This is a genomic window from Chryseobacterium antibioticum (assembly GCF_012927325.1).
Classification (GTDB): domain Bacteria; phylum Bacteroidota; class Bacteroidia; order Flavobacteriales; family Weeksellaceae; genus Chryseobacterium; species Chryseobacterium antibioticum.
This window is the reverse complement of the sequence record NZ_JABBGI010000023.1, coordinates 1-57,671: the sequence shown is the minus strand read 5'-3', so window position 1 is coordinate 57,671 and position 57,671 is coordinate 1. Positions and strand designations below refer to the sequence as shown.

Annotated in this window: 49 protein-coding genes (1 of these 49 running past the window's edge); 24 read left to right on the top strand and 25 right to left on the bottom strand. The window is 37.7% G+C overall.

Annotated elements, in window-relative coordinates; all coding sequences use genetic code 11:
* Both HHL23_RS16780 and HHL23_RS16775 read right to left on the bottom strand, forming a co-directional pair.
* On the bottom strand, positions 1-370 hold the 5' end (the start) of the coding sequence (locus tag HHL23_RS16780) for a carbamoyl phosphate synthase small subunit (RefSeq protein ID WP_169235942.1). It extends 704 nt beyond the left edge of the window; 370 of the gene's 1,074 nt are visible here — the first part of the coding sequence; its start codon is at positions 368-370; its stop codon lies beyond the left edge, outside the window.
* A gap of 114 nt (positions 371-484) precedes the next feature.
* Positions 485-1,381, bottom strand: a complete 897-nt coding sequence (locus HHL23_RS16775) for an aspartate carbamoyltransferase catalytic subunit (RefSeq protein ID WP_169235941.1) — start codon at positions 1,379-1,381, stop codon at positions 485-487.
* A gap of 240 nt (positions 1,382-1,621) precedes the next feature.
* Between HHL23_RS16775 and HHL23_RS16770 the strand changes: the two genes are divergently transcribed.
* Positions 1,622-2,083, top strand: coding sequence for an Lrp/AsnC family transcriptional regulator (locus HHL23_RS16770; RefSeq protein ID WP_169235940.1), 462 nt, complete (start codon positions 1,622-1,624; stop codon positions 2,081-2,083).
* A gap of 152 nt (positions 2,084-2,235) precedes the next feature.
* On the opposite strand, the gene argH is transcribed toward HHL23_RS16770, so the two are convergent.
* From argH to HHL23_RS16730, 8 genes are all read right to left on the bottom strand, one after another.
* A complete protein-coding gene (gene argH / locus HHL23_RS16765) occupies positions 2,236-3,540 on the bottom strand; it encodes an argininosuccinate lyase (protein WP_169235939.1) in 1,305 nt (434 codons plus the stop codon).
* Between the two features lie 323 nt (positions 3,541-3,863).
* On the bottom strand, positions 3,864-4,946 hold the full coding sequence (locus tag HHL23_RS16760; RefSeq protein ID WP_169235938.1) for a M20 family metallo-hydrolase: 1,083 nt from the start codon (positions 4,944-4,946) through the stop codon (positions 3,864-3,866).
* A complete protein-coding gene (gene argB, locus HHL23_RS16755; RefSeq protein ID WP_169235937.1) occupies positions 4,921-5,715 on the bottom strand; it encodes an acetylglutamate kinase in 795 nt (264 codons plus the stop codon). Before argB ends, HHL23_RS16760 begins: the two co-directional genes overlap by 26 nt.
* Before the next feature lie 118 nt (positions 5,716-5,833).
* On the bottom strand, positions 5,834-6,790 hold the full coding sequence (locus HHL23_RS16750) for an N-acetylornithine carbamoyltransferase (RefSeq protein WP_185194887.1): 957 nt from the start codon (positions 6,788-6,790) through the stop codon (positions 5,834-5,836).
* Positions 6,791-7,022: 232 nt separating this feature from the next.
* Positions 7,023-8,162 (bottom strand): aspartate aminotransferase family protein, encoded by a 1,140-nt coding sequence (locus tag HHL23_RS16745; protein ID WP_169235936.1) that lies wholly within the window; start codon positions 8,160-8,162, stop codon positions 7,023-7,025.
* A 315-nt stretch (positions 8,163-8,477) separates the two neighbouring features.
* On the bottom strand, positions 8,478-9,440 hold the full coding sequence (argC, locus tag HHL23_RS16740; protein ID WP_169235935.1) for an N-acetyl-gamma-glutamyl-phosphate reductase: 963 nt from the start codon (positions 9,438-9,440) through the stop codon (positions 8,478-8,480).
* A gap of 105 nt (positions 9,441-9,545) precedes the next feature.
* Positions 9,546-10,739 (bottom strand): argininosuccinate synthase, encoded by a 1,194-nt coding sequence (gene argG / locus HHL23_RS16735; protein ID WP_169235934.1) that lies wholly within the window; start codon positions 10,737-10,739, stop codon positions 9,546-9,548.
* Positions 10,708-11,313 carry a GNAT family N-acetyltransferase gene (locus HHL23_RS16730; protein ID WP_169235933.1) on the bottom strand — a complete coding sequence of 202 codons (606 nt, stop codon included), beginning with the start codon at positions 11,311-11,313 and terminating at the stop codon, positions 10,708-10,710. The genes argG and HHL23_RS16730 overlap by 32 nt, the downstream gene beginning before the upstream one ends.
* 161 nt (positions 11,314-11,474) lie before the next feature.
* Here HHL23_RS16730 and HHL23_RS16725 point away from each other — a divergent pair, with 161 nt between their 5' ends.
* From HHL23_RS16725 to nhaA, 12 genes are all read left to right on the top strand, one after another.
* Entirely contained in the window at positions 11,475-11,891 is a 417-nt protein-coding gene (locus HHL23_RS16725) for an IS1/IS1595 family N-terminal zinc-binding domain-containing protein (RefSeq protein ID WP_169235932.1), read from the top strand.
* A gap of 284 nt (positions 11,892-12,175) precedes the next feature.
* On the top strand, positions 12,176-13,555 hold the full coding sequence (locus tag HHL23_RS16720) for a porin (protein ID WP_169235931.1): 1,380 nt from the start codon (positions 12,176-12,178) through the stop codon (positions 13,553-13,555).
* A gap of 50 nt (positions 13,556-13,605) precedes the next feature.
* Positions 13,606-15,186 (top strand): MFS transporter, encoded by a 1,581-nt coding sequence (locus tag HHL23_RS16715; RefSeq protein ID WP_169235930.1) that lies wholly within the window; start codon positions 13,606-13,608, stop codon positions 15,184-15,186.
* 43 nt (positions 15,187-15,229) lie between these two features.
* Positions 15,230-15,457, top strand: a complete 228-nt coding sequence (locus HHL23_RS16710) for a DUF6814 family protein (RefSeq protein WP_169235929.1) — start codon at positions 15,230-15,232, stop codon at positions 15,455-15,457.
* A gap of 80 nt (positions 15,458-15,537) precedes the next feature.
* On the top strand, positions 15,538-15,732 hold the full coding sequence (locus tag HHL23_RS16705) for a hypothetical protein (RefSeq protein ID WP_169235928.1): 195 nt from the start codon (positions 15,538-15,540) through the stop codon (positions 15,730-15,732).
* Positions 15,725-18,430 (top strand): ATP-binding protein, encoded by a 2,706-nt coding sequence (locus HHL23_RS16700; protein WP_169235956.1) that lies wholly within the window; start codon positions 15,725-15,727, stop codon positions 18,428-18,430. The genes HHL23_RS16705 and HHL23_RS16700 overlap by 8 nt, the downstream gene beginning before the upstream one ends.
* 6 nt (positions 18,431-18,436) lie before the next feature.
* On the top strand, positions 18,437-18,799 hold the full coding sequence (locus HHL23_RS16695) for a response regulator transcription factor (RefSeq protein WP_169235927.1): 363 nt from the start codon (positions 18,437-18,439) through the stop codon (positions 18,797-18,799).
* 168 nt (positions 18,800-18,967) lie between these two features.
* Entirely contained in the window at positions 18,968-20,854 is a 1,887-nt protein-coding gene (locus tag HHL23_RS16690) for an AMP-binding protein (RefSeq protein WP_169235926.1), read from the top strand.
* 40 nt (positions 20,855-20,894) lie between these two features.
* Entirely contained in the window at positions 20,895-22,823 is a 1,929-nt protein-coding gene (gene acs / locus HHL23_RS16685) for an acetate--CoA ligase (protein ID WP_317174707.1), read from the top strand.
* Between the two features lie 386 nt (positions 22,824-23,209).
* Entirely contained in the window at positions 23,210-23,575 is a 366-nt protein-coding gene (locus tag HHL23_RS16680) for a hypothetical protein (RefSeq protein WP_169235924.1), read from the top strand.
* A 111-nt stretch (positions 23,576-23,686) separates the two neighbouring features.
* Positions 23,687-25,897, top strand: coding sequence for a RelA/SpoT family protein (locus HHL23_RS16675; protein WP_169235923.1), 2,211 nt, complete (start codon positions 23,687-23,689; stop codon positions 25,895-25,897).
* A gap of 2 nt (positions 25,898-25,899) precedes the next feature.
* Positions 25,900-27,078, top strand: a complete 1,179-nt coding sequence (nhaA, locus tag HHL23_RS16670) for a Na+/H+ antiporter NhaA (RefSeq protein ID WP_169235922.1) — start codon at positions 25,900-25,902, stop codon at positions 27,076-27,078.
* Here the strand turns inward: nhaA and HHL23_RS16665 are convergent.
* Positions 27,075-28,088 carry a YihY/virulence factor BrkB family protein gene (locus HHL23_RS16665; RefSeq protein ID WP_169235921.1) on the bottom strand — a complete coding sequence of 338 codons (1,014 nt, stop codon included), beginning with the start codon at positions 28,086-28,088 and terminating at the stop codon, positions 27,075-27,077. The two genes, nhaA and HHL23_RS16665, sit on opposite strands and share 4 nt — an antisense overlap.
* 348 nt (positions 28,089-28,436) lie before the next feature.
* Here HHL23_RS16665 and HHL23_RS16660 point away from each other — a divergent pair, with 348 nt between their 5' ends.
* Positions 28,437-28,910, top strand: a complete 474-nt coding sequence (locus HHL23_RS16660) for a 23S rRNA (pseudouridine(1915)-N(3))-methyltransferase RlmH (RefSeq protein WP_169235920.1) — start codon at positions 28,437-28,439, stop codon at positions 28,908-28,910.
* A gap of 67 nt (positions 28,911-28,977) precedes the next feature.
* On the opposite strand, the gene HHL23_RS16655 is transcribed toward HHL23_RS16660, so the two are convergent.
* From HHL23_RS16655 to HHL23_RS16640, 4 genes are all read right to left on the bottom strand, one after another.
* Positions 28,978-29,433 carry a tRNA (cytidine(34)-2'-O)-methyltransferase gene (locus tag HHL23_RS16655; protein WP_169235919.1) on the bottom strand — a complete coding sequence of 152 codons (456 nt, stop codon included), beginning with the start codon at positions 29,431-29,433 and terminating at the stop codon, positions 28,978-28,980.
* Between the two features lie 113 nt (positions 29,434-29,546).
* A complete protein-coding gene (locus tag HHL23_RS16650) occupies positions 29,547-30,359 on the bottom strand; it encodes a tetratricopeptide repeat protein (RefSeq protein WP_169235918.1) in 813 nt (270 codons plus the stop codon).
* Positions 30,356-30,922, bottom strand: coding sequence for a phosphatase PAP2 family protein (locus HHL23_RS16645; protein WP_047455964.1), 567 nt, complete (start codon positions 30,920-30,922; stop codon positions 30,356-30,358). Before HHL23_RS16645 ends, HHL23_RS16650 begins: the two co-directional genes overlap by 4 nt.
* Before the next feature lie 3 nt (positions 30,923-30,925).
* Complete coding sequence (locus tag HHL23_RS16640; RefSeq protein WP_169235917.1) at positions 30,926-31,261, bottom strand: Sec-independent protein translocase subunit TatA/TatB; 336 nt, start codon at positions 31,259-31,261, stop codon at positions 30,926-30,928.
* A gap of 422 nt (positions 31,262-31,683) precedes the next feature.
* Here HHL23_RS16640 and HHL23_RS16635 point away from each other — a divergent pair, with 422 nt between their 5' ends.
* Positions 31,684-32,628 (top strand): hypothetical protein, encoded by a 945-nt coding sequence (locus HHL23_RS16635; protein ID WP_169235916.1) that lies wholly within the window; start codon positions 31,684-31,686, stop codon positions 32,626-32,628.
* 124 nt (positions 32,629-32,752) lie between these two features.
* On the opposite strand, the gene HHL23_RS16630 is transcribed toward HHL23_RS16635, so the two are convergent.
* Both HHL23_RS16630 and secD read right to left on the bottom strand, forming a co-directional pair.
* Complete coding sequence (locus HHL23_RS16630) at positions 32,753-33,979, bottom strand: TCR/Tet family MFS transporter (protein WP_169235915.1); 1,227 nt, start codon at positions 33,977-33,979, stop codon at positions 32,753-32,755.
* Between the two features lie 287 nt (positions 33,980-34,266).
* Positions 34,267-37,176: a protein translocase subunit SecD gene (secD, locus tag HHL23_RS16625; protein ID WP_169235914.1), complete on the bottom strand. Its 2,910-nt coding sequence runs from the start codon at positions 37,174-37,176 to the stop codon at positions 34,267-34,269.
* A gap of 218 nt (positions 37,177-37,394) precedes the next feature.
* On the opposite strand from secD, the gene HHL23_RS16620 reads away from it, so the two are divergent.
* Positions 37,395-38,765: a PQQ-dependent sugar dehydrogenase gene (locus HHL23_RS16620; protein WP_169235913.1), complete on the top strand. Its 1,371-nt coding sequence runs from the start codon at positions 37,395-37,397 to the stop codon at positions 38,763-38,765.
* A 49-nt stretch (positions 38,766-38,814) separates the two neighbouring features.
* Here HHL23_RS16620 and hemN read toward each other — a convergent pair whose 3' ends face one another.
* The 3 genes from hemN to HHL23_RS16605 all read right to left on the bottom strand — a co-directional run bounded on the left by hemN (position 38,815) and on the right by HHL23_RS16605 (position 43,028).
* The gene (gene hemN / locus HHL23_RS16615) at positions 38,815-40,173 is read right to left on the bottom strand and encodes an oxygen-independent coproporphyrinogen III oxidase (RefSeq protein ID WP_169235912.1); all 1,359 of its coding nucleotides are present in this window, start codon (positions 40,171-40,173) and stop codon (positions 38,815-38,817) included.
* Between the two features lie 240 nt (positions 40,174-40,413).
* On the bottom strand, positions 40,414-41,427 hold the full coding sequence (locus tag HHL23_RS16610) for a WD40/YVTN/BNR-like repeat-containing protein (RefSeq protein ID WP_169235911.1): 1,014 nt from the start codon (positions 41,425-41,427) through the stop codon (positions 40,414-40,416).
* A gap of 59 nt (positions 41,428-41,486) precedes the next feature.
* Entirely contained in the window at positions 41,487-43,028 is a 1,542-nt protein-coding gene (locus tag HHL23_RS16605) for an APC family permease (RefSeq protein ID WP_169235910.1), read from the bottom strand.
* 166 nt (positions 43,029-43,194) lie between these two features.
* Between HHL23_RS16605 and pnuC the strand changes: the two genes are divergently transcribed.
* The 5 genes from pnuC (at position 43,195) to HHL23_RS16580 (ending at position 49,140) form a co-directional block, all read left to right on the top strand.
* Positions 43,195-43,866, top strand: a complete 672-nt coding sequence (pnuC, locus tag HHL23_RS16600) for a nicotinamide riboside transporter PnuC (RefSeq protein WP_169235909.1) — start codon at positions 43,195-43,197, stop codon at positions 43,864-43,866.
* Between the two features lie 4 nt (positions 43,867-43,870).
* Positions 43,871-44,533 carry a hypothetical protein gene (locus tag HHL23_RS16595; RefSeq protein ID WP_169235908.1) on the top strand — a complete coding sequence of 221 codons (663 nt, stop codon included), beginning with the start codon at positions 43,871-43,873 and terminating at the stop codon, positions 44,531-44,533.
* A 92-nt stretch (positions 44,534-44,625) separates the two neighbouring features.
* Entirely contained in the window at positions 44,626-45,393 is a 768-nt protein-coding gene (gene dapF, locus HHL23_RS16590; protein WP_169235907.1) for a diaminopimelate epimerase, read from the top strand.
* A gap of 28 nt (positions 45,394-45,421) precedes the next feature.
* The gene (mltG, locus tag HHL23_RS16585; RefSeq protein ID WP_169235906.1) at positions 45,422-46,447 is read left to right on the top strand and encodes an endolytic transglycosylase MltG; all 1,026 of its coding nucleotides are present in this window, start codon (positions 45,422-45,424) and stop codon (positions 46,445-46,447) included.
* Between the two features lie 170 nt (positions 46,448-46,617).
* Positions 46,618-49,140, top strand: a complete 2,523-nt coding sequence (locus HHL23_RS16580) for a TonB-dependent receptor domain-containing protein (protein WP_169235905.1) — start codon at positions 46,618-46,620, stop codon at positions 49,138-49,140.
* Between the two features lie 39 nt (positions 49,141-49,179).
* Here HHL23_RS16580 and HHL23_RS16575 read toward each other — a convergent pair whose 3' ends face one another.
* From HHL23_RS16575 to HHL23_RS16560, 4 genes are all read right to left on the bottom strand, one after another.
* Positions 49,180-49,638 carry an adenylyltransferase/cytidyltransferase family protein gene (locus HHL23_RS16575; RefSeq protein ID WP_169235904.1) on the bottom strand — a complete coding sequence of 153 codons (459 nt, stop codon included), beginning with the start codon at positions 49,636-49,638 and terminating at the stop codon, positions 49,180-49,182.
* A 105-nt stretch (positions 49,639-49,743) separates the two neighbouring features.
* Positions 49,744-50,763 (bottom strand): UDP-glucose 4-epimerase GalE, encoded by a 1,020-nt coding sequence (gene galE, locus HHL23_RS16570; protein ID WP_169235903.1) that lies wholly within the window; start codon positions 50,761-50,763, stop codon positions 49,744-49,746.
* Between the two features lie 20 nt (positions 50,764-50,783).
* Positions 50,784-51,227 carry a hypothetical protein gene (locus HHL23_RS16565; RefSeq protein WP_169235902.1) on the bottom strand — a complete coding sequence of 148 codons (444 nt, stop codon included), beginning with the start codon at positions 51,225-51,227 and terminating at the stop codon, positions 50,784-50,786.
* A 1-nt stretch (position 51,228) separates the two neighbouring features.
* Positions 51,229-52,353: a DegT/DnrJ/EryC1/StrS family aminotransferase gene (locus HHL23_RS16560; RefSeq protein WP_169235901.1), complete on the bottom strand. Its 1,125-nt coding sequence runs from the start codon at positions 52,351-52,353 to the stop codon at positions 51,229-51,231.
* Between the two features lie 86 nt (positions 52,354-52,439).
* Here HHL23_RS16560 and HHL23_RS16555 point away from each other — a divergent pair, with 86 nt between their 5' ends.
* Positions 52,440-54,044, top strand: coding sequence for a S8/S53 family peptidase (locus HHL23_RS16555; protein WP_169235900.1), 1,605 nt, complete (start codon positions 52,440-52,442; stop codon positions 54,042-54,044).
* A 79-nt stretch (positions 54,045-54,123) separates the two neighbouring features.
* Here HHL23_RS16555 and HHL23_RS16550 read toward each other — a convergent pair whose 3' ends face one another.
* Complete coding sequence (locus HHL23_RS16550) at positions 54,124-56,658, bottom strand: phosphoenolpyruvate carboxylase (protein ID WP_169235899.1); 2,535 nt, start codon at positions 56,656-56,658, stop codon at positions 54,124-54,126.
* Between the two features lie 127 nt (positions 56,659-56,785).
* Here HHL23_RS16550 and HHL23_RS16545 point away from each other — a divergent pair, with 127 nt between their 5' ends.
* Entirely contained in the window at positions 56,786-57,235 is a 450-nt protein-coding gene (locus HHL23_RS16545; RefSeq protein ID WP_169235898.1) for an SLATT domain-containing protein, read from the top strand.
* Between the two features lie 128 nt (positions 57,236-57,363).
* Positions 57,364-57,671, top strand: a 308-nt coding sequence (locus HHL23_RS22565) for a putative periplasmic lipoprotein (RefSeq protein WP_228464812.1), incomplete at its 3' end; no start/stop codon positions are given.

The following is a 57,671-nucleotide window of genomic DNA, read 5'->3' as shown; positions in this document are numbered from 1 at the left end:
CGTAGTTACGTAAAACTCTGGTCAGTCTCCTGGTGTCGATTCCTGAAATTCCTGAAAGGTTTTTCTTTTTAAATAATTCATCTAAAGTCATCTGGGTTCGGAAATTAGATGGAAGATCGCACACTTCTTTTACGATAAGTCCTTTAATAGCCGGCTCGATGCTTTCATAATCATCACGGTTAATACCATAATTTCCGATAAGCGGATAGGTCATGCAAACAATCTGACCGCAGTATGACGGATCGGAGATCAACTCCTGATATCCTGTCATTCCGGTATTGAAAACTACTTCTCCGGCAGTTTCCAATTCTGCTCCGAAACCTTCTCCATGAAACACTTCACCGGACTCCAGTATTAATTTTTTCTTCATTTTATTTATCTCTTTATTCTATTTTATTCTGTATAATTTCTTTTGTACAATGTATAATGTCGGTTGTATCATGTATTCTATATTTTATACATTTTACTTTCTACATTTTACTTTTTACAATTCCTTAAAGATATGCCCTTCTTTTTCCAGTGCTTCTTTCAGGATGGCCATTCTTGCGAAGACTCCGTTCTGCATCTGTTTGAACACTCTTGAGCGTTCGCATTCCACGAGGTCAGTATCAATTTCAACGCCTCTGTTGATCGGGGCAGGATGCATGATAATCGCTCCTTCTTTCATTACTTTTTCTCTTTCTTTCGTCAGACCGTACTTTCTATGGTATTCGGAAGCGGAGAAACTCATCTGGGCATCGTGCCTTTCGTGCTGAATTCTTAACAGCATCAGAACATCTACTTCAGCGATCAGCTGATCAACCGGTAAATAAGTTCCGTTAATTAAAGCGCCTTCATCAAACCAATGTTCCGGTCCTGAGAAGTATACTTTAGCGCCTAACCTTCTTAAAGCTTCAGCATTTGAATTCGCCACACGGCTATGTTTTACATCCCCTACAATTCCTATCTTCAATCCTTCGAATTTTCCGAATTCCTGATAGATGGTCATCAGATCCAGCATACATTGTGACGGGTGATTTCCTGTTCCGTCCCCTCCGTTGATCACTGGAATATTGATGTTGTTTAATTCTTCGAAATACCTGTCTTTCTTGTCTCTGATAACTACCAGATTCACCCCCAGACTTTCAATGGTTTTCACCGTATCATAAAGGCTCTCTCCTTTATTGACAGAACTGTGCGAAGCATCAAAAGGTACTACCTGCAGCCCCAGTTTCCTTTCTGCCATATCAAAACTCGTCTTTGTTCTTGTACTGTCTTCAAAGAAAAGATTTGAGCAGAAAACTTCTCCTTCAATTTTTGCAGTTTTCCCGTTGGCAAAAGCCAGTGCTTCGGTCAGTATACTGTTGATTCTCTCGGTGCTTAATTCTGTGATCGTAAACATAATTCTTAATTTTTGAGCATAAAAAAAGCGAAGACAGGATCTTCGCTTAATTATAATAAATATCGTAAAGGGCGCTTTCGCCCGGTAAATCTAATGATATAAACACTCTTTTATTCATTAGGTGCAAAGATATAACATTTTTACGAATCTGCAAAACTAAAGTCCCAAATAATTAAAACTTGTAATCCTTCCTTATTTTCATTTTTAATTGATATTTTTGTTAAAACTCAAACCTACTCTATGGATTTAAAAGACAAAATGATTCTCAGTATTATTCAGGAAGACTCTACGCTATCTGTAAAAGAAATTTCAGAAAGGATAGGTCTTACGTTTACTCCAACTTATGAAAGGATCAAACAACTTGAGAAACATGGTATTATTGAGAAATACGTTGGTCTTTTGAACCGTGAAAAGCTGGGTCTGAATATTGTGGTGTACTGTAATGTCCGTCTTAAAGAACAGTCCCAGAAAGTACTGGAAACCTTTGAGAAGAACATTATGAAACACGATGAAGTCCAGGAGATCATCAGTCTTTCCGGCGAATATGATTATATGCTTAAGATCATTGCGAAGGACATCAACTCTTATAATGATTTCGCTGTTAATGTGATTTCAAACATTCCTAATATCGGCCAGTACCACAGTTCTATTGTGCTTCACGAGGTGAAAAAATCGACTAAGTTTAAAATTGATCTGGACTAATCATTTTCAAATGTATTAAACCATTAAGATTTCTTTAAGTAATTAAGGATGGTTAAGGATTCGCAAGCGAATTCTGATAAGTTTCCTGCATATAAAATCGGTAGATCTTCTTAACTCAGCTTAAAAAATTCAATGATCTTAATGGTTCAAAATCAACCCAATAATTTATTCTTCAGTTTGTTGAACTGATATTCTATTTTATCCAGACAAAGATTTCCCAGACTTCCCTGGTGGGTATGCTCAAGATTTCCAACTTCAAACTCAAATTCATTATTTTCAATCTCCTGCCCTACTTTTACATAGGCATCACGGAATGAACTTCCCTTTTTCACTTCTTCATTGATCTTCTCTACGCTGAAAAGGTATTTATATTTTTCATCTTCGAGAATCCCTTCTCTTACCTGAATATTGGGAAGGGTATAACTTAGAATTTCCAGACATTCTTTCAAGGAATCGATAGCCGGAAAAAGAATTTCTTTTGTTAGCTGTACATCTCTATGGTAACCTGACGGTAAATTATTTGTCAGTAAAATAAGCTCATTCGGTAAGGACTGAATTCTGTTGCATCGTGCACGAACCAGTTCAAAAATATCCGGATTCTTTTTGTGCGGCATAATGCTGCTTCCCGTTGTAAACTCCTTCGGAAAACTTATAAAATCGAAATTCTGACTTAAATATAAGCAGACGTCATAAGCAAACTTCCCAAGCGTTCCCGCTAAAGTAGCCATTGCCATAGACAGCATTTTTTCAGATTTCCCACGGGTCATCTGTGCGTACACAGAATTATAGTTCATCGACTGAAAACCTAAGTTGTAGGTCGTACTTTCACGATCAATAGGGAAAGAAGAACCATATCCTGCCGCCGAACCCAGAGGATTTTTATTGATAATATTCTTCACCGAAAACAACAGTTCAACATCATCTAATAATGCTTCAGCATATGCTCCAAACCACAATCCAAACGAAGATGGCATGGCAATCTGAAGGTGGGTATAACCCGGAAGCAGTACATTTTTATGCTGTTCTGCCAGTTTGATCAAAATTTGAAAAAACGCATCGGTCAGAGCTGTAATTTCACGAATTTCATCCAATAAATACAGTTTGATATCCAGTAAAACCTGATCATTCCGGGATCTTGCCGTATGGATTTTCTTTCCGGTATCGCCTAATTTTTCAATTAATATCGCTTCAATCTGAGAATGAATATCTTCTGCTTCTTTATCGATCTCAAAGTTTCCGTTCTCGATATCTTTTAAAATATCTGCCAAAACAGAAAGCATCTGTTCTGATTCTTCACCGGAGATAATTCCGGTTTCTGCCAACATCTGGCAATGCGCCATGGAACCTTTAACATCATATTTTGCTAAACGCTCGTCAAAGTCAAGATCTTTCCCAACTGTAAATTTGTTGACTAGTATATTGGTGGCCAGGTTGTCCTTTTGCCATATCTTTTTCATACGTAATTATTTTTTCCAAGGCCCTATGTAATTGTAGCCTTCATTTGTTTATTTACCAGAATTTCAACCAATTGCGATTTCATCATGGTATTCTTTTAATTCGTTTCAACCTGCTCAGCAGAGTATCTTTAACTATAAAAAAACATTTCCGCATTGAAAAGTCTTCGTCTTTAATTTTCTTTTTTGCATAAATCTTTATTAAAAACTGAACTTTAATCTGCCCGCTGAGCGTGGTTAAAACATTATTTTTTAGATAATAGATTTCAGACATCAGATATCAGACTTTTAAAAATCTAGTGTCTGAAATCTGATATCTGAAGTCTTTACAAAACTTTTTCTAAGATCCTTATATAGATTTCAATTCCTTCTTCAATCTCTTTGATATAGATGTATTCATCTGCCGTGTGAGAGCGCCTGCTGTCTCCCGGACCTATTTTCACGGAGGTACATGGAATAATGGCCTGGTCGGACGATGTTGGCGAACCGTAAGTTGTCCTTCCGATTTCCAGACCTGCCTGTACAAACGGATGGTCCATTTCTATTTTTGAGGAATTCAACCTGAAAGACCTGGCTGTCAATGTTGATTTCATGTGTGACTGAATGATTTCAAAAGCTTCTTTATTGGAATATTCATCCGTGACCCTTACATCCAAAGTAAAAGTACAGGCTTCCGGAACTACGTTATGCTGAACACCGGCGTGAATTCCTGACAGCGTAACTTTAACATCCCCTAAATAATCGGAAACCTTCGGAAATCTGAAGTTCAGAATATTCTGAAGATCTTCCATACATTTTACAATGGAATTATCGTCATTCGGATGAGCAGCGTGAGAAGGAGTTCCTTTCATTTCCCCATCTATCACCAAAAGTCCTTTTTCCGCGATCGCCAGATTCATCTGCGTGGGTTCTCCTACAATGGCGAGTTCTATAGTAGGAAGTTGTGGAAATAAGGCTTCAATTCCATCAAATCCTGAAATCTCCTCCTCAGCTGTCAAAGCAATCACTAAATTATATTTTAAATCTTCTTTCTCATAAAAATGTAAAAAAGCCTGAGCCATAGAAACCAAAGAAGCTCCGGCATCATTACTCCCCAATCCATACAATTTCCCATCCTGCTCAACCGGCAAAAACGGATCTAATGTATATGCCTTATTGGGTTTCACGGTATCATGATGCGTATTCAGCAAAATAGATGGCTTCAATACGTCAAAGTTTTTATTGACTGCCCAAATGTTATTTTTAAAACGTTTAGCAGGAATCTGATGCTTCGTGAAAAAATTCTCAATTTCTACGGATGTATTGTATTCATCTTTACTGAAGGAAGGAATGGTAATCAGCTTTTTAAGCAATTCAACTGCTTGAGTCAGTAACTCTTCTTTACTATAAACAGATTTCAGTTCCTCCATGATGGTTTTCTATATGGTTCTTTAATTCGGTTTCTTTAATTAAGAATACCTTATTGACATTATTCTTTACAGCTCCGAGAGCATTTTCAAGTTTGGGAAGAATTCCTTTATGCAATTTCCCAGCTTCTTTTAAAACAGAAAACTCTTCTGCGGATACCCTTTTTATAATTGATCCGGGATCTTCAACATTTTCCAAAACACCTTCTTTATCAAAACAAAACAACAATTCTACATCATAAACATCAGACAACGACTGTGCAATCACCGAAGCAATAGTATCAGCATTTGTATTTAAAAGATTTCCTTTTTTGTCGTGGGTAATGGCAGAAAAAACAGGAATCAGATCAAGGTCAATCAGTTTTGAAAGCAAATTTTCATTGATACTCTGCTTGTCAATATCACCTACAAATCCAAAATCTATTTCGGGATGTATCCTTTTTCTAGCCTCAATGATATTTCCATCAGCCCCTGAAAACCCTATAGCATCACAATTTTTCGCCTGTAGTTTAGCCACTATATTTTTATTGATACTTCCTGCATACACCATGGACACAATATCCAGCGTGTCTTTATCGGTAATCCTTCTGCCGTTTACCAGTTTCTGTTCAATTCCCAGCTTATCCGCCAGGGTCGTAGCCAGTTTTCCGCCTCCATGTACGAGGATTTTCTTTTCTCCAATCTCAGAAAACTGATCCAAAAACTGGTCAAGCAACTCTGTATTATCAATCAGGGCGCCTCCTATTTTTATGATGTATAATTTTTCTTTCATTTTGATTGATAGGACTTCATCCTACATTTTGTTAAATTGGTCCTCTGGAACTCTTTATGGATTTATATTTTGACAGGATTCCATCCTATCCTTGGCTAAATCGTTCCTTTGAAACTCTTTACGCATTTATTTCATTCAGAATTTCGCTAAAAACGGCTTGTGCAGAGAAAATTCTGTTTTTGGCCTGCTGATAGATGATAGAATTTTCGCCATCCATTACTTCATCGCTTAATTCTACATTACGACGAACAGGAAGACAGTGCATTACCTTACCGTTATTTGTAGTTTTCAACTTTTCTCCGGTCAGCATCCAGTTTTCTTTTACTTCCGGCATGGCTGCATATTCATCAAAAGACGACCAGTTTTTCACGTAGATAAAATCAGCATCTTTTAAAGCTTCATCCTGATTATGGATCACCTTAATATCTTTTGTAAATTTCTTATCGAGATCATACCCCTCGGGATTAGCGATCACAAAATCAACCTCCATTTCCTGCATCCATTCTGTGAAAGAATTTCCAACAGCCTGAGAAATGGGTTTGATGTGCGGGGCCCACGTCAGAACCACTTTCGGTTTACGATCTTCTCTCCAGTTTTCTGTGATGGTCATAGAGTCTGCCAAACTTTGTAATGGGTGGCGGGTTGCAGATTCCAGAGAAACAACCGGTACTTTGGCGTGTTGTTCAAACTGACTTAAGATACTTTCGTTCACATCGTCTTCTTTAGACTTCATTCTCGCAAAACAACGTACTGCAATGATATCACAGTATTGATTTAATACTTCAATAGCATCTTTGATATGTTCTACGGTATCACCGTTCATGATGGCTCCGTCTGCAAATTCCAGATTCCAGGCTTCCTGGGCGGCATTTAAAGTCAGGACATTCAATCCTAAATTCTGGGCTGCAATCTGACTGCTTAAACGAGTTCTTAAACTTGAATTTAAAAACACAAGACCTATTGTTTTTCCCTTTCCTTTTTGTGTTTCGGAATGAGGGTTTTCTTTAATTTGTAAAGCTTTTTTTATGATTTCCTGTAAGTTTTTTACGTCGCTTACAGAGGTGAATTTTTTCATTTGATGAATTTTTAATTAATTGTGATAATCTTAACCACAAAAGGCACAAAAGTTTTTATTTATTATTAAACACTTTAGAACACTTCAGTTTTAATGCTTTATTATTTTGAAAACAGTAAGTTCACATAAGATGAAAATCAAAGATTTTCAGAAAACTCAAGTGTTCTTCTTAAGCGCTTAGTAGTTTCTTTACAATCACTAAAGTTTTTATATCTTTTGTGACTTTTGTGGTTTAAATCTTATCTAAAACTACTTTTAAAGCACTGACAAAAAGATCTGTTTCTTCTTTGCCGATATTCAAAGCCGGAAGGATCCTCAAGACACTTTTATCATTGGAATTTCCTGTAAAAATGTGATGGTCGTACAATAGACTTTTCCTCACTTCTGAACAGTCCTGATCCAACTCTACCCCAATCATTAATCCCTTCCTTCGGATGGATTTAATATGTGGAAAGTCTTTAATTTCGTTTTCAATATAATCACCCATTTCCTGAGCATTTGCAGTAAGATTTTCATCTTTCATAACATCCAAAACTGCAATAGCCGCAGCACAGGCTAAGTGGTTTCCTCCGAAAGTGGTTCCCAGCAAACCATTGCTTGCCTGAAACTTGGGATGAATCAAAACACCACCAATTGGAAAACCATTTCCCATTCCTTTGGCTGTCGTAATCATATCCGGTTCGACTCCAAATTCCTGATGGGCAAAGAAATATCCGCTTCTTCCATATCCTGACTGTACTTCATCCAAAATCAGAGCTGCATCATATTTTTCGCACAGTTCTTTAATTTTGGACAAGAATTCTGCTGTTGGGATCATAATTCCACCCACTCCCTGAATTCCCTCAATGATGACAGATGAAATTTCATTCCCTTGAATTTCAAAGATTTCTTCCAACTGTTTGATATCATTCCATTCAGATTTGATGAATCTTTCAGAAAAATTAACGGGAGCTACAATCTTTGGATTATCCGTTACAGAAACCGCTGCCGAAGTTCTTCCGTGAAATGATCCCGAAAAATAAAGCACTTTACTTTTTCCGTTGTGGAAAGATGCCAGTTTTAGTGCGTTTTCGTTAGCCTCAGCTCCTGAATTGCACAGAAAAAGATTATAATCTTCATAGCCTGAAAGTTTTCCCAATTTATCAGCCAGCTCATTCTGCAATTCATTCTGAACAGAATTTGAATAGAAAGAGATTTTCTCTAACTGCTCTTTCAATCTATTTTGATAATGCGGATGATTATGTCCAATGGAAATCACTGCATGACCTCCGTAAAAATCAAGATATTTTTCTCCTTTATCATCCCAAAGAAATGATCCCTGAGCTTTTACCGGATTTATGTTGAATAATGGATATACGTTGAATAAATTCATGTCTATTTATAAATGATAATTGATGTTTGATGAATGATTTACAGTGTCATCTTTTTCTTATAATTTTTCTTTTGTCTTAAAACAAAAGAAACAAAAGTTCAAGACTTGGAAACTTCCGCTAAAAATTAAAATTGAATCCTAAAATCCTCAAAACTCGCACGAATTGACTATTTGTTCTTCGGTTAAAAATTTGTCTCGTGCTCAAACAGTGAGAATTTTTTAACGGATTAAATTTCAATTTTCTTAACGCTCCAATTTCCTAAGTCGAATATTTCAGTTTTTCAATTCACAATTGACTTATTGACCATTCTTTTTTTAAAACGCTATCGGTTTTAAGTTCAACCCCAGATTTTCTTCCCAGCCCATTGCTATATTCATGTTTTGAACTGCCTGTCCGGAAGCTCCTTTCAACAAATTGTCAATCGCCGAGTGAATAACCGCTACACTCCCACTCTTTTCTATATGAATCACACAGCGATTGGTGTTGACAACCTGCTTTAAATCAATTGCTTTTTCACTTACCTTCACAAAAGGCTCCTCTTCATAAAAATCCTGATACAACTGAATGATATCTGAAAGTACTAATTCCGTTTTCACTGTAGAACTTGTAAAAATCCCTCTTGCAAAATCGCCTCTCCATGGAACAAAATTCAGGCTGATCTCTTTATGATTAAATGAAACTAACTGATGTAAAACCTCATCCACATGCTGATGCGCCAGAGTTTTGTATGCCGATATGTTATCGTTTCTCCAGGTAAAATGGGTCGTCGCCTGTAAAGACTGGCCTGCACCTGTTGATCCGGTAATTCCTGTTGTGTACACTTCATTCAACAACCCTTTTTCTGCTAATGGAATAAGAGCCAGCTGAATAGCCGTTGCAAAACATCCGGGATTGGCGATACTTTTTGTTCCTGCCAGATTTTTTTTATTTATTTCAGGAAGTCCGTAGATGAAATTTCTGTTTCCAAAATTTCCTTCCAGACGGAAATCGTTTCCTAAATCAATTACTAAAGTCTCCTCATTAACAGGATTTTGACTCAACCAGTTCTGACTTTCCTTATGCGGAAGGCATAAGAATAAAATATCCACATCTTCCGGCTTGTCCGTTAAAACCTGTTCACAAACTGCCGTTAAATCGGGGTACAAATCTGAAATTTTTGTCCCCGAATTGGAACGGCTATATAAAAAACTCAATGTCACATGGGGATGAAAAGCCAGCACACGGACCAATTCGCTTCCTGTGTAGCCGTTGGCCCCTACAATTCCTACTTTTTTCATATTTTAATGATATGATGATTTGGTTATGATTGATAGATTTCATCCTATCCTTAGGTAAATCGTTCCGTTGGAACTCTTTATTTGGATCTTCTTAATTAAAACTCTTTATTTTGAATTGATCTGGTGGTATATATTTAAGGAATTGCTTACAATTTTTGTATACCCTTTTACATCTTCTCCTGTCCAGGCTCTGTTGGCTTCACCGTAGCTTCCGAATTGATCAGACATTAGATCGTGTTTGGATTCAATTCCATTTAAAATAAACCTGTACGGATGAAGAGTTACAAATACTTTTCCGCTGACCGTTTCCTGAGAATCGGTTAAGAAAGACTCGATATTTCTCATCACAGGATCCAGGAAAAGCGCTTCATGAAGCCAGTTTCCATACCAATCGGAAAGCTGGGACTTCATCATCTGCTGATATTTTGAAAGCGTATGTTTCTCTAATAAATGATGCGCTTTGATGATCACTGATGCCGCTGCCGCTTCAAATCCTACTCTTCCTTTAATTCCAACAATGGTATCTCCCACGTGGATATCACGGCCAATTCCGTAAGCAGAAGCGAGCTCTTCAATCTTTTGAATAGCATACACGGAATATTCAAAATTTTCTCCATTTACAGCTACCACCTCACCGTTTTTAAATTCAATTTCCAGTTCTGAAGGCTGAGTTTCTTTGATTTGTGACGGAAAAGCTTCTTCCGGAAGGTAATTCCGTGAAGTCAATGTTTCTTTTCCTCCTACTGAAGTTCCCCAAAGGCCTTTATTGACAGAATATTGTGCTTTGTGAAACTCCATTTCATAACCATGGATTTTCAGGAATTCAATTTCTTCTTCACGGGACAGACTCATATCGCGGATCGGTGTAATGATCTCGACTTCCGGACACATTACCTGGAAAATCAAATCAAAACGAACCTGATCATTTCCAGCTCCCGTACTTCCGTGAGCAATAGCATCAGCGCCTGTCTCTATGGCATATTTTGCAATTTCCTGAGCCTGAACCGTACGTTCAGCACTTACAGACAATGGATAGGTATTATTTTTCAACACATTTCCGAAGATCAGATACTTTACACAAGAATTATAGTAATCTTTCTGAGCATCTACGCACCTGTATTCTTTTACCCCCAGTTTGAAGGCTTTTTTCTCCAGTTCTTTTTCTTCTTCTTTAGAAAACCCACCGGTATTTACAGTCACTGCATACACTTCATATCCCAGTGTTTCACTAAGATATTTAGCACAGTAAGAGGTATCCAAACCTCCGCTAAACGCTAAGATTACTTTCTTTTTCTCCATTGTACTCATCAATTTCGGACTGCTGAATTTCAGTCCCGTTCACTTTATTATTATTTTCAGGAACGAAAAGCATCGCTGTACACAGACAATTTTTACGCTCCTTTTTCATTAAAATTTCATAGTTCACACAATTCTTGCATCCGCTCCAAAACTCCTCGTCCTGTGTGAGTTCGGAATAAATCACCGGTTTATAACCCAGATCACTATTGATCTTCATCACGGCAAGTCCTGTGGTCAACCCAAATATTTTTGCATTGGGATATTTTTCTCTAGATAACTGGAAAACCTTATTCTTGATCAAAGTGGCTACTCCTCTGTTCCTGTAATTGGGGGATACAATAAGTCCCGAATTGGCTACAAACTGACCATGTGACCAGGTCTCGATGTAACAAAACCCAACCCATTCGTCATTTTCAGTAGCAACCACAGCATTGCCATCCGAAATCTTTTTCGTTAAATATTCAATGGAACGTTTTGCGATCCCCGTTCCTCTACGCTGTGCAGAATCATACATTTCCTGCTGTATTTCACTCACATACATTAGATGTTCGCATGAGGAAATTTCTATTTCCATTTATTTATCTAATTTTTTTGGCAAATTTAAAGCATAATAACTTTAAAAACCAAATTAAAAAGATATTTTTTTTTGTTTAAATGAAATAGACAGGTAATTTTATCTTTATCAATAAATATAATTTTGCTAAATTATTATATATTTGCTAAAAACATATAGCTATGGAAAATAAGTGCCCAAAATGCAACGGCAATAAAATTGTAAAAAGCGGAATTATCAACGAAAAACAGCGTTTTCTCTGCAAAGACTGCAAGTATTATTTCACCGTAAAAAAAATGGGAAAACAGATCGATGACTATTATGTAACCAAAGCCCTGCAGCTCTACCTCGAAGGTTTAAGCTTCAGAGAAATAGAAAGGATTATCGGTGTTTCCCACGTAACGATCAGCTCCTGGATCAAGAAATACAACATCACAAGACCCCCTCATTCTGAATTTCATCCTGTCTATAAAATCCTGAAACAGAATGAATTGATTGAATATATCGCAAAGGAAGAAAACATCAAAAACTCAGGACTTATCATTACTCAGTTTGCAGATAAATATATGCTGATCAAGTGGGAAAGGTTTAAGAAGTAGTTAAGATACTAGAGTCAAGATGTCAGATGTCAGACATCAGATTTCAGACATTAGCAATGGTGGATTTGAGAGCATCAGATATCTGCCCTTCATTAGTCAAGATCCAATTACCCCCTTCCCAAACTCATTTACACTCAGACTCTCAAACTCTACTACTCGAAACTAAAAACCAATCAGTTAAGTAAAAACTATACTCTTACCACTAATATATATTAAATTTTTGTAAATAAATTATTAATTACAATTTGGCTTTCACAAAAAACAATGCCAAAAATTGATAATTTATGAAGAAATTACTTTCATTTATTGGATTAGCCCTAATAAGCAGTTCTTTATACTCACAGGGTTCTCCTGATTACGGAAGTGGATTAAAATTAAACCTCAATCCGGAAGGAGATAAGTACATCAGATTTATATTATGGGACCAGTTCTGGCTCAGAAACACCCAAATGAACCCGGGAAGCATGGTTGGCGGAGAAGCTACCGACAATTCCTGGAGCCTGGGAAACAGAAGATTACGTGCTCTAGTCTATGCACAAATCTCTAAAAGATACATGATCCTTGCCCATTTTGGGATCAATAACCAAACGTTTATCAACGGCGGCGCTACAGGCACCACAGGAACAGGAGGTTACGGAAACGGCAAAAAACCTCAACTCTTTTTCCATGATGCCTGGAATGAGTACGCTGTTATTTTACCTGGAGAAGCAGGAAAATTCAGTTTATCTTTAGGAGCAGGACTTCATTACTACATGGGACTTTCCCGTATGACGATGGCTTCCACGCTAAACTTCCTTACCGTAGATTCCCCTATTTTCTCATGGCCCTTAATTGATAATTCTGATCAATTTGCAAGACAGCTGGGGATGTTTGCTAAAGGAAAATATGGTAAGCTGGAATACCGCTTCAGTTTAAACAAACCTTTTGCCACAGATCTCGTGCCAGTCAATGTTACAGATCCTGCAAAAGCTGCAGCCGTTGACAACAATGGAAACCCAAGCTTTTCGAAGGCCGGTTATGTTGAATACCAGTTTCTGGATGAAGAATCCAATACCCTTCCTTTCAAAGTGGGATCTTATTTAGGAACGAAAAAAGTCTTCAATGTAGGTGCCGGTTTTTATCATCAGGCGGATGGGACAAGAACTTCCGTGAATTCCAATATTGAAAAACATGATATCACCCTTTTAGCAGTGGATGCTTTTGCAGACATTCCTTTGGGAAATGCAAAACACAAAATGGCTGTTTCTGCCTATGCGGGATATTATAACTACAATTTCGGACCTAATTACATAAGAAATCTGGGAACCATGAATATTGCAGCCAATGACCCTAATTTCGCAGGAAACAGAGCCATCGCAGGCCCCGGAAATCTACAGCCCATGATAGGAACAGGAAATGTGGTGTATGCACAAGCCGGACTACTGCTTCCGAGCCAGGCTGAAAAACCAAAGATCAGAATACAGCCTTTCGCAGCATATACACATAAAAGTTTTGAAGCCTTCGACAAGTCTTCTTCACAATTTGATGTAGGTGCCAACTGGTTCATAGATGGACATCATGCGAAGATCACCACCCAGTATTCTACAAGACCCATCTACACCAGTCCTACGGAAAGCCCTTCTTCAAAAGGCGAACTCATTGTACAGTTCCAGATTTACCTTTAAACCCAGGATGAACTCAATATCTTAATCCATTAACATCAAAACCAATCAACATGAGCGAAAATCACCACGAAAACTACGAGAATATGACCGAACGGCAGAAAAACCGCACCATCTGGAGCGTGATCACAGCCTCGTCACTCGGTACTCTGATAGAATGGTATGACTTCTACATTTTTGGAAGTTTAGCTGTTGTTTTAGCAACAAAATTCTTCCCTTCAGACAATCCTACCGCAGCATTTTTATCCACCCTGGCTACCTTCGCAGCAGGCTTTGTGGTAAGGCCTTTCGGAGCTTTATTCTTTGGAAGATTAGGCGACATTATCGGAAGAAAATATACATTTCTTGTTACACTACTGATTATGGGATTCTCCACTTTCCTGATCGGTTGTATTCCCGGATATGAAACCATTGGATTCATGGCTCCGGTTTTAGTTTTAATTTTAAGACTTTTACAAGGCTTGGCATTGGGAGGAGAATACGGAGGTGCTGCCACCTATGTTGCAGAATATGCACAACCTCACAGAAGGGGGTACTGGACTTCCTGGATTCAGACTACCGCAACTGCAGGACTTTTCATTTCATTAATTGTCATTTTAATTACTAAAAACACGTTATCTGCTGCAGAATTTGATTCCTGGGGATGGAGAGTTCCGTTCTGGATTTCAATTTTAATGGTGGGGGTTTCTTACTTCATCAGAAAAAACATGAAAGAATCTCCGCTTTTTGCAAAGGCTAAAAGTGAAGGAAAAACATCTAAAAACCCATTAAAAGAGAGTTTCGGAAATAAATTTAATTTCAAATTTGTTTTACTGGCATTGTTCGGTGCTGCCATGGGACAGGGAGTTATCTGGTATACCGGGCAGTTCTATGCCATGAGTTTTCTCCAGAAAGTAATGAGTATAGATTCGATGCAGGTTGATTATTTAATGGCTACTGCCCTATTAATGGGAACCCCATTCTTCGTGTTTTTCGGTTGGCTCTCAGATAAAATCGGACGAAAAGCAATTATGATGACAGGTATGCTGGTCGCGATTTTAGCCTACAGGCCAATTTACGACAGTATGTATAAAAGTGTAAACATCGAAGCTAAAACCATTGCAAGTGGTGAGATCAAAGAGATAAGAACTGCCGCCATTCACAAAGACATTGCATCGGACAGCTTAATTACATTTCACAAAGAAACTACTTTCACAGACGGAACTTTCATTAAAAAAGACAGCATCGTCCATTGGTCTGCAGCCGGTCCTGTTATGAAAGCCGGAAAAGCAGAAGAACCAAAAGTCACAAAATCGATTACACTAAACAATGACACAAGATGGTATCTGGTATTTTTAGTTTTCATTCAGGTATTGTTTGTAACTATGGTTTATGGGCCGATCGCAGCTTTCCTTGTTGAAATGTTCCCTGTTAGGATCCGTTACACCTCGATGTCACTCCCTTATCATATTGGAAACGGAGTATTTGGAGGACTTCTTCCGGCAGTGGCAACTTATCTGGTCACTCAAGGGAAGGATGCAGGACATCCAACCTGGTATCTGGAGGGACTTTGGTATCCGATTGGAGTCGCTGCAGTCTGTTTAGTCATCGGATTATTTTATCTTAAAAATAAGAATAATAATATTCACGATTAAATACCGAATCACTTAATTTTTTACTAATTTTAAAACTACTAAAATGAACGGACTAAAAAAAATATTAGGCATACTCTGGATTGCAGTTGCTCTGGTGGTGGGCTATTTCGGAACTACGGTTTTAGGAATTCCAAAGATCACCTCAGGGAAGCAGGAAGATCTGGTATTCGGGATCATCATCTTATTTGTATTGGTGCCAATCATATCAGGCGGACTGGCTATTTTCGGATACTATTCGCTGATAGGAGAATATTCAGACGATAAGATTTAATTTATAAACGATTAATGATAATTGATAAGCTGATGATATAATATCAGTCATTTATCAATTATCATTAATCATTATTAGCTATGAAAAAAAGACACGAACAAAAACTGGTTATCCTGAGCATCGGACTGATGATGGCTTTCAGTATTCCTATTTCACTGCTTTTCAACAGTGAAAAAGAGGTTTTCGGCTATCCGATGATTCTGATTTACCTGTTCGCGGTCTGGATGATCTCCATCATTATTTCTTTTGTAATCGTAAAAAAGTATGATGAGTAGTTTCGCGTTATTTGTTGTTGTTTTAATCTATCTCGCCCTTTTATTCTTAGTTGCCCATCTGGCAGAGAAGAAAAAGAGCAAGCGGTGGATCAACAACCCTTACATTTACGCCCTGTCTCTGGCAGTGTACTGCACAGCCTGGACCTACTACGGAAGTATTGGTGTTGCCGCCACAAGCGGACTTAATTATCTGCCCATTTATATTGGACCGATTATGATCATTCCTGCATGGATCTACATTAATACGAGGATCGTAAGAATTTCCAGAATCAACAAAATCAGTAGTCTGGCGGATTTCATTTCTTTAAGGTACGGAAACAGTAGAAGCTTCAGCGCGATTATCACAATTGTCTGTCTGCTGGCCATTGTTCCTTATATCGGGCTTCAGATCAAAGCTATTTCTGAAACCTTCCATTTGGTGACAGAAACCTCGATATCCAACAATATACTAACCGACAATGCAACATTTGTCGTTATTTTAATCGCTTTATTCTCTTCGTATTACGGCACCAGATATGTTGATGCCTCAGAAAAACGTTTGGGAATTATTTCAGCCATTGCTTTGGAGAGTTTTTTAAAGCTTTTCTTCATCATTATTCTGGGCATATTTGTTATTTACTTCGTATTTGACGGCTTTTCAGACATCTATGAAAAGGCAAGTAAATTTGAAGATTTTAAAGAAAAAAACACATTCAACGGAATTGAGGGCGCAATGAACTGGATGGTTCTCTGCATGATCTCTGCAACAGCTATCTGCATTCTTCCGAGACAGTTTCACACAGCAATCATCGAAAACAGACAGGAAAAACACATCAAAACGGCAATCTGGTTTTTCCCGCTTTACTTATTAATCTTTACCATATTCATCTTTCCTATCGCCTGGGGAGGAAGACTGATTTTCGATGGAGAGAAGGTAAATCCGGAATTCTACTCTATTTTGATTCCGCAACATTTTGATAATACTTTGATTACAGTTTTTGTATTCCTTGGCGGATTGAGCTCGTGTATTTCCATGATCATCATTTCAGCCATAACTTTATCCATCATGCTTTCCAATAACCTCATCATCCCTTACGGTTTGTTGGGGAAATTCAAATCTGACAACGAGGTTCAGAACACAAGAAATATTACGAATATCAGGAAATTCAGCATCTTCGCCCTGATCATTATGGCTTTTATTTTCTATAAATATTTTATTCTGAAAACTTCGCTGGATTCTGTGGGACTCATCTCATTTGTCGTGATCGCGCAGCTGGCACCTTCTTTTTTCGGAGCGATATTCTGGAGAAGAGGAAGTTACAAAGGTGCTGTAGCAGGACTTCTTGTAGGACTGGCAATCTGTTATTTCGGATTGATTATTCCGCAGTATTATTTCTCATATAATCAGGAACTGAAAGGCGTTATCCGGGAAACCTATGATGCTTTCGGATTTTTCAATATTTCTTTTTTAAGCAGAATTCCGGAGATCTTTTTCTGGTCTATTTTCACCAATACTGCCTTATTTACAATTATTTCCGTCAGCGTTAAAGGAAACTACCGGGAAAGAAATTTCGCAGAATTATATGTGGATATCGATAAGCATATTTTAAATCATGAAAATGCTTTTGTATGGCGCGGAACCGCTTATGTTTCCGACATCAGGAATATTCTGGAAAGATTTTTAGGCAAAAATAAAACGGAGCAGGCGCTAAGGATTTTTAATTTAAAATATAATATCGATTCTAAAACGGAAACCGCGGATTCAAGGTTTATCAAGTTCTCTGAAAACCTTCTCGCAGGAAGGATCGGGACTGCGTCTGCAAAAATTCTGATTGAGGGTGTGACCAAAGAAGATAAAATATCTTTAAGGGAAGTTTTAAACATTTTAGAGGAATCCAAAGAAAATATTACGCTCAATAAAAAGCTGACGGAACAGTCTGAAGAATTGCAGAAACTTTCTGATGACCTGAGAACAGCCAATGAGAACTTAATCGTCAAAGACCGTCAGAAAGATGACTTCCTGGATTCTGTGGCCCACGAATTAAGAACCCCAATCACCGCCATCCGTTCGGCAGGAGAAATCTTAGCGGACGATGACGATATTCCAACAGATATCAAGCAGGAATTTTTAAACAACATCATCACGGAATCTGACAGACTAAGCGAAATCATCAACGATATTCTTTATCTTGATAAACTGGAGCACGGCGAAATTGCTCTGAATATCAAAGAAAATAATATTCTTGAAACCTACAAAAAAGCTTTAAATCCTCTCCTCCATCTGATCCAGCAGAAAAATATTCATTTAAGTGAAGTCAATCTTCTGAATCACCCTACATTTGAACATGACGAGGCAAGAATGATTCAGCTTTTCCAGAATATCCTCGGAAACGCTTTAAAATTCACCGATGAACAGGGAACCATACAAACTAAACTGTCTGAAAAAGAAGATTATCTGATCATCAGTATTTTTAACACCGGAAGACATATCCCTGAAGAAGATCTGGAGATGATCTTTGATAAATTTTATCAGTCAAAGAATCAGAATATTTTAAAACCTACAGGAAGCGGACTCGGACTGGCTATTTCAAAAAAGATCGTTCAGGCTCACAGCGGAGCCATACAAGCAGAAAACAGCGGTCTGGGTGTCACTTTTACGATACGCATTCCTTACAAGAGACTACAAGAGATTATAAATGAAGTTGAACAAAACCAATAACCATCTATGAGAAAGATCATTATTGCCGATGACGAACACAAAATATTAATGTCGCTGGAATACAGCTTTAAGAAAAACGGCTACGACGTTTATATCGCAAGAGACGGAACAGAAGTTCTGGATTTCCTAAAGAACATGGTTCCCGACGTTATCCTTCTGGATATCATGATGCCGAATCTGGACGGATACAGCACCCTGGAAGCCATTAAAAAAGACGAAAGAATGAATGACACAAAAGTCATTTTTCTGAGCGCTAAAAACAATCCGAAAGACATTGAAAAAGGTCTCAAAATGGGCGCTGATGCGTATTTAACGAAGCCTTATTCTATTAAGAAGCTGATGCAGCAGATTGAGGAGATGTTTGGGTAAGAAGATTTCAGATTCCAGACATCAGACAAGAGATGTGAGGCTTAATACATCCTTGCCAAGGATAGAAAATTAAGACTTACAACTGAAATATGAGACAGTAGATTGAAAACAAAGCTCTGACCTTTCGTCTGTCCACAAAAACAAAAAACATGAAACACAAAAATCGATATGGACACAGATACTCTGTTTAAACAAAGCATAGAAGACAAAGAAAATTTCTGGAAAGAACAGGCCAAAGAAATTCAGTGGTTTGAGTTTCCGGAACAGATTCTTTCTAAAGATAAAAATGATTATCCGCAGTGGTATGCGGACGGGAAACTCAATATGTGTTATCTATGTATTGATCAACATATTGAAGACGGTTTTGGAGATCAGATTGCCATTGTCTATGATTCTCCGGTTACAGATCAGAAGAAAACCTATACATTTAATCAGGCCAAAGAAGAAATTTCAAAATTTGCAGGAGGACTGATTTCATTAGGTCTGCAAAAAGGAGATACAGCGGTTATTTACATGCCGATGATCCCGCAGACTCTTTTTGCGATGCTGGCTTGCGCAAGAATCGGGGTGATTCATAATGTTGTTTTTGGAGGTTTTGCCCCGAATGAACTGGTCGTAAGAATTGATGACTGTAAACCAAAAGCATTGATCACCGCTACAGCTGGCGTAGAAATAGCCAGAAGAATTCCTTATTTGCCACTCGTGGAAAAAGCCATTGAACTGGCGCAGGATAAAGTGGACAATATCATTGTTTACAATAGAAAACTGGTAGACAATCAACACGAAATGTTCGAAGGACTGATTGATTATGAAGAACTGGTGCAAAAATCAGAGCCCACAGACTGTGTTTCCGTGGAATCTACCCATCCGTTATATTTGCTTTATACCTCAGGAACTACAGGAAAACCAAAAGGAATTGCACGGGATACCGGAGGTTACGCCACATCGCTGAAGTTTTCCATGAAATACATTTATGGAGTTGAGCCTGGAGAAACGTATTGGGCAGCTTCAGATTTCGGCTGGGCGGTAGGTCACAGTTTCAGTGTCTACGGACCGCTTATCAACCGGAATACAACGATTATTTTTGAAGGAAAACCCATTATGACACCTGATGCAGGTACGTTCTGGAGGATTATTTCAGAATACAAAGTCTCTACGATGTTCACAGCTCCTACGGCCATCAGAGCCATCAAAAAAGAAGATCCGAACGGTGAACTGGTTAAAAAATACGATCTGTCTCATTTCAAAAAACAGTTTCTGGCCGGAGAAAGATGTGATGTAGCGACTTTGGACTGGTTTGCAGAACACATTGGCGTTCCTGCTATTGATCATTGGTGGCAGACAGAATCCGGATGGCCTATGTTGGGACTGATGACATTTGATGATCAATATAAAATTAAAAGAGCTTCCGCCGGAAAACCTATTCCGGGATATGATATCAAGATCTTTGATGAAAATGGCTATGAACTAGACGCTCATCAGGAAGGTTATTTAATCATCAAACTTCCTCTTCCTCCGGGGGCACTTTTAGGCATCTGGAATGACAATGAGCGTTTTCAGAGCAGCTATCTTTCGCAGTACAAAGGGTATTATTTCTCAGGAGACGGCGCTATTCGGGATGAAGACGGCTATATTTTCATTACCGGAAGAGTGGATGACGTGATCAATGTAGCCGGACACAGGCTTTCCACCTCGGAAATGGAGGAAATTGTTTCATCACATCCCGATGTAGCAGAATGCGCTGTCGTGGGAATTGATGATGAACTGAGAGGGCAGGTTCCTTTTGCTGCGGTTGTTTTGAAAAACGGAACCATAATCTCTGAAGAAGAAATAGAAAAAGATATCATCAGAATGGTTCGTGAAAAGATTGGTGCTGTGGCTTTTTTAAAAAACGCTATGGTTGTCAAACGCTTACCAAAAACCCGTTCCGGAAAGACATTAAGAAAACTGATAAGAACCCTGCTAGATGGAAAAGATTTTCAGATTCCATCAACGATAGACGATGAAAAAATCATTGAAGAAATTCAGGAAAAAATCAATGAATACAGGACTTAAGCCATAAATTAAACATATATTTAATATTAATAAAATTCAAATTTCAAAAAAAAGAAGGGATATGAGAAATTACTTAATTGAAGATCTGCCACATTATTTTGAAGAGTACAAAAAGTCTATTAAAAATCCTAAAAAATTCTGGGATAAGATTGCCGATCAAAATTTTGTCTGGTACCAAAGATGGAGCAAGGTGGTTAAGTATGATATGAATGAAGCCAAGATCACATGGTTTAAGAATGCTAAATTAAATATCACTAAAAACTGTATCGACAGACATCTTGCAGTAAGAGGAGAAAAAACAGCCATCATTTGGGAGCCTAACGATCCTAAAGAGCAGGCACAACATATTTCCTACAATGAATTATATACCCGCGTCAATAAAACAGCCAATGTTTTACGTGAAATGGGAATTGAAAAAGGCGACAGAGTCTGCATCTACCTTCCCATGATCCCAGAACTGGCCATAACCATGCTTGCCTGTGCTAAATTGGGCGCCGTACATTCTGTTATATTTGCAGGGTTTTCTGCCTCAGCCGTAGCTTCAAGAGTTAATGACTGTAATGCCAAAATGATCATCACCTCAGACGGTAGCTACAGAGGAAATAAAGTTCTGGATCTGAAAAGCATTGTAGATGAAGCTTCAGAAAAAACACCGAGTGTAGAATCCATTCTCGTAGTGAAAAGAACCCACAACGAGATCAAAATGAAAGAAGGCAGAGACCACTGGATGGCTGATCTTTACGAAAAAGCTTCCGCTGATTTCGTTACCGTGATCATGGATGCCGAAGATCCTCTTTTCATCCTCTACACGTCAGGTTCTACGGGAAAACCAAAGGGAATGCTTCACACTTCTGCAGGCTACATGGTGTACACTGCTTACACTTTTAAAAATGTATTCAATTATAAGGAAAATGATATTTACTGGTGTACAGCCGATATCGGGTGGATCACAGGACATTCATACATCTTATACGGACCGCTGCTTAACGGAGCAACCACCGTAATTTTTGAAGGGGTGCCTACTTATCCTGAACCGGACCGTTTCTGGGAAGTTATCGAAAAACATAAGATCACTCAATTCTACACTGCTCCTACCGCCATCCGTTCATTAGCCAAAGAAAGCTCAGAATGGGTAGATAAGCACGATCTAAGTACTTTGAAGGTCATTGGCTCTGTGGGTGAGCCCATCAATGAAGAAGCATGGCACTGGTTCAATGATCATGTAGGAAAGAAAAAATGCCCGGTTGTTGATACCTGGTGGCAGACAGAAACAGGTGGAATCATGATCTCACCGCTTCCTTTTGTTACCCCAACTAAACCCACCTATGCCACACTTCCACTTCCTGGAATCCAACCTGTATTGATGGATGATAAACGTAATGAAATTACAGGCAATCAGGTAACCGGAAATCTGTGCATCCGCTTTCCATGGCCGGGAATTGCAAGAACCATCTGGGGCGACCATCAGCGATACAAGGAAACCTATTTCAGTGCTTTTCCGGGGAAATATTTCACAGGTGACGGTGCTTTAAGGGATGAAGTCGGATATTACAGAATTACAGGCCGTGTAGATGATGTGATTATTGTTTCCGGACATAATTTAGGAACAGCCCCTATTGAAGACAGCATCAATGAACATCCTGCCGTTGCAGAATCTGCGATTGTGGGTTACCCTCACGATATTAAAGGAAATGCTTTATACGGTTTCGTGATCTTAAAAGAAACCGGAGAAGGCCGTGACAAAGAAAATCTTAAGAAGGAGATTAACCAGCTTATTTCTGACCAGATAGGACCGATCGCTAAACTGGATAAGATACAGTTTGTTTCAGGACTTCCTAAAACACGTTCGGGAAAAATCATGCGTAGGATCCTGAGAAAAATTGCGGAAGGAGATTTCAGTAATTTCGGAGATATTTCTACGTTGTTGAATCCTGAAATTGTGGAGGAAATCAAGAATGAAAGAATTTAGGTTAAATTTCAGACCATATGATATAGAAACGGGCTTCGGTCCGTTTTTTTATGTAGATAAAGATGCTTAAGAATGAATATTTTTATTCCCGCAGATTTCACAAATGGCGCAGATTAACAAATCCTATAAACATATTCCCTAGCAGACGGATTTAACCTCTATTCATTTAATCTCAGAATAAGCCTCTATAAAGATTAATGCATTTCATTTCCCACAATTTTATATTTTACATCATCACTAAAATTAAACACATGTTCAATAGATATTTTCAAACATTTTAACATTATATTATAGATAAAATAATAAATTGTAAATTTTATTAAATTAACACTACCAATATTGAAAAATATTTATTACCTTTAAGTACAATTTAAAAACTATTGCTTATGTCAAATATATTAGCTGGATTATTTGCACATCACAGCGATTACAAAAAGCTTGAAGCCGATCTGGAAAATTCAGGATTTGAAAATTCAGATTACATAGTATACCTTAATGACGGCTCTGATACCTCACAGTATCTGGCGAGTGTTGCGGTAAAAGATAATAACCAAACTGATGTCGCCCGGAGTATTTTTAGCCAAAATTCAGTATTAAAGACCTATTTATTCGAGAATATGGGTATTGGCCAGGCACATTATGACCACATTAAACGATTTATTGATGCCAGAAACAGAGCCGAAATCCATAACAGCCCCGATGTGAAAATAAAGGCATCAAGCAGCGGCATGGATTCAGAAGTGAAATTCTGACGAAAACATAAAATCTAATAACCGGGAATCCGCAGAGCCTTCTGCGGATTTTTTATGTTTGAAAAGTTTAAAAAATTTCGTATTTTCGTCTAAATATAGGCATTAACACAAATGAGTTACGATTTAGAACAGGAAAATAAGGAGATCCTTGCCCGATATAAGGACTTGATTTCAAACACATACAGGACTCTGGACGAGGAAAATAACAAGCTCATCCGGAAGGCATTCGATATTGCATTGGATGCTCATAAGGATCAAAGGAGAAAATCAGGCGAGCCTTATATCTACCACCCCATTGCCGTTGCTAAAATTGTAGCAACTGAGATTGGATTGGGGGCTACTTCTATTGCCTGTGCCTTGCTGCACGACGTTATTGAGGATTCGGACTATACCTACGAAGATCTGAAAAAGATCTTTGGAGAAAAGATCGCGAACATCGTGAACGGTCTTACAAAGATCTCTATCATGAATCATCAGAACATTTCTGTGCAGTCTGAAAATTACAGAAAACTGTTATTGACACTATCCGAAGATTTCAGGGTTATTCTCATCAAAATTGCCGACCGACTTCACAATATGCGAACGCTGGAAAGTATGGCTCCGGATAAGCAGAAAAAAATTGCTTCAGAAACGGTTTACATTTATGCGCCCATGGCGCACCGTTTGGGTTTGTATAATATCAAATCAGAGCTTGAAGATCTTTCTTTAAAATATAACAATCCGGAAGTTTATAACGAGATCACGGAGAAATTGGAATCTGCCAAAGAAAACCGTGAAAGATATATTGAAGAATTTAAAACTGAAGTTTCAGAAAGACTCAAGGAAGAAGGTCTGAATTTCACAATCAAAGGCCGCGCAAAAGCTATTTCCTCTATTTACAGAAAAATGCTGAAGCAGGGCGTTTCTTTTGAGGAGGTCTTCGACAATTATGCCATCAGAATCATTTATAAGTCAGATGCTAAAAATGAAAAATTTCTGGCCTGGAAAATCTACTCTATCGTAACGGATGTTTATCACAGTAACCCGTCAAGAATGAGAGACTGGATTACACAGCCCCGTTCTACAGGGTATGAGAGTCTTCATTTAACGGTTCTTGGACCGGATAGAAAATGGATCGAAGTACAGATCCGTTCGGAAAGGATGAATGAAATTGCAGAAAAAGGAGTCGCTGCGCACTACAAATACAAAGAAGGCTACAAGCAAAGCTCCGATGACCGGAATTTTGAAAAATGGGTCACTGAGATCCGTGAAGTGCTTGAACAACAGCAAAACCTTTCGACATCTGAGCTATTAGATAATATTAAACTCAATTTATATTCTAAAGAAGTATTTGTATTTACTCCAAAAGGAGAAATCAAGATCCTTCCGACTAATGCGACGGCTTTAGATTTTGCTTTTTCCGTTCACTCTGACCTTGGAATGAAGTGTCTCGGAGCGAAGATCAATGGCAAGCTGGTTCCTATTTCGTATGTTCTTCAAAATGGGGATCAGATTGATATCTTATCTTCACAGAACCAAAAACCTAAGTCTGACTGGCTGGAATTTGTAGTAACTTCCAAAGCGAAGTCCAAGATCAAAAGTTACCTGAATTCCCAGAAGAATCAGCTGGTAGAAGAAGGAAAAGAAATTCTCCAGAGAAAGCTGCGTCATGCCAAGATCAACTTTAACGATGAAGAGATCAATAAACTGCAGAAGTTCTTTAATCTGAAAACGTCTCAGGATCTGTTCCTTAAATTCCAAAGCAATGAACTGGATGTCAGTAGCCTGAGAAAATATATTGAAAGTAAAAATGTATTCAATAATTTACTTTCAAGGTTTAGAAAATCACCCCCAAAAAACCAACATTTTGAGGAGCCGAAAGAGCAAAACCTTGACATGATCATTTTCGGAAAAGATGAAGAAAAGCTCAACTACAGCTATGCGAAATGCTGTACGGTAATCCCTGGTGACAAAATTTTCGGATTTATTACCATTTCCGACGGTATTAAAGTTCACAGCGACAACTGCCCGAATGCAATCAATCTGAGAGCACAGTATGATTACCGTGTGATCCCTGCCAAATGGGTGAATGCGGAAAGCTTTAAGAACAGAGTGAAGATCGAAATCGAAGGTCTTGACAGAATGGGAATGATCAATGATATTACGACCGTGATCAGCGGAAGTATGGGAATGGATATGAAAAGTATGTCCATAGAATCCAATAATGGTATCTTTACAGGAAATATTAACCTTGAAGTTAAAAATAAAGGTCAGCTGGAAGAGACATTTAAAAAACTCAAAGACATCGACGGCGTTTCCATCGTGAGACGATTACAATCATAAGCATGAATTTATCTCTATATTTTAAAAAATTTTTCAGCAGTAACCAGGCATCTGGAATTATACTTATTTTCTGTGTACTGGTTTCATTATTAATCGCTAATTCGTCTGCCGGTGAAGGTTTTCAGCACTTTTTAGATAAGGAAGTGGGTACTCATCTATTCCATCTTACCTATCCTGTGAGTATCTGGATCAATGATGGGCTGATGGCTGTTTTCTTCCTCCTGGTCGGGCTTGAGATCAAGAGAGAAATGGTAGAAGGCGAACTGTCTTCTTTTAAAAATGCCTCATTGCCTATTTTTGCAGCTGTAGGCGGAATGCTGGTTCCTGCGGTAATCTATACCTTTTTCAATAGCGGAACAAAATACGGCAGTGGCTGGGGAATTCCCATGGCTACAGATATTGCTTTCTCCCTGGCCATTATTTCGATGCTGGGAAAAAAGATCCCGAATTCAATCAAGATATTCCTTGCAGCATTGGCCATTGTAGATGATCTGGGTGCTATTCTGGTGATTGCTGTTTTTTATACAGAACAGATCCACTGGACTTATTTGTTGTTATCTTTTGGAACAGCAGCTTTATTGTTTCTGTTAAACTTTTTAAAGGTTACCCGTCTTATTTTTTATATTATTCCCGGGTTGTTTTTATGGTATTTCCTGCATCATTCCGGAATTCATGCAACAATAGCTGGCGTTTTACTGGCGTTCTCTATTCCTACCAATGCCTCTAATGTAGAAATTTCTCCTCTTGAAAAACTTGAACATAAGCTTCATTTTCCGGTAAGCTTTCTGATCATGCCGATATTTGCTTTGACGAATACCAATATTGCTTTTACCAGTGAAATGGTAGCAGGAGTTACAAGTACATTAGGTTTGGGAATTATCTGCGGGCTGATATTGGGAAAACTGATCGGAATCAATCTGTTTTCTTTCATCGCCATTAAATTAAAGCTCAGTTCACTGCCTCAAAACAGTACCTGGCCACAGATGGCAGGCGTTGGATTATTGGCAGGAATAGGATTCACAATGTCTATTTTTATTGCATTGCTTTCCTTTAAAGATGATATTCCGATTCAGGATGAGGCTAAATTTGCAATTCTGATCGCTTCTTTCCTAGCCGCAGTTTTAGGATTTGTAATATTAAGTATGAGTTCTAAAAAAGATATGAACGAGATAGAAAATTAATCTTTTTTCTTTTCTTCCAGTTTTCTTCTGTGCTCATCATCGCTTTCCAGATTAGGTTCTGTAATGGCCCCGTGGTAATGAACTGCTTCTCTTCTGATTTCATCAGACAGCAGTTTTTCTATCCTCAGCTTTCTGAGGGCCATATTCAGTTCGTTCCCGAATAAAAGCAGATAGACGTTCACATTAACCCAAACCATCAACAGGATCATACTTCCAATGGATCCGTAAAGAACGTTATACCGCGCAATATCCTTTACATAGATCGCAAAGATAAAAGTAGTCAGTACAAACAGAACAGTGGTTAAAATAGCTCCGGGAACAGCCTGTCTGAATCTGGCGATTTTTACGGTTCCCAGCCAGTAAAAAAGGGTTAATAAAATGAAATAGAACAGTGGAAAAGATACGAATCCAATGATCTTGGAAAGGTTTTTTACAAGCCACGAAATATCATAAGCCGGTGTAAAAAGTTTCATCACAACTTCCACGTAATAGACCCCGAAAAGCGACAGAAAGACAATGGTAATAAAACCTATGGTGATAAAAAATGAGAGAATAAATTCCTTTACATCAGTAAGCTTCTCGTCTGAATTTTCATTAAATCCATTAATCAATGAAAAAGTTCCGTTAGTTGCAAAAACCAGTGCCAGTACAATCGTCAGGTTGCTGATTCCCTTCATATTCGGGATAATATTGGTTTCAATATATCCTCTTACATCACTTTCCATATTGGATGGAAAAACATTATGCATCAGAACTTCAAAAATATAAAACTGCAGCTTATCATAGTGCGGCATATAAGGCAAAACAGAAAGCAGAAAGAGGAGAAACGGAAATAAACTGATGGTAAAGCTCCACGAAATAGCCGCCGCTTTTCTGCCGATATTCCCTTTGAAAATTCCGGAAATATAGATCTGAAACATCTGCCAGAGCGATATTCCTAAAACAGGAATATGTATACCGTCAAAAAACTCTTGAATTTTCAAGATAAATCTGGGAACTTTTATACTCATCTATTTGGTGCATTTCGCTTAAAAAACAGTTCAGTTTATATCCTTAAGAGGAGAAACATCTGCTGTTTTTACATAAGTCTTTGTACAAATATAAACATTTTCTTCATCCTTATTCCAATACCATACCCGCTAATCAATGGCAATTATTGAACGAATTAAAAGTTCTGTCTCCATCTCCCAATAGAAAAGGTATAAAATGAAAGGATTTAAAAACTAAATGAGTAAAATATTAAAAACCGTTGAAATAAAAAGCGTTTCCAATTTTAACATTTGCAACCCAGCTTTCATCCTTATTCCCTTATTTTCCACCATAAAATTGGTATCTTTGCCTTTTGAAATCCTTTATACATGAGAATCGGCTTACTTTGTATCGGCAAAACAGATGACAAAGAGATTACCTCTCTGATCAGTTATTATCTTACCAGACTTCCCAAGCACTGGAACTTTGAGATCTGTGAAATTCCTGATGTAAAAAATGCAAAAAACCTTTCTCCTGAACTTTTGAAGAAGGAGGAATCTAAGCTGTTCTTGAATCATATTGAAAAAAATGACCTCGTTGTGATCCTTGACGAAAAAGGAAAACAGTTTACCAGTCGTGAATTTGCCCAGAAAATTGATACCTGGATGAATTCATCGGTGAAAAAAGTTCATATCCTGATTGGAGGTGCTTATGGATTTTCAGAGGAAATCTACACCAGGGCCAACGAAAAAATGTCATTATCTAAAATGACATTTACGCATCAGATGATCCGTTTATTTATTGTTGAACAACTTTACAGAGCTGATCAGATTTTACAGGGGAAACCTTATCATAATGATTAATAGATTTCAGATATTAGATATCAGACTGCAAGCTTAACACACAGACTAAAAACCAACAACCAATCTCCTACACCTTCAGATCAATCTGCCTTTTTGCCTCGCCAATGACAAAAGCAACAGAATTGGCAATATTAAAACTTCGTATCAATTTGGACATCGGAATGGTTAAATGATTTTGAAATTGATCCAGAACTTCTTTACTCAGACCCACACTTTCCTTTCCAAAAACCAGCCAGTCCCCATCCTGGAAATCATTTTCCAAATATGATTTTTCTGCATGTGAACTCATTAGGAATACACGGGATCTATTCGGAATACTGTTCATCCATTCTTCTACATTAGCATATTCAGACACATCGAGATGCACCCAATAATCCAGACCGGATCTCTTGAGGTTTTTATCATTAATGACAAATCCAAACGGGTGAATTAAGTGCAATTTACTTTCTGTCCCTACACATAATCGTCCTATGTTACCGGTATTATTGGGAATTTCGGGTTCTACAAGAACAATATTCAACATCTATATATCTTTCTTTATGGGGTTCAAAAATAGTCGGAATTCTATATTTACTGTATTAGCTTTATTCAATGGGTTACAGATTTTTACAGGACAGTTTTGTAAGTGCAATTGGTTTATTTGGCAACACACTTAGCAAAATAATCTGCTAAAATAGCTTTTTCATACCCTAAACTTACTGCTTTATTCAAATTTTCACAGGCCTCCTTAGGTTTTGCTGTATCAAATAAAACCAGTGCTTTGGTTACATAAGAATGCGCAAATTTAGGATCAATGGAAATCGCTTTATTAGCATCCGTAAGCGCTTCTTTAGGCTTTTTCATTTTAAAATAAACATCTGCTCTTCCGTTATAGAGAAGGGATTCCGGTTTTTCAGAGATCAGCTGATTGTAATCTTTTAAAGCACCCTCCAGATCACCATTATTTTTTTTCAGATTGGCCAATCCTGTTTTTGCGTAAATATTGTCCGGCGCAAATGTCAGGATCTGTTTAAGGTCATTCAGAGCAAGGTCTTTTTTACCCTGACTGTCATAGATCTTGGAACGGGTAAGGTAAAATTCAGGATTCTCAGCATCGATGGTAAGGCCGGTGGAAATGTATTCCAATGCTTTGGTTTTGTTTCCTTTCTGACTGTTCAGTGATGCCAGGTTGGCATATACCGGAGCCGACAAAGGATTCGTCTTCAAAGCAGATTCATAAGATTTTAAAGCTAATGCGGTCTTCCCCAGCCTTCTTTGGGCGGTACCGAGACTATTATAATATTCAGACTGATACTTCTGGATCTGCTCTTTTTCCAAGAGTTTGGTGTATTGTTCTTCCGCACATTTATAGTCAGCTTTTTTAAAGCATTCTTCGGCTATTTTTTTGTCCTGCGCGTAAAGGCTGAATGAGGAGCATATTAATGCTGTGAGTAATAAAGTTTTTTTCATGAAGTTATAGTTTGCTTATTGATGACTTTTTTGGCGAGTACTCCAAATATCACTCCCAATAAAGATCCAACAAACGCCCCCACCAAAATATCTATCGGGAAATGTACTCCTAAATATATTCGGCTATAAGAAACAACTACAGCCCATACAAATATAGCATATGGAAACCAATTGAGCTTCTTTTTCAATAAAATACTTAAATAAGCTGCAAGAAAGAAGGTATTGGAAGCGTGGGCAGAATAAAACCCATACTGTCCTCCGCACTTTACAATCCTCATATAATGCTCCAAACTGGGGTCATGGCATGGCCGCAGTCTCGCTACACCATATTTGAAAACACTGGCTAACTGATCTGAAACCGTGGCACCAAGTGCAATAAATATAAGAATGAAAACTAAAGATTTTAGTTTGTAATTTTTGTATAAAAAGTAAAGAAATATAATATAAAGCGGTACCCAGATCCATGTACTGGAAATAAGCATCCAAAGCTGGTCGAAAGAAGTATCGCCCAGATTATTAAGGTATAGAAAAACCTTTTTGTCTTCCTGAATAATCTCCTCCATGAATTATCTGCTTACTGGCCCTTCGTATGTCTCGTCATCGGCAGGCTTGATTTTTGGAGGTTCATTGGTAGCTAAAGGTTCCTTCACAATATCTTTTTCAATATCCTTCATAGGATTGAAATCTTTTGCCGCATCTTTTACCTTCTCAATCTCACGCTTGATCTCGGAAACCGGATTATCAGTTTCCTTCATGATCTCCGTTTTAATGTCTTCCACTGCGCCCCGCATTTTTCTAACACCTGCTCCTAAGTCACGCGCTATCTGAGGAAGTTTATCCGGACCGAATAATACAACGATCGCCACTGCGATCAGTGCCATTTCTCCAATGCTTAATTCCATGGGGTAAAATTACGAAAGATTATACCATTTATTTACAGTAAACTAAAATTTTAAACAAATTTTAAGATTTTGGGTGTTTCTGAGTTTGAGAGTATGAGAGTATTAGGGTTTGAGTGGGAAGAGTAAATGAGTTTGGGAGTGTTGTTAACTGCTCGTTGCTCGTTGTTGAGTTAATGATTTACCGTCTGACGTCTGGTATCTAGAATCCTGGTAAATATCCGGTGGCTAAGGCTCTCAAAGCCCCCACTACTAATGTCTGAAATCTGATCTCTGGCATCTTGACTCTTGGCTCTTGGTTCTTGATTCTCCCCTCTCCTTAACCTCCCCACAACTTTCAGTTCACAAATATTTAATTCAAACAAAAGAGACTTATGATTAATTTCACTATATTTAGTATACACAAAATCATTAAATATTGAACTATGAAAAAACTTGTTACTACTTTCAAGCTTTTTGCCGTGATATCGGTATTAACGCTTACTGCCTGTCAGGACGACAACAGTGAAATGATGCAGGAATCTCCTGTCACTAAAGTATCGGCTTCTGATCTGAAAAAGGAAATTACACCGGGATTAAAGACGGTTCCGGAAAATGTTCAGATCCAGATCAATGATTCCAGGAAAAATCTTGAACAGTATCTGAAAAACGATTTACAGATCACAGAGATTGCCGTTTTAGGAAAATTGTCAACTCAAAAAGGAGTTGATATCGCACAGGATTTAATTTCTGATAGAGAACAGTTTACTGCAGAAGGAAACATTCTTGCTCCAGAAACTGTAAAAGTGGGGAAAATCGGGGTATTGTTCTCCGGAGATCAATTGGCAGAAGCTCAAAAAGGACTTAAAGAGTCGGCTTCAGAGCAGATCAAAACCGGTACTGATCTTTTGGAAATTTCATGGAATTATAAAGGGGAGCAATTTACATCTCTTTGTTTTTACAATGAGTCAGGAATTATCTGGGACAATGTATTTGCGGGACTTGTCATGATGGATGCCAGAGGGAATTCAGAGACTTCTCCGAGCGATGCTCAGGCTAAAGTATCTTCAAAATGGTTTAAGGAATGGTGGACAGCCAACTGGCTTTGGGGTTCTAAAAGAGGCGAGATCGGTTATCAGATCACCATCTACTATTCCGGTTCTACGGTTTCTAATGTCGACGTAAGTGACTGGGGAAATATCAGCTTAGGCAAAGCCAAAAGCGAAAGTAAGGTGACCAAGAAAACAGGAGCCTACGGACAATGCAGATATGCGCTTGGACTTTGTACGCCTACAGGTTCTTTAAGCTTCAATTCGAGTAACTTCTCCGTATCGTTTTCAGGTTTGGGAAGCAATATCGTAAGCAACGGAACAAAATCACTTTATCCGTAAAAATTCTGAACACATTATTATATTTTTTCAATAAAAACAGGGAAGCTTTAATGGCTTCCCTGTTTGTTTATCTATATTTCTAATTGGTACAGAAAGATTTTGAATGATTTACAATTGAAAATCTTTAACCCATTTTTTTATTTTTTTTCTGAAAAGCATTATAAGTCATCACCACACTTATTGCCATTAAAATAAATGCCAGGAAGAATGGTGCTCCTGAAAACTCAAAAGGAGCCTCATCATGGGTAAAGAAGTAAAACAGATTGGTCATTAATGGTGGTCCTACAATGGAAGTTGCACTCATTAAACTGGTCAGTGCGCCCTGAAGTTCTCCCTGCTCATTAGATGGAACACTTTTCGTAATCACCGACTGAAGTGCAGGCCCGCAGATTCCTCCTAAACAGTAAGGAACAAGAAATACAAACATCATCCAGCCTTCTGTAGCGAAAGCAAACAGAAGCATTCCTAATGCATACAAGGCTAATCCGTAATAAATACTTTTTTGCTCGCCCAACTTGGGAGTGGTCCAGCGTATCAGCACGCCCTGAACCAAGCCAACCAAAAGCCCAACTACTCCCAGTGAAATCCCAACCATTCTCTCTGTCCAGTTGAACTTATACATGGTAAAAAAGCTCCAGTTACTCTGTACAGCGTGTCCCGCAATGTATATTAAAATAAGGGCAAAGATCAATCCCGAAATTTCCGGGTGTTTACCTAAAAATTTAAATGAACCGACAGGATTAGCACGCTTCCAGTCGAATTCTCTTCTTTTATCTTTATCTAAACTTTCAGGAAGAACAAAATACCCGTAAAGGAAATTTAAAAGACATAAACCTGCCGCCGCATAAAAAGGTACTCTGGCACCATAATGACCTAAAACTCCACCCAATACCGGCCCGATAATAAATCCAAGACCGAATGCAGCCCCAATAAGACCAAAATTTTTGGCTCTGTCTTCATCCGTTGAAATATCGGCAATATACGCACTGGCTGTTGTTATACTGGCTCCCGTAAGCCCGGCAATAATTCTTCCAAGAAATAGCCACCAAATGGTTGGTGCCAATGCAAGGAAAATATAATCTACAGCAAATCCAAAGAGAGAGATCAGGATAATAGGCCTCCTTCCATATTTGTCACTCAGGTTTCCTACAACAGGAGAAAATATAAACTGAGTAAATGCATATGCAAAACCAAGCCAGCCACCATACTTAGCTGCTTCACTGATATCGGCATGAATAAGCTCCTCAATTAATTTGGGAACTACAGGAATAATGATTCCCCATCCTGTGATGTCAATCAGCAGAGTGATAAATATAAAGCCAATGGCTGCTTTTTTCCTTGAATTTTCCATAGTGCTGCAAAATTAATCAAATCTGAAATATAATGGTTCTAAATTGTGAGTTTTGGTGAAGAATCGAGAGTCAAGAGCCAAGAATCAAGATGCTAGATGCCAGACTTCAGACTTCAGATATTAGACTCACAAATATAAATTCAAACTTTGAACTTTACATATTAAATTTTTGAAACCCGAAACCTAACGCTCATTAACTTAAACCTAGAATTTCGTAACACGAGGAACCATGCACAAAAAAGGCCGCTTCTTTCGAAGCGGCCTTTACTTATTTATTGTAGTTGATCTTACTTTGAAGCAAGTACTTCTTTCGTACTTGTTGTTTTACCGTGTACCTCGTCTTCTTTTCCTGTCTTAAGGAAATCGTACGCGATAGCCGATGCAATAAAGATGGATGAATAGGTACCGAATCCAATACCGATCAACATGGCAAACATAAATCCTCTCAGGTTGTCTCCACCGAAGATGAAGATCGCTAAGATTACAAGGATTGTAGTGAATGAAGTGTTGAATGTTCTACCCAAAGTACTGGAGATAGAGTCATCAAATAATCCAGCTAATGTAAGTGATTTCTTCTCTCTTAAATACTCTCTAATTCTATCGAAGATAATAACGGTATCATTGATTGAGTATCCTAATACGGTAAGGATGGCTGCAACGAAATCCTGATTGATCTCCATATTGAACGGCATAAATTTATGAAGTAATGAATAAGCTCCTAAAATAATTACCGCATCATGGAATAATGCCACAACAGCACCCAATGAGAATTGCCATTTTCTAAATCTTAACAAGATATAGATAAAGATCCCGGCCAAAGCAGCTGCTACTGCAAGCATACCGTGAGTCTGGATATCATCTGCTACCGTAGGTCCCACTTTTTCAGATGAAATAATTCCTGCGTGTTCTTTATCTGCAGATTTGAAATCATGCAATGTTGTATTAGCAGGCAGGTTCGCTTTTAATCCTTCGTATAATTTCTGTTCTACTGTTTGGTCAGCTTTTAAAGATTCATCTTCGATCAAATAATCTGTAGAGATCTTTAATTGTCTGTCATTTCCAAAAGTCTTAGCTTCAACAGAAGAGTTTTTACCGTCTTCGGTTTTGAACATTTTCACTAAGTTCTGTTCAATATCTTCAGCATTGACAGCTTTATCGAATCTTACCACATAGTTTCTACCTCCTGTAAAGTCAATTCCATATTTGAACCCGTTTATAGCAATAGATGCCACACAAACTACTGTTAAAATACCAGAAACGATATAGGCATATTTTCTTTTCCCGATAAAATCGATCCAAGTATTTCTGAATAGGTTCTTTGTTGGAGCTGTCCAAACAGAAAGTTGTTTTCCTTTATTCAATCTTGAGAAGATCATTACTCTTGAAAGTAATACTGAAGTAAAGAAAGTCATTAATATACCAATTCCTAAAGTCAAAGCAAATCCTTTAATAGGTCCTGTTCCGAATAAGAAAAGTACACCAGCCGTCAATAATGTTGTTAAGTGACCATCAACGATCGCACTTAATGCATGCTTGAAACCATCTTTATAAGCTTCTAAGATGCTCTTCCCTGCGAATAATTCTTCCTTCGTTCTTTCGTAGATGATTACGTTCGTATCGACCGCCATGGCCATCGTAAGAACGATACCTGCGATACCAGGAAGCGTTAGTGTAAAGTCTCCGGAATCCATAATTCCGAAAATATAGAATAAGTTGATAATCATTGCAATTACCGCGTAGACACCTGCTCCACCGTAATAGAAAATGATATAAACAATAATAATCAAGAATGCAATCGCAAATGAAATAACACCTGCATCAATAGACTCTTGTCCTAGTGAAGGTCCTACTACTGTAGCCTGAACTACTTTAGCCCCTGCCGGTAATTTACCCGCTCCTAAAACGTCTACCAATTCTTTAGCTTCTTCCTGAGAGAAGTTACCAGAGATCTGAGTTCTACCGTTAGGAATAGCGTTGACCACGTTTGGTGCAGTATATACTCTGCCATCCAACGTTACAGCCACCGGCTTCCCTACGTTTTTCTCAGTTAATGTTTTCCATTCTTTAGCACCTTTAGAATCCATCTGCATGTCTACCACTACTCTGCTTAGCTCATCATAGCTAATGCTTGCCGTTTCAACAGCACCGTCTACAGGAGCTTTTTGGTTGATGTTACCTCTGATGGCATACAATACTAAACTTTCAGTATCTGTAGCTTCAGGTTTGTAACCCCACATGAACTGTGTATATTTAATGTTGGCAGGACGTAATGACTGACCTACTTTGCTGCTCAAAATTTTGTTTACAGCAGCAGTATCTGAAAGTTTTACGCTTGCAACACCATTTGCTCTTAATTTGTCAAGGTTTAAAAGACTCATGAAGTTGGTATTCTTCGCAACTCCCATAGAATCACCTTTTATCGCCACCATTGTAGTCAATGTCTGGAAATAGGGTGCAATTTCAGGAACCTGCTGTACTTCCCAGAACTGAAGTTTTGCGGAAGTCTGAAGCATTTTCTTTACTTTATCGATATCTTTCATACCCGGCATTTCAACAGAAATTCTTGCCGTACCAGGTACTCTCTGAACGTTTGGCTGCATCGCACCCATTTTATCGATTCTGGTTCTGATCACCTCGAAAGCTGTACCTACAGAAAGATCAATTCTTCTTTTGATGATACTTCTTACCTGATCATCAGAAGTATTGTACTTGATCTCTGATAAATTGGTATTTCCGAAAAGTTCAGGATCTGCAAGCTTAAGGTTAGTGCCTTTTGCATTGTTGATTGCCTCGAACTGATCAAAGAAATTATCAATATAAGATTTTGTAGAATTCTTCTGAACTTCATCAGTTTTGTTTAAAGCCTCGATAAGAACAGGATTGGTAGAATAATTGGTTAAATCATTCACCAGGTCTCTTTGGTTAATTTCCAAAAGAACGTTGATCCCACCTTTCAAGTCAAGACCAAGTTTCATTTCCTTGTCTTTGGCTTTAGTGTAATAAAGTTTTGTGAATCCCAGGTTCAAAGTATCTTTAGAAAGTCTTGAGATTTCTTTCTGATACTTTTCTGGATTGTCTCCTGCAACAGCAGTCGCCTGCCTTTCAATTTTGCTGGCGTACCAAGTTGGTAATAGCTCATTTAAGCAAATTAACCCTAGTACAATAGCAACAATTGTAATAAGTCCTTTTCCTTGCATTTTGTTATAACTACGTTAAATTAAGTCGGCAAATATAATGATTTTATTATTATTTTATGAATTTTTTAACAGCAGAAATGGTTTATTTTCAGATATATCGGGGTTTTAATTTCTATTTTAGATTTAACAATTTTTCTTCCTTATCGTAATGAAATTTTCAAATTCTGATTGGTATAAAATTTTCATTCATTTATCAATACACTAAATATCAAAATATTATGAAAAAACTATTTTTCACCTTAGGCATCTTTTGTTCTTTAATTGCTAATTCTCAAAGCATTAATTTAGTAGAATTTGCGTCCGGGCTTACCAGTCCCGTTGAAATTACGAACGCCAATGACACCCGGCTTTTCGTCGTACAGCAGAACGGAATCATCAAAATTATTCAACCCAATGGAACGATCAACAGCGCTGATTTTATAAATATCAGCTCTAAAATTCTCTACGGAGGTGAAAGAGGTCTGCTGGGACTTGCATTTCATCCCCAGTATACAACCAATGGATATTTCTTTGTGTATTACAACAATACCGCCGGAAGCATTGTCGTAGCAAGATATTCTGTCAATCCTACCAATCCCGATATTGCAGATCCGACTTCTGAAAAGATCCTGTTGAATATTCCAAAACCTTTTGACAATCATAATGGTGGAAGCATTCATTTTGCACCTGATGGAAATCTTTGGGTAGTAACAGGAGATGGCGGAAGCGGCGGAGACCCCGGCAACAATTCCCAAAATATAAATTCACTTCTGGGAAAAATGTTAAGGATAGATGTGAATGCTACAGGACCTTATAATATTCCCCCCGGAAACCCTTTTGCCGGGACTTTAGTGACCGGAGCTGATGAAATCTGGGCCTATGGACTCCGAAACGCGTGGAAATTTTCATTTGATACGGATACAGGAAATGTGATGATTGCTGATGTAGGACAGGGAGCCATTGAAGAAATTAATAAAATGCCTATAACTCAGGCAGGAATCAATTATGGATGGCGCTGTTATGAAGGTAACAATGCTTACAATACAGCCGGATGTGCTGCCATGGGGACAATGACCTTTCCAGTCGCAGTATACAACCATTCTGGCGGCAGATGTTCCATCACTGGAGGATATGTCTACAGAGGCACCCAATACCCTGCGCTTCAGGGGAAATACTTCTTTGCAGATTACTGTTCTACACAGATTGGAATTCTAAACCCGGACAACTCTATCGTGTGGAGTCCGGCAAGTTCAGGCAATAATTTTTCTACTTTCGGCCAGAACTCCCAGAAAGAACTTTTTGTAGCCGCAGTCACCAGCGGAAAAATATTTAAAATTACGACAGGAACTCTGGGAACAGATGAAACTTCTGAATTTAACCCTATAAGCATCCACCCCAATCCGGCTTCTGAAAAAGTTTTCATTGAGGGTCTTTCAGACCCGAAAAGTACGGTAGACCTTATCAGTACGGAAGGGAAAATAGTTTTAGAGAAAGTAAAAATAGAAAATGACGGCAGTGTGGATATTACAGGAATTCCTGCCGGAGTCTACTATCTGATCATCAAATCGGGAGATGTGAAATCTTACAGTCAAAAACTTATTATTAAATGATACCTATTTTACTCCAATAAAAAAGCGGTTCAATCGAACCGCTTTTGTTTTATATCGTCATAGAGAAAATTCTCGTTTCCGGTTTATTTCTCATCATTCTGAGATCAAAAACCATAGCAACGTTTCTCGTAAATGCTCTTCCTTTTTCAGTAATCTTAATCTGATTGTCGTAAATCTCCACCAATTCGTCCTTTTCCATTTCTTCCAGCATTTCAAATGCATTCTCCAGTTCAGGGAACGAATTTTTGTCAGTAAAGGTTGTTTCAAGCTGACACATCAAATTTAGGATATGTCTTCTCACCGTAAGATCTTCTTCATTCAAAATATGACCTTTTACCACAGGAATCTCCCCTTCTTCCACAATCTTCTGATATTCTTCTACCGTTTTTACATTCTGGGCAAAAGCATACCAGGAATCTGAAATGGCGGACATTCCAAGACCTACCATCAATTGGGTATTACTTGAGGTATAGCCCATAAAGTTTCTGTGAAGCTTTTTATGGATCAGGGATTGGTACAAATCATCATGTTCCAGGGAAAAATGGTCCATTCCTACTTCAATATATCCTAAATCCTGAAGCAGTTTTTTTCCATCTTCATACAAACGACGCTTTTCTTCGCCGCTCGGAAGATCATTTTCATCAAAACCTCTCTGTCCTACTCCTTTTACCCACGGAACGTGTGCATAAGAATAGAAGGCAAGTCTGTCCGGCTTCAGTTCCATTGTTTTTCTGATCGTATGTTCCATCGCATCCCAAGACTGGTGCGGAAGCCCAAAGACAAGGTCATGGCTGATTCCACGGTAGCCAATTTCCTTAGCCCATTCCGTTACATTTTTTACGTTCTCAAAAGACTGGATCCTGTTGATCGCCTTCTGAACTTTAGGATCATAATCCTGAACTCCAAAACTTACTCTTCTGAATCCAAGATCATATAAAGTCTGAAGGTGATCTCTTGTCGTATTATTCGGGTGACCTTCAAAAGAGAACTCAGGATGCTCTGCTATTTCTACAGTTTCAAAGATCCCTTCAAGTAACGTTTTCAAATTTTTAGGAGAGAAAAATGTAGGTGTACCTCCTCCGAGGTGAAGTTCTTTCAGTTTCGGTTTTTCTTCAAAAAGCTCAAGATAAAGCTTCCATTCTTTTAAAACGCTTTCCAGGTATGGAATTTCAACGCTATGTTGTTTTGTGATACGCTTGTGACAGGCACAGAACGTACACAATGCCTCGCAGAAAGGCAGGTGAATATAAATAGAAATTCCCTCCTCTGCATTGCTCTCATGAAAAGACCTGATCACAGTCTCCTTCCACTTTTCGGGTGAAAATGTAGATTCATCCCAATAAGGAACGGTAGGATAAGACGTGTAACGTGGTCCGGGAATATTATACTTATCTATTAAAGAATTCATTTCAAAATTTAAAATATTATCGAATGCTGAAATTTAGTCTAAAAAAATTTCACATTACAAAATTAACCATTCCTTATGAATTTTAAACCATGAAATATATTAGCTTGTATTTTATAACGAGTCTAAATACGACCGTTACTGGAATTTCTCAGATAATGATAAATTCTATAGATAAGATTTAAAATTCTGATTTTGTTATTGGATGAAATATTTTATCCGTTTCCTTGTATTTTAAAATAATTAAAATTTCAATTTCATCACTGAAATTCTGTCTTTTCCCGCAAAAATAACTGTATTTCCGTCTACCCAACTGCAAACAAAAAATCCTTTCTCGTCTGAAATTTTCTTCCAGGTTTTCCCGAAATCAGAAGAATAGCTGATATGCTGATCCCCTACCGAAATGATCTCTTTTCCTTTAGAACCAGGTTTAATTTTCACGCAAGTTGTATAGCCTGCATTTTTTCCGGAAGCCTGAATCTGCCAGCTTTCGCCACCATTATTTGTTGTGGCCAGATTATTAACATTTGCGTCCTGCTTGGTATAATCACCTCCTGCGGCAATCCCGAATTTGTCATCATAAAAATCTATTGAATACATCCCCTGAGAAGATTCTCCCTGAATAAAAGGTGTATTGAATATTTCAATTTCTTCACTTTTAAGATTTAATCTCAAAATTCGCGAAGACTTTCCTCCTGTTGCAATCCACAGATATTTCTTTGTTGAAGCGATGTTGGTATTACTTGCTGCAAAAGCTGCTTCACCAGGATTTAATTTTACATTACTTTTAAACATCCCCCAATTTCCGTTCCGATATACCGCCAGTTTCAACATCGTATCTTGATCTGCATCGCTAAAAGTATAAGCCAGTTTATCATTCACAAAGTGCAATGCATCATAAAAAGCTGTTTTAATCGTATCTGTAAAAACAATTTCAGACCTGAGATTTTTTTTATCAATTTTAAAAAAGTACGCAGGGCTTTCAATATTAATGGTATATAATGAATTCTTATCCTGTGCCAGTGTTCTAAACTGAAGTTTTTTATCCGATAGACGTAGCTGCTTTTGATTTTCTTTATTTTTAAGATCAACAAAACCAAATTTCGAATCTGTCCCGCTGTACCAGACCTTTCCATCGTACAGCTCCAAAGCCCGAATGCTTATTTTATCATTAAGAATCCTCTCAAAACTTTCTATTTGTTGAGACAATGTAAAAATCCCTAAAAAGGAAAATAAAAATGGTAAAAGCTTTTTCATATAGACAAAAATAAAAAATCCACAGAAAATTCTGTGGATTTGAAGTTGATATTTTTTTATTAATCTAAATCAGGTTTTTCTAATGGCTCCTGTTCTGCTTTAAAAGTCTCCCCATATCCTCCGTTTTGAAGTTTTGAGTGCTTTTTACTGTACAGGAAGTAAACAAAAAATCCAATGATCAGCCATGCAAAAGAATACATCTGTGCTTCTTTGCTCAGGTTAAAGATCAGATAAACATTGATGGCGATACCTGAACAGGCAATAAGTGGTAAAGCAGGAACTTTAAAGTTTCTCTGAAGATTCGGTTCTTTTACTCTTAGTACCCAAACCGCCACACATACCATTGTGAAGGCAAATAAAGTTCCGAAACTTGTCATGTGTGCAAGATCATTGATCGGGGTAAGAGAGGCTACAATAGCAATCAGCACTCCTAAAATAAGAAGGTTTTTTGTAGGCACTCCTGTTTTAGGGTTTACTTTTGAAAAAGTAGCAGGGATCAATCCGTCTTTCGACATTCCTAAGAAAATTCTTGACTGTCCCATGATCATTACCATCAATACAGAGATTAGTCCTACCGTAGCGGCAATGGTAATAATGTATCCAGCCCAAGCGTATCCAGCAATATCAAATGCATAGGCTACAGGCGCTTTGATCGCATCCGGATATTTTCCAAGCGGATTGAAATCGGTATAATGCATCATTCCGGTTAACACTAAAGATACAAGGATATATAGAAGTGTACAGATGATCAACGAAGCGATGATTGCAAATGGCACGTCTTTTTTAGGATTAATAGCTTCTCCGGCCTGAGTAGAAACGGCATCGAAACCTACATAAGCAAAGAAAATTGCCGATGCTCCGGCCACTACCCCAGCAATACCATAAGCAGAATGGGAGACCCCGTTTTCTGTAATGGTTGTGGCCTCAGGAATGAAAGGAACCCAGTTTTTAAAAGGATCTGCCGAATTAAAAATAATAAAAGAACCTGCAATAATTACGAAAATAATAGCAGAAACCTTAAGTACTACAATAAAATTATTCGCTTTAGCTGCACCTTTCGTTCCTCTTACAAGGATAGAGATGACAAAGAAAACAATTAAAAATGCAGGTAGATTCATAGAAAATCCTGAGTTTCCTGCTGCAATATAGGTCTGTGGATCTGTGGTAAGATAAGCCGGCAAATGCAGTCCGAACATTTTGAGGAGTTTGGCAAAATACCCTGACCAGGATACGGCGACGGTCATCGACCCCATCGCATATTCCAGTATTAACCCCCATCCAATAATCCATGCAAAAATTTCACCTACGGTTCCATACGCGTAAGCATATGCTGAACCTTCTACCGGAAGAATAGAAGCGAACTCGGCATAACAAAGTGCCGCAAATACACAGGCGATGCCCGCAATTACAAATGAAAGTGCCAGTGCAGGCCCGGCATTATAATAAGCACCCGTTCCTGTAAGTACAAAAATTCCTCCTCCGATAATTGCTCCGATCCCGATAGCAGTAAGGCTCCATTTCCCCAGAACGCGTTTCAGCTGGCTCTTTTTGATATCAGCTTCATAAGCACTCATTGGTTTCTTAACCCAAATTTTAGACATGTTTTTTTATTTAATTAAAGATTTACGAAAATATAAAAATTTTACAAACCTTAACGTTTATTGACAAACTTTCGTGATTTATTTTACATAAAAATATTTAAAAAACTGATTTACACTTTATTTAATTTATTTTCAAAAGTGTTAATTTTTGTTTAATTTTGATCGCATGAATTTATATGATCTTTTCGTAAAGCCGTATGAAAACTACAGTGCCGGACAAATTATGCTGGAAGCTACAGGTACGGTTTTCGGAATTTTGAGCGTCTATTTTTCAATTAAAAAGAATATCTGGGTTTATCCCACAGGCATCATCTCTACGTTGATCTATGTATATATTCTTTTCAATTTCGGTCTGCTCGGCGACTGTATGATCAATGTATATTATACGGCAATGAGTATTTACGGCTGGGTCTTGTGGTCGAAAAACTCAAATGACCACATTCATGTAGAGGTAAGTTGGGCTACAAAAAAAGAACGAATATTTGCTGCTGCTCTTTTTTTCTTAAGCCTGGCCCTGGTAACGCTTATTTATTATTACAAACCTTATATAGACAATCATTTTTCCATGGAAGGAACTCATTTAGGATTATATCATCTTGATTGGGCCAATTGGTTGGATGTGATCACAACTTCTATATTTTTAGTGGGTATGTGGTTTATGGCCAAACAACGCATTGAGAACTGGATCTTCTGGATCATCGGAGATTTTATTTGCATGCCTATGATGATTTTTAAGGAGCTTGGAATCACTTCGGTTCAATATTTGGTATTTACTATAATGGCTATCTTAGGATACCTCAATTGGAAAAAAAGTTTAAAAGAGAAAAATATACAATAAAGTCATGAAAAATTTATTTAAAATAGCATTCAGCATCGTTGCTATTGCCAGTTTGTCATCGTGTTTAGCTTACACTGACGGATATTCGAACAATGGCTACGGAGATCCATACTATAATAACGGATCTTATTATGCTCCTTCCGGTTATTACGGAAACGGCGGTTATTATGGAAATGACGGCTACTATTACAGAAATGACGTCAACTATTACTATGATAATGGTGCTCCTTATTATTACTATAATTCAGGAAACAGCCGAAGAAAAGTATATGTAGAAAGAAAAACTACAGTAACTTCCCAAAGACCGAATAACGGATTCAGAGGTCAGCCTACGGGCAGTGGAAACAATAACGGAAACGGAAACGGATTCCGAAACCCGAATAACAACGGCAGTTACAATAACAACCAGAGACCACAGGGAAGCCAGAACAACGGAGGCTTTAGAAATCAAAGTGGAAGTTATCAGAATAACCAGGGAAGCCAGAATAATCAAAGCAGTGGCGGTTTCAGAAATACACAACAGTATAATCAGAACCAAAACCAAAACACCACCAGACCAACAGAATCATCCAATGGTGGGTTTAGAGGAAGCACAAGCTCCCCAAGTACCACTCAGCCAAGCAGCGGTTCTACGAGACAGCAGCCAAGCGGAGGCGGATTTAGATAAAACGATTATAAATAAGAAAACGAACAGCTAACACTGTTCGTTTTTCATTTTAAATATATTAATTTTGCTCGTTAATTTTACACTAAAAGAATATGGAATTTTATAAATATCAAGGGACTGGGAATGATTTTGTGATGATAGACAACCGGGATCTGCAGTTTCCAAAGGAGAAAGATCTTATTGAAAAACTATGTGACAGACGTTTTGGAATTGGTGCCGATGGACTTATCCTTTTGGAAAACGAAGGTGGTTATGATTTCAAAATGGTTTATTATAATTCAGACGGTGGCGAAAGTACCATGTGCGGAAATGGCGGAAGATGTCTTGTAGCTTTTGCTTTCTTCCTTGATATTTTTGAAGATAAATGTAAATTCATTGCTACAGACGGCGAACATGAAGCTGAAATCCATAACGGTATCATTAAATTAAAAATGATTGATGTGAATGCTGTTTCCATGGACGGAGAAGATACTGTGATGAATACAGGCTCACCTCATTATGTAAAATATGTGGAAGATCTTGTGAATTACAATGTTTTTGCACAGGGACATGGCATCAGAAATTCAGAAAATTATAAAGAAAAGGGCATCAATGTCAATTTTGTGGAAAAAATTACTGATGATGAAATTTTTGTAAGAACCTATGAACGAGGCGTTGAGGATGAAACTTTCAGTTGTGGAACAGGAGTTACCGCTTCTGCTTTAACTTTTCTGCAAAAACACAATCTAATCTCTGTAAAAGTTAAAACTTTAGGAGGCAATCTTAAAGTTCATGCTGAGAAAAACGGAAATTCTTTTCAAAATATTTGGCTGGAAGGTCCTGCGAAGCAAGTTTTTAGAGGTAAAATAGATCTTATTTAAAAACAAACTTTTAATCAATTTTTTAATAATGAAAAAAACGGTTCTCGTTATTGCTCTTCTTATTTTTGGAGCGGCAGGATTTTTTGGTTTGAGATTTTATAATAAATATTATGGAAACAATGTGGAAAAGGACGGCTATGTTCTGATTCCCCATAAAGCGGATTTCAAGCAGATCCTTGACTCCGTGGGTCCATATGTAAAAGATAAGGAAGCTTTTGAAGCTGTAGCCAAGGATAAAGATCTGGATAAATATTTTAAACCGGGCCGTTACCATTTCCAGTCAGGGGAAGGAAACACGAAGCTTGTGAATATGATCAAGGCAGGAAATCAGGCTGAAAATAGCTTCAGAATTGGAGATTTTGGAGATATGTATCAGATGATAGGAAAAGTAACCAAAAAGACTGAACTGGATTCTTTACATTTTGTCAATGACCTGGATCAGATAGCAGGAGAGAAAGGATATAAAAATGCAGAGGATTTAAAGAAGTATTTCTTCATCGATACTTACAATTTTTTCTGGACGGTAAGTCCGAGGGAGTTTTTCAAAAAGTTTGATGAACAGTACAATGAATTCTGGACGAGTGAAAGAAAAAACCAGGAACAGCAATCTGGGCTTACCAGAGAGCAGATCTATTCACTGGCCTCTATCGTTTATAAAGAATCAGGAGGCAAGAAAGACGAAATGAAGACCATTGCCGGATTATACCTGAACCGATACAGAAAGGGAATGAAACTTCAGTCTGATCCTACGGTGATCTATGCGATCAACAAGCAGACAAATTTCAAAGAACCAATCAAAAGGGTGCTTTATAAACATCTGTCTACACCATCACCTTACAATACGTATGCTAATGCAGGAATTCCTCCGGGACCGATCTGTGTCGTGGATAAAAATTCTGTAGATGCCGTTTTAAATGCAGAAAACAACAATTATATATTCATGTGTGCTGACCCTGCAAGGTTTGGCTATCATAAATTTACGGCCAGCGCAGAAGAGCATGCAATCAACGCAAAAGCTTATCAGGACTGGCTCAATTCGAAAAATATTAAATAAAAAACTAATTTAACTATATTTTAACAATACCATAATTAACTTTTAACACTTACATACGACTTATACATCTATAAATAATATATAAATTTTAATATTCTGAAAATCAACCCAATTAATGATTTCACAATATTAAGAGTTATACTTTCACGATTTTACACAAAAAATACCCTATGAATCAGACGGAAATTGTCAACATTTTCACAAAAAAAACGTTAGCACTTACTTTTGTACTTTCGGCAGCCGCAATGGCTTTTGCCCAGGAGAAAGCAGGCGTTACGGGAATGATTGTCAACAAAAACAACCAGCCGGTTCCTTATGCTTCTGTGACGTTCAGCAACAAAGCGAACAAGTCATTAAGCGATGCTGTACTCACCGACGAAAATGGACAGTACAAGCTGGAATTAGCCCCTGGAAATTATGATATCACAGTAGAAGCCATTGACTACAAAAAGAGCATTGTCAATAAAAACATTGCAGGCCCAGGAAACATTGGTGCTTTATCTATACAACCGGAAGCTACAACCACTCTTGATGGTAAAACTCAGGAAATCCAGGGAGTCGTTATTACTGCAGCAGCTACAAAACCCTATAAAGTAGAGCTGGACAAAAGAACTTACGACCCTTCTCAGGATATTGTAAGTAAGGGAGGAAATCTTCAGGATGTTCTTTCTAATGTTCCTTCTGTTTCTGTGGATACCGATGGTACTGTTTCGATGAGAGGAAGTTCTAATGTAAAATTCCTGATCAACGGAAAGCCTTCTGCTTTACTTGGAATAGATGATGGAGCTAATGCGCTTCAAAGTATCCCTGCGGATCAGATTGACAGAATTGAAGTGATCACCAACCCTTCTTCTAAATTTGAAGCAAGTGGTACAGCAGGTATTTTAAATATTATTTTAAAGAAGAATAAAAAGACAGGTTTTAACGGAAGTGTTACCGGAACTTTGGGATACCTTCCGCAAACTGCTCTTAATACAAACTTGAGCTGGAGAAAAGGAAAATTCACGTGGTTCTTAAACGGCGGTGGCGGTTACAGAGAGTCGAAAAACACCAGCAGAACAGATGCTATATTTAATAGCGGCATCAACAAAGAACAGCATAATGAATCGATCAGTAAAAATAAAAGCGATAATTATAATGCTTCTGGTGGACTGACGTTTGATATTTCTGATAAAACTTCAGTGAATGCCTCCGGAACCGTAAGAACCTTTGACAGCGACAATACAGGAAATATCAATTATTTTGATTATCCGTTCGTTGGTGCTGATGTTTTCAGACAAAGATCAAGCATTGGAAGCGGAAATAATCTTGCATTTCAGGGAGACTTTGGACTAGACCACAAGTTTAATGACAAGGGACAGAATCTTGCTCTTTCATTGAGCGTACAGAGAAACCGTTCAAATAATGATAGTGACATCAGTGATGCGACCGATGGTGCATTCAAACTTCAGGATCTTATCAACCAGCATACAGTCAATAAATCGGTGATAGCTAAAGCTGATTATGAACTTCCGATTGGTGAAAATTCTAAGGTAGAAGCGGGTTACAGACTGGATGCAAACAACAATGACTACAGTAATATCGTCATGCGTCGCAAACAAGCTGATCTTGTACCCAATTTTCTTCCTCAATATACCTATGACGCTAACTACAAAGAAATGTTCAATGCATTCTATGTTCAGTTCCGAAGCAAAATAGGGAAATTAGGTTATCAGCTAGGGCTTAGAGACGAAGTATCTAAAGTCGATATCAACTACGTAAACAAGGCAGGAGAGGCAGTCATTAAATCTAAAAATTACAACAATCTTTTCCCGAGTGTGTTTTTAAGCTATGAAATTGCAAAAGACAATCAATTTTTACTGAATTACTCAAGAAGAATTGACCGTCCCCGTTCTTTCTTTTTAATTCCTAATCCAAACTACAGCGATAGCCAGAATATTTTTGACGGAAATATTGACCTAAACCCTTCTTATGTAGACTCTTACGAGATAGGATACAGTATTTCTAAAAAGAATTTTACCATTAATCCTACTCTTTACTATAGACATTCAACGGATGATGTAAAAATGCTGGTATTTGATGAAGCTGTACCTGCTACTCCTACTGAAGATGCAATGACTGTCTTTCATACAAGACCTATTAATTTAGGTACAGATGACCGCTACGGACTGGATCTTAACTTTAACTGGGATGCTACAAAATGGCTGAAGTTCTTAGGAAATGTAGATTTATTCGGATATAAAACCACAGGGGTATATTTTGATCCTGCGATCATGGATAAACCTACATCTTTTGAAGGAAAAGGATTCTCTACCAGAGCGAGGCTTACTTCAACCTTTAAAGTTGACAAAACATTCAGCTTCCAGTTGCAAGGATTCTACAGAGGAGGCCAAAAAACAGAAAGTATCGACAGAAAAGATATGTATGCTGTGAATTTCGGAGCTTCTAAAACAATCTGGAATGGCAATGGCACGCTTAGTTTCAACATCCAGGATATCTTTAATACCAGATCTATGCAATCTACCGCATATGGAGCTAATTATACAAGAGACAGCTATATGCAATGGCAACCTAGACAGTTTGCTTTATCTCTTACTTACAGATTCAAGCAAGGTGAGAAGGTAGAACAGCCTAAAAGGAAAAAAGACATCAACTCCAATGCAGCTGGAGATGATCAGCAAAGTCCAATGTAACACAATAAAAAATCCCGAAAATATTTTTCGGGATTTTTTTTATTTTACGGTCTCAGTCTGTTCCTGTTCGTATTTTTCTTTTTCGGCTTCGTAGATTCTTTTTCTAAGATCGCTGGTGGAAAACCTGTGGTCTCTTTTGTTATAAAAAATCTCAATCCCTTTTTCTTCGCAGTACCTCTTACCAGTAAAGTCTTTATCCATATAATCATCACCAATGATCCTTACATCGATCACAAAAGACTTCAAAATATCCAATAGATCTTCTTCTGTATAATATGGAATAATCTCATCCACAGCATTCACAGCCTTTAGTTGAATATATCTCTCAACAATGGTCTGGCTTGGTTTATTTTTATTTGGACGATCGTGAGACGGATCAATCTGAAGTCCTACAATTAGATAATCGCATATTGTTTTAGCTTCTTCAAGCATTTTGATATGTCCTGCATGCAGTAAATCAAATGAGGAAAATGTAATACCTATTTTCTGTGTTTTCATATTAAATTCAATTAAAATTCTGTAAAAAAACCTCCACTCTTCTAAAATATAAAATAGTGAGGATTATAGGGGAATATCTTATAATTTATTCTAAAATATTTATTTTTAAACAGGCCTTGAATCCAGATACAGTTGCCATTTCCAGACTGTTCTCAATGATTCCTCCAAAGGTGTATCAGACTTCCAGTGAAGTTCTTTTTCAGCTTTATCAGCATTAGCATAAGCAATGGTAATATCACCTTCTCTTCTCGGACAAATCTGGTAAGGAACCTTCACATTATTAGCTGTTTCAAAAGCTTTCACAACTTCCAATACTGATGAACCCTTTCCTGTTCCCAGATTGAATATATCTATAACCGTTTCTTCATTGCTTTGCATTAATTTCTTAAGTGCACTTACATGAGCTTTAGCCAGATCCACAACATAAATATAATCTCGAACAGCTGTACCATCTTCCGTATCATAATCATCACCCCAAATGTTGAGTTTCTCACGAATCCCAACTGCTGTTTGGGTAACATAGGGAATCAAATTATTAGGAACACCTATTGGAAGCTCTCCCAGTTTCCCAGATGGATGGGCGCCAATTGGATTAAAGTACCTTAAAAGAGAAATTTTCCTGCTATAAGCTTTCGCAAAATCAGTCAAAATTTCCTCTCCCATCTGCTTTGTTTTACCATATACACTTTCAGGAAGTTTCAACGGAGTATTTTCATTAATTGGCATTTTCTCGGCCTGTCCATATACTGTGCAGGACGAGCTGAAAATAAAATTTGAAATTCCTCTTTCTTTAAATTCCTGAAGAATATTGATTAAAGTGAATAAATTATTTTCATAATAATCCAATGGTTTGACCTGACTCTCTCCTACCGCTTTAGAAGCTGCAAAATTAAGACATCCTTCAATTTGATGAGCATCAAAAACCTGAGCAAGCAGTTCTCTGCGTCTTAAATCGAAAGGATAAAAAAACGGCTTCTTGCCTGTAATCTCTTCGATATTCTTTAAAATAAATCTTTCCGAGTTGGATAAATCATCTACAATAACCACTTCAAAACCGTCGTTAAGTAATTCCACTACTGTGTGTGACCCTATATATCCAAGCCCGCCTGTAACAAGTACTGCCATTTTTTTTGTAATATTTTTTTTTAATCTGCGTGTTTTCCTATTTCTTCAATTTCTAAAAATACAGAATTGTCTTTAAATTTAGACTTTTGTATTAAAATGAATAGCCCAATCATAATCAGATATAAAATTGGGACTAAAATATAATCACTTGTGTCGTTTCCAAAGTTTTTTCTAATAAAAATTGATTCTAAAATTCCAAATGTAAATGTTATTATCAGCAAAATCAAAGTATATGAAAAAATTCTAATTGATTGCTTATATTTTATAATCAAAGAAACTAAACCAATAATCGATAATATTGCTATAATAATTATAGATAATGAATAAATAATATCTCTTTTTATCAAAAATGAATTTGTAACTATTCTGTTAACAGATGCAAACCCAAATACAGCTGAAAAAATTAAATTAATTAAAATTGAAAGCCAATAAACAATTTTATATTGAAAAACTTTCCCTTTCATTCTATTTCATAAACTCCAATACAGCATCCGTAATATACTTCAGCTGCTCTTCATCTAATTCGGTGTGCATTGGAAGAGATATTACCTGATCCAGAAGTTTATCTGTATTCGCAAAATCTGCATCATTACTTTCCTGGTAATAGGCCTTCTGCTTTCTCAATGCTACAGGATAATAAATCATTGCCGGAATTTCTTTTTCTGTAAGGAACTTTTGAAGCTCGTTACGTTTTCCGTTCAGAACTCTCAATGTATATTGGTGGAACACATGGGTAGAATTTTCTGATCTTTCCGGTGTAAGGATATCTTTAAGGTCTGCAAAAGCTTCATCATAATAATCTGCTGCTTTTCTTCTCGCTTCGTTGTAAGAATCAAGGTGTGGAAGTTTCTTTCTTAAAACCGCAGCCTGAATGCTGTCTAATCTTGAATTCACTCCTACCTCATCATGATAGTATCTTTCGTACATTCCATGGTTCACAATCCCTCTTAAGCGGTGTGCCAGTTCATCATTGTTGGTCGTAATGGCACCTCCGTCACCGTAGCAACCTAAATTTTTAGAAGGGAAGAATGAAGTAGTTCCCACAGTCGCCATTGTTCCGGCATATTTTTGAGTTCCGTCTGAGAATGTATACTCTGAACCTATTGCCTGTGCATTGTCTTCAATTACATAAAGATTGTATTCTTCTGCAATTTTTAAGATCTCTTCCATATTGGCACACTGCCCGAAAATATGTACCGGAATGATTGCTTTTGTTCTGGGTGTGATTGCTTTTCTGATCTCCTCCGGAGAAATGGTGAATGTATCGTAATCTACATCTACCAACACTGATTTCAGTTTAAGCAGATGAATAACTTCTACTGTAGCAGCAAAAGTAAAATCGGCGGTGATTACTTCGTCTCCTTCTTTAAGGTCCAAAGCCATCAGCGCGATCTGTAAAGCATCCGTTCCGTTAGCACACGGGATCACATGCTTTACATCTAAATAAGATTCCAATTCATTCTGGAAAGACTTCACTTCAGGGCCATTGATAAAAGCCGCAGAATCCATTACATTTAAAACTGCATTATCTACATCATTCTTTATTTTGTAATACTGACTTTGCAAGTCAACCATCTGAATTTTTTTCATAAATAAATATTTGTGTAAAAATAAGGAATTTAAAATCCTTTCAAAAATTTTATTCATTTTGTTTTATCTTTATAAAAAATAACTTCATGAAAAAACTTTTACTCTTTTGTCTTATAGCGGGTTACTCAACGGTAAATGCACAAACAGAGCTTGTTTTTGTTTATTTTACAGGCAAACCGAACAAAGCGGCTTTTTATGCCAATCCGCTTTCAGAACTGACTCAAAAATCCCTTAACAGACGTACTTCGCTAGGTATTCCGCTGAATGATCAGGATGCCCCGATTGAACAATCCTATATTCAGAATCTTCAAAATCTTGGTTTTACCGTTACCGATTATTCTAAATGGCTCAATGGAGCCGCTGTGAATGCTACTCCGGCCCAGATAACGATTTTACAGGCACAACCTTATGTATCTTCTGTAGGACGTTTTGCCAAAAACAATCCAACCGTACCTAAAACAGCCGCTCAAAATAAATGGAACACCATTTCTGACAGTCAAAAGACACTGACCGTTTTTGATTACGGCTCAGGTTCTGCACAGATCGACCAGATTAATGTGAGGCCCCTTCATCTGGCGGGATTTACAGGAACCGGAGTCTCTATTGCTGTTATTGATGCAGGATTCCCTTATGTAGATACCGGATCTGCTTTTGAAAGACTGAGGACTAATAATCAGATCAAAGCCGTGTATGACTTCGTTACCAAAACAAATAATGTCTACAATACCTCCATCAGCAATCATGGATCAGCAGTATTGGGCGCTATCGGAGGGTATATTAAAGATATTTTCGTAGGATCCGCTCCTGATGCAAATTTCTACCTTTACCGCAGTGAAAATGCTGTTGGTGAAGTTCCGGAAGAGGAATTGTATTGGATAGAGGCAGCTGAGGAGGCCGACAGAAAAGGGGTTGATATGATCACTTCTTCTCTGGGCTATAATATTTTTGATGATCCGAGATACAGCTATACCTATTCGGATATGAATGGAACCACTTCTTTTATCGCACGGGCCGCCGAAATAGCTGCGAACAAAGGAATTTTCGTTCTCGCCGCCGCCGGAAACGCAGGACTGCAGCCATGGCATTATATTATGACCCCAGCAGACAATACTAAAGTTTTCAGCATAGGCTCCGTAGATTCAGCAGGAGGCTCTTCTGGATTTTCATCTTACGGACCCAATTCCCTGGGGAATGTAAAACCTGACGCAAGTGCAAGAGGAACTGCTTCTGCAACAGTTACGAACGGTACACTAGCTAGTGTTAGCGGAACTTCCATTGCAACACCTATTGCCGCAGGTGGTGTGGCGTGTTTTATTCAGGCTTTCCCTTCGATGAACAGAGAACTGATGAGAACAAAGCTCAGACAGACTGCTTCAATTTACCCTGCTCATACAGACCAGATGGGCTACGGTATTCTCAACTTTGGAAACATTTATAATCAAACTCTTAATACTTCTGAGATTGTAAAAAAAGAAAAATTTGCCATTTTTCCGAATCCTGTTAAAAGCATTCTGAATATTGCTTCTGAAAGTGATATTCTATCGCTGGAAGTCTACGACAATTTAGGAAAACTGATCAGAAAAAATAACGGGCAGAAATCTATAAAAGTGGAAGATTTCCCGCCCGGAACTTATTATCTCAAAATTCAGGCAAAGGAGCAGATTTTTTATGAAAAATTTTTAAAGGAATAGTTTATTTGTTATAGCTAACTGCAGATTTATTTTAAACTAAAGAAAACGCCTCTCAGTTGAGAGGCGTTGTTATAATCAATTAAGCTGAGTTTCTACTCGCATTAATATTTCCAAATAGTGATCTGGTCACCAATTTTTCGTAAGCTTCCTTATTCCCTTCTCCTTTCTGGATTTTCATCAGGGCATACTGCTGAATACTCAACAGCGGCAATACAATCTTCTCCCGGATTTTTACGGATTTTCTGGAAAGCGGATCTTCTTCCTGTAGCAGTTTGAATCCTGTAAGCTCAAGCATAATATCTCTTGAAAGCGTATATTCATCAAAAAGTACATTCCAGAATGCACCAAACTTTAGATTATTCTTGATATAATAGGTCAGTGGAAAATAGGATTTATTCATACTCATCATAGAGTTCAGGATCAAAGTTTTAAAGAAATCGGAACCTTTATACAATTCTCTTACTTCTTCCAGTCGTCCCTGCTCTTTCATCTGCTGCATGGCAAATCCGAATCCGAAGAATCCCGGAACATTCTGCTTTAACTGTGACCATGAGCCTACAAATGGAATTGCTCTAAGGTCTTCAAATTTAAGCTCACTGCCGTTTCCTCTTTTAGACGGGCGGCTTCCGATATTGGTCTTACCATAATATTCCAGGGTACTCATTTCCTGAAGATACGGGACAAACATTGGATGAGCTTTCAGATCTGAATATTTTTTATAACTGATATCAGCCAGCTCGGCAATCAGTTTTCTCTCTATTTCTGTAAGGTCTTTTTTAGAATTTTTAAAGACATCATTTTCGACTCCGGCCGTCAGCAGCTGTTCGAAATTATATTTGGCCTGCTCTTTATTTCCGAAAATACTGGTGATGGTCTGCCCCTGGATGGTCAGTTCAATTTTATTGTTGGCAATGGTATTTCCCTGTGAAGCATAAAAATCGTGCGTTTTCCCTCCGCCTCTTGCGGGTGGACCTCCTCTACCGTCAAAGAATACGACCTTAATTCCATATTGAACGGAAAGTTTAGTTAAGACTTCTTTAGCCTTATAAATTTCCCAATTCGCCTTCAAATATCCACCATCTTTTGTTCCATCCGAAAAGCCGAGCATGATCGTCTGTTGGTTCCCTCTGCTTTCAAGATGTTTTTTATAGACCGGATTCTGATAAAGCTCATTCATAACATTTTCAGAATTGGCAAGGCCTTCCATGGTTTCAAAAAGGGGAACGATATCCATTTTGATCTGATCTTCCTGATACCCGCATATCTTAAAAAATGCATACACATTCATGACATCTTTTACGGCATCAGAATTTGAAATAATGTAACGGTTCATTCCTCTTTGCCCGTTCAGATCCTGGATTTCCGAAACCTGTGAAACCGTTAATAGGGTATCTTTAACGATATCTTCAAACTGATCTGCATTAACTTTTTCACCAAGCTGGATCAGTTTATTGAATTTTTCTTCCTGAGAAGCCTCTGTATTTCCATAAACTTTTGCAAAAACATCATCAATCACTTTCTGATGAATCCTGCTGTCCTGGCGAATGTCCAGTGTTGCAAAATGAGTTCCGAAAATTTTCACGCGGTCTCTGAAATTAGCCAGAAGGTCTAAAAACAAAGAATTATGCTCATTTATCAGTATTTTTTCTGCTTCGTTTGCCTTTTTCAGAATATCTTCTGCTGTAATTATATTTCCGTTGAAGATGGCTCCATACAGGTCATCACTCAATTGAGTCAGGACTTCAGAAACTCCTCTGAAACTTAACCTTCTTCTGATAAATTTCAAATGGCTGTAGTAGGATTTCAGGATTGCCGAACGAAGCTCTTCTGCGACTCTTTTTGTAACATCAGCGGTTACAAATGGGTTTCCATCTCTATCGCCACCCGGCCAAAAACCTAGCTGGATAATATCTTCATGAAGATGAAAATGCTCGTTTCCGAATGTCTTTTTAATTTTCGTAAACAATTCCCCAATCGTATCATAATATACATATCTTAAATAGGAGATAATGCTGAGAGCCTCATCTATAGGAGTCGGTTTTTCTTTATTAACGAAAGGAGTCTTACCTAACTGCTGAAGAAGCATATCAATCTGGGTAACAGAATCGCTGGTAATAGCGCCTCTTAAATCCTGAATAATTCTCTGTACTGAGCTTGGATAAAACTGGGTCGGGTGTGCTGTAAATACCACTTTTACCGTAAAACCCTCAAGCTTTTCACGGACTTTTTCAAGTTTGTGATCCTGATACGACCGTTCAAAAAGATTGGTCACTGTCCCACTGTCGCTTTCGGAATGAAGGTTGGGAAATGCAGCATCTTCAATACTGTCAAATAAAACCACCTGTCTTTCGATGTATTGTATGATTTTGAAAAGCAGTTCCAATTTCTGCTCTTCGGTCTGGAGGTCTGTATGGTTCTTAAAGAATTCTTCTACAATTTCCTCAGGAGTCTTTCCTCCTTCATATCCGTTTCGGCTTTCCTCGTAAAGGAAGGGAAGAAGCATCCCGATATTGGTCATTTTATCATAAGGCAGGCTCATAAATAATGAATTGTAGATCTGGAACTTATTCTCCACGATCTGCCTGAATTTTTCTGCTCGTTGGTCGTGTATCATATAACAAATGTAATGGATTTTGGAATTAAATTAATTGACAAATGACAAAAAAGGAGTACCCGGAACAAAATTATTTTAATATCCTTTCTTAGAATTAATTCAATACCTTTATTTAAAACTATTTACCATGAAAGAAGACTCTATAACTGATCCTTTTTATCTACAGATACAAAAGGAAATTAATCGTATTGAAAGAAAGGCTGACAATTACATTTGGATATTTTACATCATCCGAATGACTCAAATTATTTTTGCAGGAATAATTACCGTTTTGGCAGGAATATCAGAGATTGAAACGCTCAGTAAAGCTAAACCCATTTTGATTCTAGGAGCTGTAACAACTGCAGTTACAGCATTTGACACTCTATTTCAAGTTGATAATAAGAAAAATACGTATAAACTTGTTTTATTCGAACTCAGAGCTATCAGAGCCGAAATTGTTTATGAATTTATGAAAGAAGGAAAAATTGACAATGAATTTAAGGCCACATTTTTGGGGAAATATCAAAAGGCTACTTCTTATGCAAGAGATCTGATTAGTACAGATATCGATAAAGCGAAAGAGGTTAAAAAATAATATTTTCTATGGACTTAAGTCTTTTAAAAATATTTAGGACCCGTTATAACAATTCAGGTTTATAATAATTTTGAATACAACAGTTTAATGATTAATTTTACTTATCACAGAAATTAATTAACATTCTAATGAAACATATATTCATATTCCTTTTAATCGCTTTTATTTTCATAGGCTGCGGTGAAGATTGTTATAACGCTCCTCAGACGATAGCCTTTAAATTTGTTAATTCTAATGATGAAAATCTGATCACCAATGGCACCCTTACTGCTTATTCGGTCAAGGATGAAAATCAGGTTGGGGTACAATCAGGGCAAACGCATCATAAATTAATTAATTTTTCAAGATACCTGTTATCCCATCCTGCTTTTAGGCGCTTTCCTCTAACACCGACTTTGAGCGTTTTCTCATTTTTCAAAAGATTGAGAGCTATTTT

Excerpts from the sequence above, each read along its gene's own strand:
- HHL23_RS16775 (WP_169235941.1), bottom strand. The coding sequence starts at position 1,381 with ATGTTTACGATCACAGAATTAAGCACCGAGAGAATCAACAGTATACTG.
- HHL23_RS16770 (WP_169235940.1), top strand. The coding sequence starts at position 1,622 with ATGGATTTAAAAGACAAAATGATTCTCAGTATTATTCAGGAAGACTCT.
- argH (WP_169235939.1), bottom strand. The coding sequence starts at position 3,540 with ATGAAAAAGATATGGCAAAAGGACAACCTGGCCACCAATATACTAGTC.
- HHL23_RS16760 (WP_169235938.1), bottom strand. The coding sequence starts at position 4,946 with ATGGAGGAACTGAAATCTGTTTATAGTAAAGAAGAGTTACTGACTCAA.
- argB (WP_169235937.1), bottom strand. The coding sequence starts at position 5,715 with ATGAAAGAAAAATTATACATCATAAAAATAGGAGGCGCCCTGATTGAT.
- HHL23_RS16750 (WP_185194887.1), bottom strand. The coding sequence starts at position 6,790 with ATGAAAAAATTCACCTCTGTAAGCGACGTAAAAAACTTACAGGAAATC.
- HHL23_RS16745 (WP_169235936.1), bottom strand. The coding sequence starts at position 8,162 with ATGAATTTATTCAACGTATATCCATTATTCAACATAAATCCGGTAAAA.
- argC (WP_169235935.1), bottom strand. The coding sequence starts at position 9,440 with ATGAAAAAAGTAGGAATTGTAGGGGCCAACGGCTACACAGGAAGCGAA.
- argG (WP_169235934.1), bottom strand. The coding sequence starts at position 10,739 with ATGGAGAAAAAGAAAGTAATCTTAGCGTTTAGCGGAGGTTTGGATACC.
- HHL23_RS16730 (WP_169235933.1), bottom strand. The coding sequence starts at position 11,313 with ATGGAAATAGAAATTTCCTCATGCGAACATCTAATGTATGTGAGTGAA.
- HHL23_RS16725 (WP_169235932.1), top strand. The coding sequence starts at position 11,475 with ATGGAAAATAAGTGCCCAAAATGCAACGGCAATAAAATTGTAAAAAGC.
- HHL23_RS16720 (WP_169235931.1), top strand. The coding sequence starts at position 12,176 with ATGAAGAAATTACTTTCATTTATTGGATTAGCCCTAATAAGCAGTTCT.
- HHL23_RS16715 (WP_169235930.1), top strand. The coding sequence starts at position 13,606 with ATGAGCGAAAATCACCACGAAAACTACGAGAATATGACCGAACGGCAG.
- HHL23_RS16710 (WP_169235929.1), top strand. The coding sequence starts at position 15,230 with ATGAACGGACTAAAAAAAATATTAGGCATACTCTGGATTGCAGTTGCT.
- HHL23_RS16705 (WP_169235928.1), top strand. The coding sequence starts at position 15,538 with ATGAAAAAAAGACACGAACAAAAACTGGTTATCCTGAGCATCGGACTG.
- HHL23_RS16700 (WP_169235956.1), top strand. The coding sequence starts at position 15,725 with ATGAGTAGTTTCGCGTTATTTGTTGTTGTTTTAATCTATCTCGCCCTT.
- HHL23_RS16695 (WP_169235927.1), top strand. The coding sequence starts at position 18,437 with ATGAGAAAGATCATTATTGCCGATGACGAACACAAAATATTAATGTCG.
- HHL23_RS16690 (WP_169235926.1), top strand. The coding sequence starts at position 18,968 with ATGGACACAGATACTCTGTTTAAACAAAGCATAGAAGACAAAGAAAAT.
- HHL23_RS16680 (WP_169235924.1), top strand. The coding sequence starts at position 23,210 with ATGTCAAATATATTAGCTGGATTATTTGCACATCACAGCGATTACAAA.
- HHL23_RS16675 (WP_169235923.1), top strand. The coding sequence starts at position 23,687 with ATGAGTTACGATTTAGAACAGGAAAATAAGGAGATCCTTGCCCGATAT.
- nhaA (WP_169235922.1), top strand. The coding sequence starts at position 25,900 with ATGAATTTATCTCTATATTTTAAAAAATTTTTCAGCAGTAACCAGGCA.
- HHL23_RS16665 (WP_169235921.1), bottom strand. The coding sequence starts at position 28,088 with ATGAGTATAAAAGTTCCCAGATTTATCTTGAAAATTCAAGAGTTTTTT.
- HHL23_RS16660 (WP_169235920.1), top strand. The coding sequence starts at position 28,437 with ATGAGAATCGGCTTACTTTGTATCGGCAAAACAGATGACAAAGAGATT.
- HHL23_RS16655 (WP_169235919.1), bottom strand. The coding sequence starts at position 29,433 with ATGTTGAATATTGTTCTTGTAGAACCCGAAATTCCCAATAATACCGGT.
- HHL23_RS16650 (WP_169235918.1), bottom strand. The coding sequence starts at position 30,359 with ATGAAAAAAACTTTATTACTCACAGCATTAATATGCTCCTCATTCAGC.
- HHL23_RS16645 (WP_047455964.1), bottom strand. The coding sequence starts at position 30,922 with ATGGAGGAGATTATTCAGGAAGACAAAAAGGTTTTTCTATACCTTAAT.
- HHL23_RS16640 (WP_169235917.1), bottom strand. The coding sequence starts at position 31,261 with ATGGAATTAAGCATTGGAGAAATGGCACTGATCGCAGTGGCGATCGTT.
- HHL23_RS16635 (WP_169235916.1), top strand. The coding sequence starts at position 31,684 with ATGAAAAAACTTGTTACTACTTTCAAGCTTTTTGCCGTGATATCGGTA.
- HHL23_RS16630 (WP_169235915.1), bottom strand. The coding sequence starts at position 33,979 with ATGGAAAATTCAAGGAAAAAAGCAGCCATTGGCTTTATATTTATCACT.
- secD (WP_169235914.1), bottom strand. The coding sequence starts at position 37,176 with ATGCAAGGAAAAGGACTTATTACAATTGTTGCTATTGTACTAGGGTTA.
- HHL23_RS16620 (WP_169235913.1), top strand. The coding sequence starts at position 37,395 with ATGAAAAAACTATTTTTCACCTTAGGCATCTTTTGTTCTTTAATTGCT.
- hemN (WP_169235912.1), bottom strand. The coding sequence starts at position 40,173 with ATGAATTCTTTAATAGATAAGTATAATATTCCCGGACCACGTTACACG.
- HHL23_RS16610 (WP_169235911.1), bottom strand. The coding sequence starts at position 41,427 with ATGAAAAAGCTTTTACCATTTTTATTTTCCTTTTTAGGGATTTTTACA.
- HHL23_RS16605 (WP_169235910.1), bottom strand. The coding sequence starts at position 43,028 with ATGTCTAAAATTTGGGTTAAGAAACCAATGAGTGCTTATGAAGCTGAT.
- pnuC (WP_169235909.1), top strand. The coding sequence starts at position 43,195 with ATGAATTTATATGATCTTTTCGTAAAGCCGTATGAAAACTACAGTGCC.
- HHL23_RS16595 (WP_169235908.1), top strand. The coding sequence starts at position 43,871 with ATGAAAAATTTATTTAAAATAGCATTCAGCATCGTTGCTATTGCCAGT.
- dapF (WP_169235907.1), top strand. The coding sequence starts at position 44,626 with ATGGAATTTTATAAATATCAAGGGACTGGGAATGATTTTGTGATGATA.
- mltG (WP_169235906.1), top strand. The coding sequence starts at position 45,422 with ATGAAAAAAACGGTTCTCGTTATTGCTCTTCTTATTTTTGGAGCGGCA.
- HHL23_RS16580 (WP_169235905.1), top strand. The coding sequence starts at position 46,618 with ATGAATCAGACGGAAATTGTCAACATTTTCACAAAAAAAACGTTAGCA.
- HHL23_RS16575 (WP_169235904.1), bottom strand. The coding sequence starts at position 49,638 with ATGAAAACACAGAAAATAGGTATTACATTTTCCTCATTTGATTTACTG.
- galE (WP_169235903.1), bottom strand. The coding sequence starts at position 50,763 with ATGGCAGTACTTGTTACAGGCGGGCTTGGATATATAGGGTCACACACA.
- HHL23_RS16565 (WP_169235902.1), bottom strand. The coding sequence starts at position 51,227 with ATGAAAGGGAAAGTTTTTCAATATAAAATTGTTTATTGGCTTTCAATT.
- HHL23_RS16560 (WP_169235901.1), bottom strand. The coding sequence starts at position 52,353 with ATGAAAAAAATTCAGATGGTTGACTTGCAAAGTCAGTATTACAAAATA.
- HHL23_RS16555 (WP_169235900.1), top strand. The coding sequence starts at position 52,440 with ATGAAAAAACTTTTACTCTTTTGTCTTATAGCGGGTTACTCAACGGTA.
- HHL23_RS16550 (WP_169235899.1), bottom strand. The coding sequence starts at position 56,658 with ATGATACACGACCAACGAGCAGAAAAATTCAGGCAGATCGTGGAGAAT.
- HHL23_RS16545 (WP_169235898.1), top strand. The coding sequence starts at position 56,786 with ATGAAAGAAGACTCTATAACTGATCCTTTTTATCTACAGATACAAAAG.